The 57,671-nt window shown below is 50.4% G+C and carries 56 protein-coding genes (1 of these 56 only partly in view); 32 read left to right on the top strand and 24 right to left on the bottom strand.

Annotated elements, in window-relative coordinates:
• On the top strand, window positions 1-233 hold a 233-nt coding region (locus AC1RVX_RS00250), incomplete at its 5' end, for a hypothetical protein (protein WP_493214582.1).
• A 23-nt stretch (window positions 234-256) separates the two neighbouring features.
• Here AC1RVX_RS00250 and icmF read toward each other — a convergent pair.
• From icmF to AC1RVX_RS00270, 4 genes are all read right to left on the bottom strand, one after another.
• Entirely contained in the window at window positions 257-3,535 is a 3,279-nt protein-coding gene (gene icmF / locus AC1RVX_RS00255; RefSeq protein ID WP_493214583.1) for a fused isobutyryl-CoA mutase/GTPase IcmF, read from the bottom strand.
• A 292-nt stretch (window positions 3,536-3,827) separates the two neighbouring features.
• Complete coding sequence (locus tag AC1RVX_RS00260; protein WP_493214584.1) at window positions 3,828-7,475, bottom strand: indolepyruvate ferredoxin oxidoreductase family protein; 3,648 nt, start codon at window positions 7,473-7,475, stop codon at window positions 3,828-3,830.
• 568 nt (window positions 7,476-8,043) lie between these two features.
• Window positions 8,044-9,060 (bottom strand): LacI family DNA-binding transcriptional regulator, encoded by a 1,017-nt coding sequence (locus tag AC1RVX_RS00265; RefSeq protein ID WP_493215142.1) that lies wholly within the window; start codon window positions 9,058-9,060, stop codon window positions 8,044-8,046.
• Between the two features lie 231 nt (window positions 9,061-9,291).
• A complete protein-coding gene (locus AC1RVX_RS00270) occupies window positions 9,292-10,191 on the bottom strand; it encodes a LysR substrate-binding domain-containing protein (protein WP_493214585.1) in 900 nt (299 codons plus the stop codon).
• Window positions 10,192-10,504: 313 nt separating this feature from the next.
• Here AC1RVX_RS00270 and AC1RVX_RS00275 point away from each other — a divergent pair, with 313 nt between their 5' ends.
• The gene (locus AC1RVX_RS00275) at window positions 10,505-10,987 is read left to right on the top strand and encodes a nuclear transport factor 2 family protein (protein ID WP_493214586.1); all 483 of its coding nucleotides are present in this window, start codon (window positions 10,505-10,507) and stop codon (window positions 10,985-10,987) included.
• Here AC1RVX_RS00275 and AC1RVX_RS00280 read toward each other — a convergent pair.
• The 5 genes from AC1RVX_RS00280 to AC1RVX_RS00300 all read right to left on the bottom strand — a co-directional run bounded on the left by AC1RVX_RS00280 (window position 10,957) and on the right by AC1RVX_RS00300 (window position 15,471).
• A complete protein-coding gene (locus tag AC1RVX_RS00280) occupies window positions 10,957-12,156 on the bottom strand; it encodes an acyltransferase family protein (protein ID WP_493214587.1) in 1,200 nt (399 codons plus the stop codon). The two genes, AC1RVX_RS00275 and AC1RVX_RS00280, sit on opposite strands and share 31 nt — an antisense overlap.
• 123 nt (window positions 12,157-12,279) lie before the next feature.
• A complete protein-coding gene (locus AC1RVX_RS00285) occupies window positions 12,280-12,984 on the bottom strand; it encodes a LytR/AlgR family response regulator transcription factor (protein ID WP_493214588.1) in 705 nt (234 codons plus the stop codon).
• 18 nt (window positions 12,985-13,002) lie between these two features.
• Entirely contained in the window at window positions 13,003-14,031 is a 1,029-nt protein-coding gene (locus AC1RVX_RS00290; RefSeq protein WP_493214589.1) for a sensor histidine kinase, read from the bottom strand.
• Between the two features lie 34 nt (window positions 14,032-14,065).
• The gene (locus AC1RVX_RS00295) at window positions 14,066-15,004 is read right to left on the bottom strand and encodes a LysR substrate-binding domain-containing protein (protein WP_493214590.1); all 939 of its coding nucleotides are present in this window, start codon (window positions 15,002-15,004) and stop codon (window positions 14,066-14,068) included.
• A 20-nt stretch (window positions 15,005-15,024) separates the two neighbouring features.
• The gene (locus tag AC1RVX_RS00300; RefSeq protein WP_493214591.1) at window positions 15,025-15,471 is read right to left on the bottom strand and encodes an Lrp/AsnC family transcriptional regulator; all 447 of its coding nucleotides are present in this window, start codon (window positions 15,469-15,471) and stop codon (window positions 15,025-15,027) included.
• A gap of 125 nt (window positions 15,472-15,596) precedes the next feature.
• Between AC1RVX_RS00300 and yedA the strand changes: the two genes are divergently transcribed.
• Window positions 15,597-16,499, top strand: coding sequence for a drug/metabolite exporter YedA (gene yedA / locus AC1RVX_RS00305; RefSeq protein WP_493214592.1), 903 nt, complete (start codon window positions 15,597-15,599; stop codon window positions 16,497-16,499).
• A gap of 20 nt (window positions 16,500-16,519) precedes the next feature.
• Here yedA and AC1RVX_RS00310 read toward each other — a convergent pair whose 3' ends face one another.
• The gene (locus AC1RVX_RS00310; RefSeq protein WP_493214593.1) at window positions 16,520-17,569 is read right to left on the bottom strand and encodes a GGDEF domain-containing protein; all 1,050 of its coding nucleotides are present in this window, start codon (window positions 17,567-17,569) and stop codon (window positions 16,520-16,522) included.
• A 393-nt stretch (window positions 17,570-17,962) separates the two neighbouring features.
• On the opposite strand from AC1RVX_RS00310, the gene AC1RVX_RS00315 reads away from it, so the two are divergent.
• A complete protein-coding gene (locus tag AC1RVX_RS00315) occupies window positions 17,963-18,586 on the top strand; it encodes a methylamine utilization protein (protein WP_493214594.1) in 624 nt (207 codons plus the stop codon).
• A 105-nt stretch (window positions 18,587-18,691) separates the two neighbouring features.
• Window positions 18,692-21,076, top strand: a complete 2,385-nt coding sequence (locus AC1RVX_RS00320; protein ID WP_493214595.1) for a bifunctional diguanylate cyclase/phosphodiesterase — start codon at window positions 18,692-18,694, stop codon at window positions 21,074-21,076.
• 21 nt (window positions 21,077-21,097) lie between these two features.
• On the opposite strand, the gene AC1RVX_RS00325 is transcribed toward AC1RVX_RS00320, so the two are convergent.
• The gene (locus tag AC1RVX_RS00325) at window positions 21,098-22,810 is read right to left on the bottom strand and encodes a sensor domain-containing diguanylate cyclase (protein WP_493214596.1); all 1,713 of its coding nucleotides are present in this window, start codon (window positions 22,808-22,810) and stop codon (window positions 21,098-21,100) included.
• Window positions 22,811-23,107: 297 nt separating this feature from the next.
• On the opposite strand from AC1RVX_RS00325, the gene AC1RVX_RS00330 reads away from it, so the two are divergent.
• The 7 genes from AC1RVX_RS00330 (at window position 23,108) to AC1RVX_RS00360 (ending at window position 29,296) form a co-directional block, all read left to right on the top strand.
• Window positions 23,108-24,256 (top strand): tetratricopeptide repeat protein, encoded by a 1,149-nt coding sequence (locus AC1RVX_RS00330; protein ID WP_493214597.1) that lies wholly within the window; start codon window positions 23,108-23,110, stop codon window positions 24,254-24,256.
• A 185-nt stretch (window positions 24,257-24,441) separates the two neighbouring features.
• Window positions 24,442-25,302 carry a DUF3034 family protein gene (locus tag AC1RVX_RS00335; protein ID WP_493214598.1) on the top strand — a complete coding sequence of 287 codons (861 nt, stop codon included), beginning with the start codon at window positions 24,442-24,444 and terminating at the stop codon, window positions 25,300-25,302.
• A 19-nt stretch (window positions 25,303-25,321) separates the two neighbouring features.
• Window positions 25,322-25,762 (top strand): group I truncated hemoglobin, encoded by a 441-nt coding sequence (locus AC1RVX_RS00340; RefSeq protein ID WP_493214599.1) that lies wholly within the window; start codon window positions 25,322-25,324, stop codon window positions 25,760-25,762.
• Window positions 25,763-25,967: 205 nt separating this feature from the next.
• The gene (locus tag AC1RVX_RS00345; protein WP_493215143.1) at window positions 25,968-26,777 is read left to right on the top strand and encodes a DUF3034 family protein; all 810 of its coding nucleotides are present in this window, start codon (window positions 25,968-25,970) and stop codon (window positions 26,775-26,777) included.
• A 64-nt stretch (window positions 26,778-26,841) separates the two neighbouring features.
• Entirely contained in the window at window positions 26,842-27,279 is a 438-nt protein-coding gene (locus AC1RVX_RS00350) for a group I truncated hemoglobin (protein ID WP_493214600.1), read from the top strand.
• 31 nt (window positions 27,280-27,310) lie between these two features.
• Window positions 27,311-27,985, top strand: coding sequence for a cupredoxin domain-containing protein (locus AC1RVX_RS00355; RefSeq protein WP_493214601.1), 675 nt, complete (start codon window positions 27,311-27,313; stop codon window positions 27,983-27,985).
• Window positions 27,986-28,084: 99 nt separating this feature from the next.
• Entirely contained in the window at window positions 28,085-29,296 is a 1,212-nt protein-coding gene (locus tag AC1RVX_RS00360) for a M24 family metallopeptidase (protein WP_493214602.1), read from the top strand.
• Between the two features lie 70 nt (window positions 29,297-29,366).
• On the opposite strand, the gene AC1RVX_RS00365 is transcribed toward AC1RVX_RS00360, so the two are convergent.
• From AC1RVX_RS00365 to tagH, 4 genes are all read right to left on the bottom strand, one after another.
• Window positions 29,367-29,849 carry a TssQ family T6SS-associated lipoprotein gene (locus tag AC1RVX_RS00365; protein ID WP_493214603.1) on the bottom strand — a complete coding sequence of 161 codons (483 nt, stop codon included), beginning with the start codon at window positions 29,847-29,849 and terminating at the stop codon, window positions 29,367-29,369.
• Between the two features lie 12 nt (window positions 29,850-29,861).
• Entirely contained in the window at window positions 29,862-31,628 is a 1,767-nt protein-coding gene (locus tag AC1RVX_RS00370; protein ID WP_493214604.1) for a serine/threonine protein kinase, read from the bottom strand.
• A 131-nt stretch (window positions 31,629-31,759) separates the two neighbouring features.
• A complete protein-coding gene (locus tag AC1RVX_RS00375) occupies window positions 31,760-32,530 on the bottom strand; it encodes a PP2C family protein-serine/threonine phosphatase (protein WP_493214605.1) in 771 nt (256 codons plus the stop codon).
• A 253-nt stretch (window positions 32,531-32,783) separates the two neighbouring features.
• Window positions 32,784-34,061 (bottom strand): type VI secretion system-associated FHA domain protein TagH, encoded by a 1,278-nt coding sequence (gene tagH, locus AC1RVX_RS00380; protein WP_493214606.1) that lies wholly within the window; start codon window positions 34,059-34,061, stop codon window positions 32,784-32,786.
• A gap of 550 nt (window positions 34,062-34,611) precedes the next feature.
• Between tagH and AC1RVX_RS00385 the strand changes: the two genes are divergently transcribed.
• Window positions 34,612-35,130 carry a helix-turn-helix domain-containing protein gene (locus AC1RVX_RS00385; RefSeq protein ID WP_493214607.1) on the top strand — a complete coding sequence of 173 codons (519 nt, stop codon included), beginning with the start codon at window positions 34,612-34,614 and terminating at the stop codon, window positions 35,128-35,130.
• Window positions 35,131-35,206: 76 nt separating this feature from the next.
• Here AC1RVX_RS00385 and AC1RVX_RS00390 read toward each other — a convergent pair whose 3' ends face one another.
• Together AC1RVX_RS00390 and AC1RVX_RS00395 are read right to left on the bottom strand one after the other, a co-directional pair.
• On the bottom strand, window positions 35,207-35,716 hold the full coding sequence (locus AC1RVX_RS00390) for a DUF1993 domain-containing protein (RefSeq protein ID WP_493214608.1): 510 nt from the start codon (window positions 35,714-35,716) through the stop codon (window positions 35,207-35,209).
• 301 nt (window positions 35,717-36,017) lie between these two features.
• On the bottom strand, window positions 36,018-36,632 hold the full coding sequence (locus tag AC1RVX_RS00395; RefSeq protein WP_493214609.1) for an OmpW/AlkL family protein: 615 nt from the start codon (window positions 36,630-36,632) through the stop codon (window positions 36,018-36,020).
• Between the two features lie 249 nt (window positions 36,633-36,881).
• Between AC1RVX_RS00395 and ettA the strand changes: the two genes are divergently transcribed.
• Both ettA and AC1RVX_RS00405 read left to right on the top strand, forming a co-directional pair.
• Entirely contained in the window at window positions 36,882-38,549 is a 1,668-nt protein-coding gene (ettA, locus tag AC1RVX_RS00400) for an energy-dependent translational throttle protein EttA (RefSeq protein ID WP_493214610.1), read from the top strand.
• Between the two features lie 268 nt (window positions 38,550-38,817).
• Window positions 38,818-39,180, top strand: a complete 363-nt coding sequence (locus AC1RVX_RS00405; RefSeq protein WP_493214611.1) for a flagellar basal body-associated FliL family protein — start codon at window positions 38,818-38,820, stop codon at window positions 39,178-39,180.
• Window positions 39,181-39,209: 29 nt separating this feature from the next.
• On the opposite strand, the gene deoD is transcribed toward AC1RVX_RS00405, so the two are convergent.
• From deoD to deoC, 3 genes are read right to left on the bottom strand one after another with little or no spacing between them, the layout of a single operon-like run.
• Window positions 39,210-39,923, bottom strand: a complete 714-nt coding sequence (gene deoD / locus AC1RVX_RS00410) for a purine-nucleoside phosphorylase (RefSeq protein WP_493214612.1) — start codon at window positions 39,921-39,923, stop codon at window positions 39,210-39,212.
• Window positions 39,905-41,296: a thymidine phosphorylase gene (deoA, locus tag AC1RVX_RS00415; RefSeq protein ID WP_493214613.1), complete on the bottom strand. Its 1,392-nt coding sequence runs from the start codon at window positions 41,294-41,296 to the stop codon at window positions 39,905-39,907. Before deoA ends, deoD begins: the two co-directional genes overlap by 19 nt.
• 1 nt (window position 41,297) lies before the next feature.
• A complete protein-coding gene (gene deoC / locus AC1RVX_RS00420; RefSeq protein WP_493214614.1) occupies window positions 41,298-42,080 on the bottom strand; it encodes a deoxyribose-phosphate aldolase in 783 nt (260 codons plus the stop codon).
• A gap of 196 nt (window positions 42,081-42,276) precedes the next feature.
• Between deoC and AC1RVX_RS00425 the strand changes: the two genes are divergently transcribed.
• From AC1RVX_RS00425 to AC1RVX_RS00440, 4 genes are all read left to right on the top strand, one after another.
• On the top strand, window positions 42,277-42,864 hold the full coding sequence (locus AC1RVX_RS00425) for an IMPACT family protein (protein WP_493214615.1): 588 nt from the start codon (window positions 42,277-42,279) through the stop codon (window positions 42,862-42,864).
• Window positions 42,865-43,148: 284 nt separating this feature from the next.
• Entirely contained in the window at window positions 43,149-45,320 is a 2,172-nt protein-coding gene (locus AC1RVX_RS00430) for a protein kinase domain-containing protein (protein ID WP_493214616.1), read from the top strand.
• Window positions 45,321-45,457: 137 nt separating this feature from the next.
• Window positions 45,458-45,919 (top strand): hypothetical protein, encoded by a 462-nt coding sequence (locus tag AC1RVX_RS00435; protein WP_493214617.1) that lies wholly within the window; start codon window positions 45,458-45,460, stop codon window positions 45,917-45,919.
• Window positions 45,920-46,046: 127 nt separating this feature from the next.
• The gene (locus tag AC1RVX_RS00440; RefSeq protein ID WP_493214618.1) at window positions 46,047-46,199 is read left to right on the top strand and encodes a hypothetical protein; all 153 of its coding nucleotides are present in this window, start codon (window positions 46,047-46,049) and stop codon (window positions 46,197-46,199) included.
• 141 nt (window positions 46,200-46,340) lie between these two features.
• On the opposite strand, the gene AC1RVX_RS00445 is transcribed toward AC1RVX_RS00440, so the two are convergent.
• Both AC1RVX_RS00445 and AC1RVX_RS00450 read right to left on the bottom strand, forming a co-directional pair.
• The gene (locus AC1RVX_RS00445) at window positions 46,341-48,467 is read right to left on the bottom strand and encodes a peptidase domain-containing ABC transporter (RefSeq protein WP_493214619.1); all 2,127 of its coding nucleotides are present in this window, start codon (window positions 48,465-48,467) and stop codon (window positions 46,341-46,343) included.
• A gap of 39 nt (window positions 48,468-48,506) precedes the next feature.
• Entirely contained in the window at window positions 48,507-49,778 is a 1,272-nt protein-coding gene (locus AC1RVX_RS00450) for an HlyD family secretion protein (protein WP_493214620.1), read from the bottom strand.
• Between the two features lie 134 nt (window positions 49,779-49,912).
• Between AC1RVX_RS00450 and AC1RVX_RS00455 the strand changes: the two genes are divergently transcribed.
• From AC1RVX_RS00455 to AC1RVX_RS00495, 9 genes are all read left to right on the top strand, one after another.
• A complete protein-coding gene (locus AC1RVX_RS00455; protein ID WP_493214621.1) occupies window positions 49,913-50,194 on the top strand; it encodes a hypothetical protein in 282 nt (93 codons plus the stop codon).
• 81 nt (window positions 50,195-50,275) lie between these two features.
• A complete protein-coding gene (locus AC1RVX_RS00460; protein WP_493214622.1) occupies window positions 50,276-50,443 on the top strand; it encodes a hypothetical protein in 168 nt (55 codons plus the stop codon).
• Window positions 50,444-50,513: 70 nt separating this feature from the next.
• Complete coding sequence (locus AC1RVX_RS00465; RefSeq protein ID WP_493214623.1) at window positions 50,514-50,669, top strand: hypothetical protein; 156 nt, start codon at window positions 50,514-50,516, stop codon at window positions 50,667-50,669.
• A gap of 80 nt (window positions 50,670-50,749) precedes the next feature.
• Entirely contained in the window at window positions 50,750-50,893 is a 144-nt protein-coding gene (locus tag AC1RVX_RS00470) for a hypothetical protein (protein WP_493214624.1), read from the top strand.
• Between the two features lie 77 nt (window positions 50,894-50,970).
• Window positions 50,971-51,126 (top strand): hypothetical protein, encoded by a 156-nt coding sequence (locus AC1RVX_RS00475; protein ID WP_493214625.1) that lies wholly within the window; start codon window positions 50,971-50,973, stop codon window positions 51,124-51,126.
• 80 nt (window positions 51,127-51,206) lie between these two features.
• Window positions 51,207-51,365, top strand: coding sequence for a hypothetical protein (locus AC1RVX_RS00480; RefSeq protein WP_493214626.1), 159 nt, complete (start codon window positions 51,207-51,209; stop codon window positions 51,363-51,365).
• 78 nt (window positions 51,366-51,443) lie between these two features.
• The gene (locus tag AC1RVX_RS00485; RefSeq protein WP_493214627.1) at window positions 51,444-51,602 is read left to right on the top strand and encodes a hypothetical protein; all 159 of its coding nucleotides are present in this window, start codon (window positions 51,444-51,446) and stop codon (window positions 51,600-51,602) included.
• Between the two features lie 86 nt (window positions 51,603-51,688).
• Window positions 51,689-51,832 (top strand): hypothetical protein, encoded by a 144-nt coding sequence (locus AC1RVX_RS00490; RefSeq protein WP_493214628.1) that lies wholly within the window; start codon window positions 51,689-51,691, stop codon window positions 51,830-51,832.
• 83 nt (window positions 51,833-51,915) lie between these two features.
• Entirely contained in the window at window positions 51,916-52,056 is a 141-nt protein-coding gene (locus tag AC1RVX_RS00495) for a hypothetical protein (RefSeq protein ID WP_493214629.1), read from the top strand.
• A 12-nt stretch (window positions 52,057-52,068) separates the two neighbouring features.
• Here the strand turns inward: AC1RVX_RS00495 and AC1RVX_RS00500 are convergent, their stop codons facing one another.
• A complete protein-coding gene (locus AC1RVX_RS00500) occupies window positions 52,069-53,589 on the bottom strand; it encodes a sigma-54-dependent transcriptional regulator (protein ID WP_493214630.1) in 1,521 nt (506 codons plus the stop codon).
• Window positions 53,590-53,752: 163 nt separating this feature from the next.
• On the opposite strand from AC1RVX_RS00500, the gene AC1RVX_RS00505 reads away from it, so the two are divergent.
• The 3 genes from AC1RVX_RS00505 (at window position 53,753) to AC1RVX_RS00515 (ending at window position 55,867) form a co-directional block, all read left to right on the top strand.
• Window positions 53,753-54,283, top strand: coding sequence for a hypothetical protein (locus AC1RVX_RS00505; RefSeq protein WP_493214631.1), 531 nt, complete (start codon window positions 53,753-53,755; stop codon window positions 54,281-54,283).
• A 194-nt stretch (window positions 54,284-54,477) separates the two neighbouring features.
• Window positions 54,478-54,804 (top strand): hypothetical protein, encoded by a 327-nt coding sequence (locus tag AC1RVX_RS00510; protein WP_493214632.1) that lies wholly within the window; start codon window positions 54,478-54,480, stop codon window positions 54,802-54,804.
• A 37-nt stretch (window positions 54,805-54,841) separates the two neighbouring features.
• The gene (locus AC1RVX_RS00515; RefSeq protein ID WP_493214633.1) at window positions 54,842-55,867 is read left to right on the top strand and encodes a hypothetical protein; all 1,026 of its coding nucleotides are present in this window, start codon (window positions 54,842-54,844) and stop codon (window positions 55,865-55,867) included.
• 3 nt (window positions 55,868-55,870) lie between these two features.
• On the opposite strand, the gene ltaE is transcribed toward AC1RVX_RS00515, so the two are convergent.
• Complete coding sequence (gene ltaE / locus AC1RVX_RS00520; RefSeq protein WP_493214634.1) at window positions 55,871-56,914, bottom strand: low-specificity L-threonine aldolase; 1,044 nt, start codon at window positions 56,912-56,914, stop codon at window positions 55,871-55,873.
• 211 nt (window positions 56,915-57,125) lie between these two features.
• Here ltaE and AC1RVX_RS00525 point away from each other — a divergent pair, with 211 nt between their 5' ends.
• On the top strand, window positions 57,126-57,671 hold the 5' portion of the coding sequence (locus tag AC1RVX_RS00525; RefSeq protein WP_493214635.1) for a transglutaminase-like cysteine peptidase. The gene runs 156 nt beyond the window's last position; only the first 546 of its 702 coding nucleotides appear in the window; its start codon is at window positions 57,126-57,128; its stop codon lies off the right edge, out of view.

Genomic DNA, 57,671 nt, shown 5'->3' on the forward strand with positions numbered 1-57,671 from the left:
GACACGCTGAGAAATTCATTCAGCGGGATGCAGTACAAGGCGCAAAGCGCAGCAATACGTCGGTATTGCGAGCATTTACAACGCCGCTATGCGCCCGCCAATTCGAGATAATCTCAACCGATGCCGTGCATGACACGCTGAGAAATTCATTCAGCGGGATGCAGTACAAGGCGCAAAGCGCAGCAATACGTCGGTATTGCGAGCATTTGCAACGCCGTAATGCGCCCGCTTAATGGATTTATCAGCGTGTCATCAATTACATGTTGCGTCGGTACTGCCCCCCAACTTCGAAAAGTGCCGTAGTAATCTGCCCCAGCGAACAAACCCGCGCCGCCTCCATCAATTTGGCAAACACATTCTCATTATTAATCGCTGCCTGCTGCAAGGCAGCCAGTGCCTTCGGTGCCACATCAGCATGACGGCTATGGAAGTCAGCCAGGCGCTGCAACTGCGATTGCTTTTCTTCTTCGGTAGAACGCGCCAGTTCTATTTTTTGTGGCGTGTCATTGGCTTTTGGATTGCGGAAGGTATTCACACCGACGATGGGCAGGGTGCCATCATGTTTCAGGTGTTCGTAGTGCATGGATTCTTCCTGTATCTTGCCGCGCTGATAGCCAGTTTCCATGGCACCCAGCACGCCACCACGTTCAGCGATGCGTTCAAACTCTTGCATCACCGCTTCTTCTACCAGGTCGGTCAGTTCTTCGATGATGAAGCTGCCCTGGATGGGGTTTTCGTTCTTCGCCAAACCCCATTCACGGTTGATGATAAGCTGGATCGCCAGGGCACGACGTACCGATTCATCAGTAGGCGTGGTGATCGCCTCATCATAAGCGTTGGTGTGCAGGCTGTTGCAGTTATCGTAGATTGCAATCAGGGCTTGCAGCGTGGTGCGGATATCGTTGAAGTCTATCTCTTGCGCATGCAGGGACCGGCCGCTGGTCTGGATATGGTATTTGAGTTTTTGGCTTCGGTCATTTGCAGCATACTTGTCGCGCATGGCCACGGCCCAGATACGGCGGGCGACACGGCCCAATACCGTGTATTCAGGGTCCATGCCGTTGCTAAAGAAGAAGGACAGGTTGGCCGCAAAATCATCAATGTGCATGCCACGTGCCAGATAAGCTTCGACAAAGGTGAAACCATTCGACAGCGTGAAAGCCAGCTGTGAAATCGGATTCGCGCCAGCTTCAGCAATGTGGTAACCAGAGATAGATACCGAATAGAAATTGCGTACCTGATGATGGACAAAAAATTCCTGGATATCACCCATAACCTTCAGTGAGAATTCTGTCGAGAAGATGCAAGTATTCTGCCCCTGGTCTTCTTTCAGGATATCTGCCTGCACGGTACCGCGCACATTCTGCAAAACCCAGGCGCGTATCTTGGCAGATTCATCGGCAGTCGGCTCACGCTTGTTATCGACGCGGAATTTATCCATCTGCTGATCAATAGCCGTATTCATAAAGAAAGCCAGGATGGTCGGTGCTGGTCCATTGATAGTCATGGATACCGAGGTGGCCGGGTCACACAGGTCAAAGCCATCATACAAGACCTTCATGTCTTCCAGCGTCGCGACGGAGACGCCGGAATTGCCAACCTTGCCGTAAATGTCCGGACGTATGGCCGGGTCTGCACCGTACAGGGTGACAGAATCAAAAGCAGTCGACAAACGCTTGGCGTCCATGCCCTGCGACACCAGCTTGAAGCGACGATTGGTGCGGAAAGGGTCGCCCTCACCTGCAAACATGCGGGTTGGGTCTTCGCCTTCACGTTTGAAGGCAAATACACCTGCGGTGAAGGGGAAAGAACCGGGCACATTTTCCAGCATCAGCCAGCGCAGGATTTCGCCATGATCAACAAAGCGCGGCAAAGCCACCTTGCGTATCTTGGTGCCTGACAGGGATTGCTGTACCAGACGGGTACGGATTTCCTTGTCGCGGATCTTGACGACATATTCATCACCGGCATAAGCCGCCTGCATGTCGGGCCACATGTTGATAAGTTTTTTGGATTCGCCATCCAGGCGGTTTTCGCGTTCGGTAATCAGCTCATCAAAATCAGCCAACTTGCCAGCGGCTGACAGCATGCGCTTGCTTTCTTGCAGTTGCTGGCGTTCACGCGCAATCAAGACCTGCTTGCCAGTGTTCTTGTGATAGGCACGTACGGTGTCTGCAATCTCGGCCAGATAGCGACTGCGTGCTGGTGGCACGATGACATTCTTGCCGCTGGAAAATTTGACATCAATAGCTGTCAGTTTGCTGGGTTTGGCCAGCAAACCCCGTTGCACCAGCACTGGCAAAATACCCTGATACAACGCCGTCACACCGTCATCATTGAAGCGTGATGCCTGGGTGCCATAGACTGGCATTTGATCTGGCTTCTGGCTCCATAATTCGCGGTTACGCTGGTATTGTTTGGCAACATCGCGCAGGGCATCCTGTGCGCCCTTACGGTCAAATTTGTTGATGGCGACAAAATCGGCAAAGTCCAGCATGTCGATTTTTTCCAGCTGCGAAGCGGCACCAAATTCTGGCGTCATCACATACATGGAGACATCAACATGCGGCACGATTGCCGCATCACCCTGGCCTATACCTGAAGTCTCGACGATCACCAGATCAAAACCGGCGACCTTGCAGGCGGCGATGACATCCGGCAGGGCTTGTGAAATTTCTGAACCTGCTTCACGCGTTGCCAGTGAACGCATGAAGACCTTGAGCTTGCCCTTCCACGGGTTGATGGCATTCATGCGTATGCGGTCACCCAACAAGGCACCGCCAGACTTGCGACGTGAAGGATCGATGGATATCAGGGCGATGTTCAATTCGTCATCCTGGTCCAGTCGTATGCGGCGTATCAACTCATCCGTCAAAGAAGATTTACCGGCACCACCAGTCCCGGTGATACCAAGGGTTGGCACCTTGCAGTCTTTGGCAGCGTCTATCAACTGTGCACGCAACTCTGGCGCGACCTGGTCGTTTTCCAGCGCGGTTATCAATTGTGCCAGTGGACGGTGTTTGTCGGCGATATCGCCATTCTGCAATACAGACAATGCAGTGGGCGCGTAGCTAGACAAATCACTGTCGCAAGCCTGTATCATCGACAGGATCATGCCCACCAGACCCATGCGCTGACCATCTTCCGGGCTGAAAATGCGGGTCACGCCATAGGCATGCAAATCCGCTATTTCTTCCGGCACAATGACACCACCACCACCGCCAAATACCTTGATATGCGCACCGCCACGCTGTTTCAGCAGGTCTATCATGTATTTAAAGTATTCAACATGACCACCCTGATAACTGGAGATGGCGATGCCTTGGGCATCTTCCTGCAAGGCGGCAGTGACAATTTCTTCTACTGAGCGGTTATGGCCCAGGTGAATGACTTCGGCACCATTCGCCATCAGAATGCGGCGCATGATGTTGATTGAAGCATCGTGGCCGTCAAACAGGGAGGCCGCTGTTACAAAGCGGACTTTATTGGCAGGTTTATATTCAGTCAGGTTCTGGGCAACGGACAGGTCAGTCATGTCTTCCTCATCGGTCTTGTTTTACTTCAGCAAAGATTGCTATTTCGCAAATTTTTTACTGGATTTGGGTTAAGCTAAGTTATATGACGTTAACGTAAACGTCAATATGAATATGTAATTTGGCAGCCCCAGCCTGTATGCGGCTTGCAGCAGTAAAATGTCTGGAAAGCGTCATGGATACTGGATCTTAAAATCAGTAACGTCCGCAACAGAAAATTTGCCTGCAGGCCGGCTTTGCCGGGCTGGCAAGGCAGACAAACATGTCTGCCTTGCCACAATGCCATCAACAGCATCAAGCCACGCGTGTCACTTCTTTGATAACTGTTGTTTTTTGCGGGTTCAGCAAAGCTGCCTTTTCTGCATGATACGCCTGCACGGATTTTTCTTTCACATGGCCATAACCACGGATTTTTTCAGGCAAACTGGCCAGTGCTATGGCTTGTTCCAGGTTGTCAGCATTCAGCCCGGCGGCCAGTTTTTCCATCAACGCACGGTATTCCACGATCAGGGCACGTTCGGCCTTGCGTTCTTCTGTACGGCCAAAGATATCCAGTGCGGTACCACGCAAACCCTTGAGTTTGGCCAGCAGTTTGAATGCCTGCCAGACCCAGGAACCATATTGCGCCTTGACCAGATGACCCTGAGCATCCTTCTTCGAGAAAATCGGCGGTGCCAGATTGAATTTCAGGCTGAAGTCACCTTCAAACTGTTGCTTGAGTTTTGCTGTGAAATCGCCGTTGGTGTACAGACGTGCGACTTCATACTCATCTTTATAGGCCATAAGCTTGAAGGCATATTTGGCAACTGTCATGCTGAATTTGTTGCCAGTATTCAATGCTGATTCTGCCTTGCGTACCTTGTCAACCAGGTCTGCATATTGCTGGGCATAGCTGGCATTCTGGTATTCCGTCAATACGGTAATGCGACGCTTGATGAGTGCATCCAGACTTTGCGGCATCTGGATGATGACTGGCTGGCCGGGAATAGCAATTTTTTCTACGCGGGCAAAATCCACAGCAGCACGACGCCCCCACAGGAAGGCTTTCTTGTTGGCTTCTATCGCAACACCATTCAGCTCTATCGCCCGTAGCAAGGCTGTTTCAGACACCGGTATCGCACCCTTCTGGTAAGCGAAACCCAGCATGAACAGATTGGTGGCAATAGAATCGCCCATCAGAGCAGTTGCGAGTTTGGTAGCATTGATGAAATCCACCTTGCCATCCACCGATTCCGAAATCAGGTGTTCCACTGATTCCAGCGGGAATTGCCAGTCTGGGTTCTTGGCAAACGGGCCAGTAGGCTGTTCATGGGTATTGATGACAGCACGGGTACGGCCAGCACGCATTTTGGAAATGGCGTCATGCGCACCGGCGGTTAAGATGTCACAGCCCAGAATCAGATCAGCTTCACCGGTTGCAATACGTTGTGCGCGCAACTTGCCAGCCTGATTGACGATGCGTATATGCGAAGTCACTGAGCCATTTTTTTGCGACATACCAGTCATATCCAGCACCGATGCGCCCTTGCCTTCCAGGTGTGCAGCCATGCCCAATAACGCACCGACGGTGATCACGCCAGTACCACCTATACCGTTCAGCAGGATGTTATATGAGCTTTCACAAGCTGGTAAAACAGGATCAGGCAAGGCACCAAAGTCATCAGTCTTTGCCGTACCAGTTTTGGATTTGACCAGCTTGCCACCTTCTACTGTGACAAAGCTGGGGCAGAAACCCTTGACGCAGGAATAATCCTTGTTGCATGACGACTGATCTATGCTGCGCTTGCGGCCAAATTCTGTTTCCACCGGCATGATGGACGTACAGTTGGATTGCACGCCGCAATCACCACAGCCTTCGCAGACTGCTTCATTGATGAACATACGTTGATTGGGGTCGGGGAACTCACCTTTTTTGCGGCGACGACGCTTCTCAGCCGCACAGGTCTGGTCATAGATAAGTACTGACGCGCCCGGTATCTCGCGCAATTCACGTTGTACGGCATCCATGTCCTTGCGGTCATGCAAAGTTACAAAGCTGGGCAGGTTGGATCTGTCGGTATAGCGTGACAAATCTTCTGTCACCAGAGCAATGCGCTTGACACCTTCTGCTGCCATTTGCTGCGCCATCATCGGCACACTGATGATGCCATCAACAGGTTGACCGCCCGTCATGGCAACGGCATCATTGTATAAAATCTTGTAGGTGATATTGACCTTGGCTGCCACAGCAGCACGAATTGCCAGATAACCTGAATGGAAATAAGTGCCATCACCCAAGTTCTGGAATACATGCGGCAAGGTCGAGAATGCAGCCTGACCTATCCACGGCGCACCTTCGCCACCCATATGAGTCGTCAGCTTATTGAATTCAGGGTAAATCGCGGTTGCCATGACATGACAGCCGATACCTGCCAGGGCAAGACTGCCTTCCGGCACCTTGGTCGAGGTATTGTGCGGGCAGCCAGAGCAATAATAGGCAGGTCGCGCCGGTGTATTGACTTGCTTGCTTAAGACCACATCCTTGGCTTCCAGAAATGCCAGGCGCGCCTTGATCAGGTCACTGGTATGAAAGCGGGCAATGCGTGCTGCAATCACACGGGCAATTTGTGCCACAGAGAAATCAGCTTTCGAGGTCAGCAGCCATTCACCACGCGGATGTACCCATTCACCTTTTTCATCGAATTTGCCAATCACGCGTGGACGTACGTCATCGCGCCAGTTATATAGTTGTTCTTTCAGTTGGTATTCGACCATCTGGCGTTTTTCTTCAACGACCAGTATTTCATCCAGCCCTTGGGCAAATTCGCGCACGCCATCAGGCTCCAGCGGCCAGGGCATGGAAACCTTGAACAGGCGTATGCCTATCTCGGCTGCAAATTTCTCGTCTATGCCCAGTTCTTCCATAGCTTCCAGCACGTCGAGGTAAGACTTGCCGGATGCCACGATACCCAGCCTGGCGGTCGGGCTGTCTATCGTCACATGGTTGAGCTTGTTGGCACGCGCATAGGCCAGGGCCGCATAGATTTTGTAATCCTGCATCAGTGCTTCCTGCTTGCGTGCCTGTATGCCCAGCGTATCCAGCGACAGCCGCGTATTCAGGCCGCCTTCGGGCATGACGAAATCTTCGGGGATAGTGATTTGCAGACGGAATGGGTCGGCATCAACTGACGAAGTTGACTCCACCGTGTCAGCCAGCGCCTTGAAGCCCACCGCGCAACCGGAGAAGCGCGACATGGCCCAGGCATGCAAGCCCAGGTCCAGGTATTCCTGCACATTGCTGGGATACAGCATGGGGATCATGCAGGCAGAGAAAATATGGTCAGACTGATGTGGCAACGTCGAAGAATACGCACCATGATCGTCACCCGCCACCAGCAAGACGCCACCATGTTTGGATGTGCCTGCATGGTTCATATGCTTGAACACGTCAGCGCTGCGGTCCACGCCGGGGCCTTTGCCATACCACATGCCAAACACGCCATCGTATTTGGCCGGGCCGATCAGGTCTACGGTTTGCGAGCCCCAGACAGCAGTTGCGGCCAGATCTTCATTGACGCCGGGCACGAATTGCACATGGTTTTGTTCCAGCAGTTTTTTAGTTTTCCACAATGTTTCATCCAGGCCACCCAAAGGCGAGCCGCGATAGCCGGAAATAAATCCCGCCGTATTCAAGCCAGCAGCCAGGTCGCGCTGACGCTGCATCATGGGCAGACGAACCAGGGCTTGTATACCGGACAGGAAAATGGTGCCGCTGTTCGACGTATATTTATCGTCGAGCTGTACATCATTCAATTGCGGGGGGCTGGTGATCTGGCTGGCTTCCAGCGCGTCTATGGTGTCGGTAGTTGGTGTCGCAGGAACTTCATTACCAGTTGTGGCTCTGGTTTTAGTCGACGGCAGGGACGAGAGTCCAGCAGACTCCATAGTGGTGTCGGATGACATAAGGTGGCTCCAAAATTTGTGATTTAGATCGCAAAGAGCATGCGTTGCATCCGGTAAGACACAATTTTGCTCAGAGCCTATAGTGAGGTATCAGAGATAGGCTCTCGTTGCGTTGGCAGTGATAACTACCATTTTATTCGAATTCGACACAAAATTCGATGTCAAGACATTACGTATCTGTCACAGCATTACCCTGTAACAATATGCAAAGCCTGAATTTCATTGTGCATCGAATCAAAGAGACATCAAAGAAAGCTTTCGAAATTTCGCTGCAGCGCTTTCTCGACTTCCTTTGAAATCTGCTGTGTTCACAGTGTAGGCTGAATGCCGTGATATGGAAAATATGGAATTAAAATAGGACTATCATGAAAAGTGATAGCCCTATCCCGTTTCACATATCATTGTTTATTGGCAAAAATGGGAGCGAAACGCTCTCGAATTTCTCAGTGCTGAAGATGGCAGCGAACGTGATGGAATTGCACCGCCCAACAGCCAGAATTGAATAATGTTTGTTTTCTTGCGTCTTCTTTGTCCGCTATTTCCATATGAGGTGCCACATATTTCCTGTTCAGGCTGCTTTGCGACGCTTTGACAGGGATGCACGCATAGTCACGGAAATTTTAAAATCTCTGGCTACAGTGCGCTTGGTCCCATAACAGCGATTCAACAATTCGTGTAGCGCATTCAAGGTGACGTCGCGCCAGGGAATATGCACCGAAGTCAGCGGTGGTGCGGCAAAGGCAGCGCTCATGGTGTCATCGTAACCAATGACTGAAACATCGCGTGGCACGGCAATACCTGCCTGCTGAAAATAAGACAGCGCGCCAAGTGCCATTTCATCATTGGCACAAAACAAGGCGGTAAACGGACGACCAGAGTTGACCAATTCCCTGGCTGAATTCCAACCACCTTGTGGCGAAAAATCACTTTCGGTTATCCACATACTAGCCGTATCAATACCTGCGCTATTCAGTTCCCCCAAAAAGCCGTTGATACGATCCACATTATCTGCTGCACTGGCCGGGCCAGCGATGACTGCAATTTTCTTATGTTGATGGGCCAGCAAGGCCTTTGCCGCCATCACTCCCCCCATTACATGGTCTGCTGTAAAACACTGCTCACTCAATTGCTCTGAACTATGGTTCAACACTACCAGCTTCGAACGCTTGGTGCCGAGGACGGCAAAGTCGTCATCAGTCAAAATATTGCTCATGACTATCAAGCCATCACAACCGCGCTCCATCAAAAATTCTATTCCTTCCACACCTTGCTTGCGCTCATCACCAATACCTACGCCGAAAGCAACCACCATATGCAGGCCCGCAGCGCGTAATTCCGTGTCCAAGGACTGCAGTATGGGCATATAAAATGTCCCATTAAGCACAGGGATATATACACCGATCATTTGTGAGCTGCCAGACAGAAGGGATCGTGCCGCATGAGAAGGACGAAAATCCAATTCTGCAATAGCTTTCCTGACCCGTTCTTGCGTGCGCAATGAAACCGAACCCTTGCCGCTTACTACCCGCGAAGCAGTTCCAAGTCCCACACCCGCCAGTCGGGCTACATCTTTAATGGTCGCCAATTGATTCTTTTCCATGATTAAAGCTTCGGCCAGTATATTAAATGTTAATCACACATGGCGTCTGCATTCAGATTAGGGACGCATTTCAGTTCCGGCATCAAACGTCGATACGCGCTTCAGGCCCAGAAAGGATACTTTAATCGGCATATGCAAAATTGTCACTGTTGGTTTATCGCTTTAGGAAACCTCTCCCGGCAGGAGGTATTCGTTGTCCTATGTGGGATTGACGATTTAATGACTAGCCATTTTTTCCCGTAGTTGCGCAACGATGAGGTCAACAAAACTTCTGACCTTGGCAGACGCGTAGCGGCTTTCCCGATGCACTACATGCACCGGCAAGGGTGCCGTTTCATAGTCAGCTAACAAGCGTATCAATTGCCCAGTCTTGAACAAAGCGTCAACTTGATACGACAATAGACGACTGATACCTAATCCGGCCAGACTGGCTTCAATCGCTGCATCATTGCTATTGATAGTCAGACGTGGTTTGAATCTGAATGCCGGGCTTTGATCACGATGGCTGAACCGCCACTCAATCATAGGTGTAACGCCCGATGCAGCAATGATGCGATGCGTGTGCAATTGATCAGGATGCTGCGGCTGACCAGCTTGTGACAAATACGCCGGTGACGCACACAAGACCCGTCGTATTTGCCCGACCCGGATGGCTTTCATGCTTGAATCCGGCAACTCCCCTATGCGTATGCCGACATCCACTCCCTCTTCCAGCAAATTCACCACCCTGTCCAGAAACAGGGCCGATACATCCATCGCCGGAAATTGTTGCAAATAATCAACAATGCTTGGCATCACAAACATTTTGCCAAACAGAACCGGCGCTGTCACGGTCAAATGGCCGCGCGGCTCTGCATTGACACCTGCGGTGGCTTCGTCAGCCGCTTCGACATCAGCAATGATACGTCGGGCATCGTCCAGATAGCGTTGTCCAGCTTCGGTCACCCGGACATACCGTGTACTGCGGTTGAGTAATTTGACACTGAGCCTCGCTTCCAGAGCAGCTATTGCACGCGTTACAGCAGGCGGTGACATCGCCAGACGGCGTGCTGCGGCAGCAAAGCCCTCTTCTTCTGCAACGGCGACAAACACTGTCATCAAATGTAGTTTATCCATAGGTGTATCAACACTCCCTAAGAACCTGTTCACGATCTTGCTGCGCGGGCGCAATCGGAGTCCATGCGGGGCTCATGCGCTGGTCAAAATGCTCATGTACCAGAGTACATTCCGCTTTTTGCGCTGCGCTTAGTTACCCTTACCCCGCTGACGCTCGCTACAGATTTTGAACAGGTTCTGATGATTATTCCGATTTTTACAATAATCAATTGTAAGTGCTGTGTATTCTGCATACAAACAATATTGCGTACATTAGAGGGCAGATCAACACCAGCAAGCTGAGACCTTCAGCTTTTTCAGAGGAGAGTCCAAGATGAGTAAGCTACAGGAAGAAGCGCGTCCACCATTTCCACCCTTCACGCTGGAAACAGCCATACAGAAAGTACGTCTGGCGGAAGATGCCTGGAATAGCCGCGACCCGGACCGGGTGGTACTGGCTTATACGCTGGATACAATCTGGCGCAATCGCCATGAATTTCCTACAGGTCGCGAAGAAGTCAGGGAATTTTTACAGCGCAAATGGGCGGCTGAACGCGAATACCGTCTGATAAAGGAGTTATGGGCCTTCCGCGAAAACCGTATCGCTGTGCGCTTTGCCTACGAGAGTTGCGATCATGACGGTAACTGGACACGCTCTTATGGCAATGAGAATTGGGAGTTTGCCGACAATGGCCTGATGCATAAACGCCTGGCCAGTATCAATGATCTGCGCATCAATGCAGACCAGCGTCTGCTCCACTGGTCACAGGGTCGCAGGCCGGATAATCATCCCGGACTGAGTGACCTGGGTTTGTAAACAGAACCCATATCGAGCCCAAACAGGGGGCGCAAGAAAAATACCCTGCGCACAATCTCATAGCTGACAAAGCAGGTTGCTGCCGTCAGGGCAACCAGCAGGACACCCTCGCTCAAGGCAGGCAATGCCAGTGGCTTCAGGCTATGTGCCATGATGACGATATAAGTCTGATGCAGGATATACACGGGAAACACAGCCTGCGTCAGATAGCGCCTTGCCGGGCCGTCAAAGTTCAGGTATTGGCGCGCATAGGCACAGGCAGCGATGATTGCCGACCAGGCCATGCAAACCCATACCAGACGTTGCGCCATAAGCAGCCATTTGGGAATATCGTCAGTGGCAAGATCAAAATAAATGATGAGCAAGATCCAGCTGCATACAGCCAGCTTCAGTGCCAGCCAGCGCACGGTTGCCAGTTCTTGCCAGAAAGCGCTGGAATTGGCGATCAGCGCACCAAACACAAAGACAAACAAATAGCAGGCATGGTTATACCAGTCAGCAACCAAACCATGATTCGGCGGGAAATCACTCAATAAAACCATGCGTACCACAGCCAGATAGGCAATCGGCAAGACCAGTATACGCCAGCCTTTCATCTGTTTTTCCAACCATGTGCTGGCTGTCTGAAACCAGTCTGGTTTGACAGCCAGCCATAGCCACAGCAATACAGTGTAGACCCACAGATAGGCAACAAACCACAGGTGGTTCCAGGTCGGCAAGTCCAGGGTCTTGCCTTCTATTTTAAAACCACGATAGGCATGCACATACAATTGCATGAAGTCACCGTAGCTGCCAGCATAGGCTAATTTTTCCACCACTTCCAGATAGGCTTGCGGTGGCACCACGACCAACATGCCAAAGATCAACGGCAACAAAAGGCGAATGCTGCGGCTACGCAGGAATTGCCCTGGCCGGATTTTTTCCAGCATGAACGCCGATGCCACACCGGAAATAAAAAACAGCAGGCTCAGACGCCAGGGGCTGGTCAGCATCATCAGCGGCTGTATGGCTGAACTGGCATGCGGGCTTTTGACATGCCAGCCCCATTCCACATAATACATACCGACGTGATACAGGATCAGCAGGAAAAAGGCGATGATACGAACCCAGTCAAGAAAGTACAGGCGTTGTGACGGCAAGCTGATGGCAGATGTGGATGAGGTCGGCATGATGGTGGCATTGGCATTGTTATGAACACAAGGCCAGATTAAAGCCCGACCCGCCTAAGTACGAGGAAAATGTGACCAACTGGATTTGGGCCGGGGTGAACTGGACGATGGGAAGGATACATATCAATGCAGGCTGCCCAGTTGCTGGACGACTTCCTCTCTGTACTGGCGGCTGCAGGGCAGGCTGGACCCATTGCGCAATACTAATTCGGCATCCCCTTTTTGCACTGGCAATACCTGGATGATCTGGTCCAGACGTACGATGTGGCGGCGATGGCAACGCACAAAGCTGTCACCAAGACGCTCATGCAGGCCGGACAATGTCTGGCGCATCATATGCTGCTCTTGTGCGGTGCAGATCAGCACATAATTGTCCGCGGCTTCCACGCGCACAATATCTGCCAGTTTAATGACCAGGACACGCCCCTTTTCACTTAACAACAAATGCTGCTCAGCACCTGTCTTTCTGGTGCTTGAGCTACGTTCGTGCACTCTATGCATGGCGCGCAAGAATCGTGCTTCATCATAAGGTTTGAGCAGATAATCGATGGCATTTGCGTCGAAGGCTTGCAGGGCAAACTGGTCATACGCCGTCACAAACACAATCAGTGGCACAGGCGCAGTCAGTTGGCTGGCAACGCTGATACCATCCATTTCTGGCATCTGTATGTCGAGGAAAACCAGTTCGGGTTTGTGCTTCACAATACTGTCCAGGGCTTCCTTGCCATCCCTGGCTTCGATCACGCTGGCATCGGCTACATGCTCAGCCACCAGCCGTCTGAGTTTGTCCCTGGCATAGGCTTCGTCATCGACGATAAGGATTTTCATGGTGTTTAAATCCTGTACTCAGAGTGGCACGCGCAGTTCTGTCATGACACCTGCGGGTGCCAAGGCGCGTAAAGTCAGACTGGCCTTATCTGCATACAGCACTTGCAGGCGCTGGCGCAAATTGCTGATGCCGACGCCGCTGTTATCTCCTTTTTCTGTCAGGCATCCGGCATCATCCTGAATACACAGTACCAGTAGTCCCTGTTCAGCATGGGCGCTGATATGGATACGTGTCAGTTGTGTGCGCTTTTCCACCGTATGCTTAAAGCTGTTTTCAAGTATGGTCTGCAAACTCATCACTGGTACCCGGCAACACAGCACATCGCCGGCGATGTCCCAACTGAGTTCTACCCGGTCAACAAAACGCAAACTCATCAGCCGCGCATAGGCTTGCAATAACTCAAGCTCATGCCGCAACTCAGTTTCCGATTGCTGCCCCAGATCAAGGCTGGCACGCAAGAGTTCAGCAATTTGGCTCAAGGCAGTATCGGCCAGTTTGACATCGGTATACATCAGGGATGAAATAGTATTGAGCACATTGAACAAAAAATGCGGCTGCATCTGTTGCGTCAGTCTGTGCAATTGCGCCTGCCTCAGCAATGCCTGGGATTTTTCTGCATTTTCCTTTTCTTCCAGCAGGGATGCATAAGCTTGCAGGCCAAATATCACGACATAGAATATGCCAAAGAACAAGAATATCTTACTGCATTCATACACCATCACCTGGCTCCAGCCAGCATGACTATAGGTCAACCCCAGCAAGGTATACACCACATGACGCAGGCTATATACCAGGACGACAAATGCAATACTGATCAGGGGCAGCGGCAGGATTTGCCGCAAAAACCATTTTCCTGGCGTTTGCAACAGCACGCTGTCAGTCAGTTTGCGTCTTTGTATCAGTAACAAAGCAGTACCGACGAGGGCAGATGAACCTTCCCAGAAGATCGGTTCCCAGATATGTCTGCCGCCATTCTTCAAATGATCTTGAACAGCAACGGCCATCATCAAAAGCCAGAACAACACCCAGCCGACCAGTAAAGGCATTCTGATCTTTTGCCAGAATCGTTGATGGCTCATCTCAGGCAGACACCAGATTTCTGGCTCCCAGCCACTTGCCGCTCTGGCTTAATTCGCTGGTCAATTCCAGTACCAGTTTTTCCACCGCCATGGCAGCGTTCGTCAGCGGGATGTTTTTGGATGCACATAAGGTAACCGTGCGTGAAAGCTGCACATCACTGATGGGGCAGGCACGCATCTCGCCTCTTTCAATTTCTGCCAGCATGGGGGAAACCGGCAAGATAGTCGCCCCCATATCCGCCAGCAAGGCCGATTTCAAAATCGCGATGGAAGTAATGTCTATCACCTGCTCTATGCTTTTACCCTGTTGCCTGACCACCTGCTCTATACGTGGCCGTACACCATGCTGAATGCTAGGCAGTATCAGGGTCGCCTTCAGGGCCTGTTCCAGCGTAATGGATTTGCGCTTGCAGGCAAATTGTGAATCGCTGCGGGTGATATACATCATCTCTTCTTCAACCAGTGGTTTGGTAACGAAGCCGCCCAATTGCCCATCATCAAACAGGATGGCGAGGTTCAGCCGTCCCGAGCGCAATTGCTCAGTCAGGTTACCGGTCAATTCCTCTGTCAATTGAAACACGATATCCGGGTACGCTGCCCGCACCGCCTTCAGCAGTGGGAAAGCCAGTGCGCCCGATGCACTCTGCGGTATCCCCAAAGCAACCGTGCCACGCGGTTTGTCAGTGGATTGTGCCACGGCTGACCTGGCATCGCTGACCTGTTTCAATATCGCCTGCGCATGTTCGTAAAATATTTTGCCAGCATCGGTGGCCTGCATGCCTTGGGCAGAGCGGTGCAAGAGCATCGCCCCCAGTTCTTCTTCCAGTTGCTGCAATTGCTGGGTCAGTGCTGGCTGCACGATATGCAGCACACGTGCCGCGCGTGACAGCGAGCCGTGATCGACGATGGCAACAAAATAGCGTAATTGGCGCAGTTCCATTTTCTCGCAATTCCATTTTTTTATTCAACAGGCTTGATCGCTCTGCGCTCTATTGACGATGACAGGATCAGGGAAGTTGAGGTCACACCACAACGTGCCAGGCTGGTGATGACACGCTCAAGCTCACGCACCGATGGGGCAACCACTTTCACGATTACGCAATCTTCACCGGTAATTGCATGGCATTCAACTACCTCCGGCACTTGCTCGGCAATTTTTAGTACCGGCGTATCGGTTGCACGACTGGCAATGCGGACAAAGGCAGTGATCCCATAGCCCAAGGCTTCAGGATTGACTCTGGCATGATAGCCGGTGATGACATTCGCCGCTTCCATACGCTTGACTCTTTCTGCCACCGCAGGCTGGCTCAAGTGTATGCGACGGCCAATTTCGGCCAGTGTAACCCTGGCATCAGCCTGCAAAATCTCCAGGATTTTGCCATCCATTGCATCCAATTCCAGCTTCATGGTGAAACCCTCTTTTTTCTGTGAGATTAAAAGAAATGTACCTTATTTACCTTTGTTTATCCATTCAAAACCATATCTCACTGACATACACTGGAGCACGATAATTCATTGCACAAGAGAAATTCATGCGCCACCTGCCCCGTCAAGTCCTGTTCGCCCTGCTGACCGTCTATATCGTCTGGGGTTCCACTTATTTCGCCATTCAGGTCGCATTGAAAGCTTTCCCACCCTTCATGATGATAGGTACGCGCTTCCTGATGGCTGGGGCAATATTATATATTTGGCAAAAATGGCGAGGTGCAGCCAACCCGACTTTGCGTGAATGGCGGGATGGCGGCATCGTTGGCATCCTGATGCTGGGTGGTGGTACCGGTCTGACAGCGGTAGCCCAACAATACGTGTCGTCTGGCTTGACAGCAGTATTTATCGCCTGTTCGCCAATGATACTGTCGGGTCTGTCAGGCCTGTTCGGTGACTGGCCAAAACGACGCGAATGGCTGGGCATAGTCTGCGGTTTTATTGGTGCAATGTTGCTGGCTTCAGATGGCCAATTTTCCGCCAAGCCACTGGGCATACTGTTTTTGCTGGGTGCGGTATTGAGTTGGGACGTGGGCTCTATCCTGTCGCAAAAGAAACTTAAGATGGCTGCTGGCGGTATGGGTTTCGCCAGTGAAATGCTGGTGGGTGGCCTGTTCCTGGTCCTGGTCAGCCTCTTCAAAGGTGAGCAACTGACTGGTGAAGTCACCTTCAACGCCGTCGCTGCCTGGGCCTATCTGGTAGTCGCTGGTTCATTGCTGGCGTTTACTGCCTATATGTACTTGCTTTCCAAAGTCCCAGCAGGACTGGCCGCAAGCTATGCCTATGTCAACCCGGTCATAGCTGTGGGTTTGGGAGTGGTGTTTGGTGGTGAACATCTGTCCGTGCGTGAAATGCTGGCAATGAGCATTATCCTCGGCAGCGTTATCGTGCTGACCGGCGCACACAAGAAAAGCAAGGAACAAACTGGCAAGGAACAGACTGCAAGCTGAAAACTGTTTGCCTGACAGTTTTAGAAAAATTCAGCCGTATCGTTGGAAACCTCAGTGTGCAGGTCACCACTGGCGACCAAGGCATCATAATAGCAAGTGCGGTTGCGGCCATTGGTCTTGGCAAAATACAGGGCCTGGTCGGCACGACCGACGATAGCCACGGCAGGCTCGAACGGATCTATGCGTGCATAACCTATGCTGATGGTGACTGTACCAACTTGCGGGAAATGATGCTGCTCCACATTTTGACGGAAACGATCAAAGATCATTTGAGCATCTTCTTGCGAAGTCGAACGCAACAAAATTACAAATTCTTCCCCGCCAAAACGAAACAGGCGGTCCGAAGGGCGGAAAGAACTACGCAGCAGATTGGCAATCAGAATCAGGACTTCGTCGCCATACAGGTGACCAAACTGGTCATTGACGCGCTTGAAGTGGTCGATATCCAGTACCGCCAACCAATGCTGACGTTCTGGCTCATGACGGCGACGCTCTTCTTCCTCGCGCTCGGCTTCTGAGCTGGCCTGTTGTTGCAGTGCACTATTTCGCAGTACTTTGGAAAAGTTATCATCAAAAGTCTTGCGGTTCAGCAAACCGGTCAGGGAATCACGTTCACTGTAATCAAGCAGGTTCTGAAAGTTTCTGTACACGATCAGCATACCGTTCACGACTTCCATTGCATTCGCCGTGTAGTTGGCTGGTTTATAAATTTCCAGACAGGTATGCAGCTTATCGTTGATCCAGATCGGCAGCCAAACTATCCTGCCACCTTCGATCAGATGCTCAATGACGGATTGTTGCTTGGCGATACCTTCTTTTAATTGCGGATAATGCTCTATTAAATCATTCACCGTCGGCGTAGTATGAGATTCGTCAGCCATGGCCACCGAACCTTCTTGAATGGTAATCTGAGGCTTGATAAAAACTTGCTGGCCAACGGAAACGACATCCAATACCCGTGCAGACTCTGCATTCGTCAATTGACACAGAGCCGTAATCACTGAAATATTCAGTAAGTCATGATCGCGATGTCCGGTAATTTCTACCAGATGTTTAATGATGGATTCCATGCCCTTTATCCTGCACCTTAGAACCTGTTTACGATCTGTAGCGAGCGTCCGTCAGCGGCGTGAAGGCAGCGCAAAAAGCGGAATGTACACTGGTACATGAGCATTTTGAGCAGCACATGAGCCCCGATCACGTGCGCGCAGTAAGATCGGAAACAGGTTCTTACTGCATTAACACTTCGTAAGACAGTACCGACAATACGCACATTGCCAATTTACAATAGTATATCAAGTCAAGGCAGACCGTCACCTGATTATCTGCAAACAATCTTGCAGAAGACAAATTGCCCCGTCGCGTAACTCTGGCGATTCACGTCTGGCATTCTATAGCGCGCGGAACTACAGTAATATAGAGTGGCATCATTTCAATAATAATTTTTTGATAAGGTGTAAATTATGCGGAACAAGCAGTCATTTTTTTTCAGCTATAGCGTTGCTTGCATAACAGCAACAGGCATATTATCAGCTCTCCCTGCGGCTGCCAGTTCCGTCATCCAGATAACAGACAATAGTGGGCAGGCAGTGCAAGATGCTGTTGTCTATGCTGAACTGCCAGCAGGACCACAGCTTACCAGGTCAGCTACGGCAGAAATTCAGCAAAAGGACAAAAAATTCATCCCGTTTGTCACAGTAGTACAAACTGGTACATCAGTATTTTTCCCGAATAATGATACCGTCAGGCACCATGCCTACTCGTTTTCGCCGGCCAAGCCCTTTGAACTCAAGCTGTATTCAGGCAAACCAGCGGCACCCGTGGTATTTGACAAGGCCGGCACGGTGATCGTCGGCTGCAACATCCACGACCAGATGGTAGCTTACATCCAAATCGTTGATACCCCTTATTTTGCCAAAACGGATGCCAACGGCACAGCCCACCTGACTACCATTCCAAACGGAAAATATGTGTTAAAGGTATGGCATCCCAAACAGCCCCCCGGCATGACGATCCAGGAGCAAAACCTGCAAGTTGATGGCAACGCAACGCCAGTGATTGTCAAGCTGAATTACAAAGCAGGATAATCAGTTCCCTGCTGTGTTTGCCTGATGACCGTTGCAAATGACGTGGCCGCAAACCCAAAATTTCAGCAAGAATCATTGTTTACGTGTACACATCGAGGATAATTTATGCGTCTGCATAGTCTGGAAAGCCGTGTTGTTACCTTGTTTATCGGTCTGCTTCTGACCCTGCAACTGGTTGGTTTTTTCGCCATTCGTAATGCCATAGACAGCAATGCCCGCAGTGCTGTCGAAGAAAGTCTGAAGCTTAACGAAAAAATCCTGCTACGCCTGCTTGATCAAAACGCGCAAAAACTGATACAGGGTGCCATCGTTCTGGCAAAGGAATATGCCTTCCGTGAAGCCATAGGCACACATGACACAGAAACCATCGTCTCTACCCTGTCAAATCATGGCAAACGTATAGGTTCTGACCTGACCATGCTGGTTGGCCTGGACAGGAAAATCACAGCCTCGTCCAGCACCACTTCTGGCGGCAATCTTAGCCACAGCCTGCAGCAATCCGTCGCGGCCCTGATACAGCTGGCCGAAAAATCCGGCAGTGCTGCCAGTACCGCCATTGTGGATGGAAAGCCTTATCAAATGGTAGTAGTGCCAATTGAAGCACCAGTCACCATCAGTTGGGTTGTCATGACCATCCCCATAGGCAAGACCCTGGTCGGAGACATGCATGAATTGTCGCTGATGCAGATCAGCCTGCTGACAACAGAAATGAATGCAGAAGGAAAAAATCGCTGGACTTCGAATATATCCACACTCAACGATGAACAGGCTGGCAAACTGGCACAACTGATTCCTCCGCTGGAAAATAAAGTCAGCTACCTGCCGAACATGCTAATCGATGATGATCAGTACAGCACCCGCATCATCAAACTGGCGCAAAATGAGCAGGCCACAACCATCGCCGTACTGCAATTGTCCATCAGTCAGGCCGTAGCCCCTTACAAAAAACTGCAACTGAACCTGTTGATATTGACTGTTTTCGGTGCCGTCATCGCCAGCATCATCAGCGCCATTACCGCACGCCGCATTACCGGTCCAGTAAGACAGTTGGCAGAAACCGCCAGACGCCTGGGTGCGGGTGATTATACGGCCACCATCAATGTTAAGCAGAAAGACGAAATCGGCGACCTTGCGCGTACCTTTACCACCATGCGTGACGGCATCGCCCAGCGCGAAAAAGAAATCAGCCGGCTGGCGTACTGGGATACTCTGACCAATCTGCCAAACCGTGCCCTGTTCACCGACATGCTGGGAGAAGCCATTAACACAGCCCGCTCACATGAAAAATCCTGTTATGTGCTGATGATGGATCTGGACCGTTTCAAACATGTGAACGATGTCATGGGCCATCGTTTTGGCGACATCCTGTTAAATCAGGTCGCCATTCGTCTGTCGAATGAACTTGGTGCCGGAAGCACCAAACCAGCCCGCCTGGGTGGGGATGAATTTGCCATCCTGCTGCCTAACGGCACCAAGGAAGAAGCGATGGATCTGGCCAACCGGATTTTGCGTTCACTGGAAAAGCCCATTTCCATAGAAGATCAGACCGTGGACCTGGGCGCTGGTATAGGTATCGCCGGTTTTCCCGAACATGCCAGTGATACCCAGACTTTGCTAAGCCGGGTGGAAGTCGCGATGTATGCCGCCAAGTTGGGTAATAGTGGTGCCGTGATTTATTCGCCGGACATCGACAAGGGTAGCCAGCAAAGCCTGTCACTGCTCAGCGAATTACGCGCTGCGCTGGAACAGCAGGCATTTCGCCTGTATGTGCAACCCAAGGTTGAACTGGATCATGGCCAGGTAATCGCAGTGGAAGCGCTGGTACGCTGGATGCATCCCGAACGCGGTTTTATTTTCCCCGACCAGTTTATCCCTTTTGCTGAGCAGACAGGTTTCATCCGCCAGTTGACGCACTGGGTCATGAATGAAGCCGCCCGTGTATGCCATCTCTGGAACACTCAAGGTCTGCATTTAAAAATTTCCGTCAATATTTCTACCCGGGATTTACTGGATCAGGACTTGCCCGCCAAGTTCGCGCAGATTCTGCTGCAACATCAGGTGGACGCCGCATCCTTTTGTCTGGAAATTACCGAAAGCGCCATCATGGATGACCCGGTCAGGGCCTTTCAGACCCTGGACCGTCTGCACGCCATGGGCCTGGATTTATCAATAGATGATTTTGGCACCGGCTACTCTTCACTGGCCTATCTGAAACGCTTGCCGGTAGATGAACTTAAGATCGACAAGTCTTTTGTATTAAAAATGGAAAAAGATATTGATGACACCAAAATCGTCAAGTCCACCATTGATCTTGGCCACAATATGGGTTTGCGCGTCGTCGCCGAAGGTGTAGAAAATGCAGAAGTCATGGCGCTGCTTAAAGAGCTGGGTTGTGACCAGGCCCAGGGTTATTTCATCAGCAAACCCATGCCTTCAGCTGATTTACCAGCGTGGCTGGAGAAATGGCAGCAAAACAATCCTGCAGCCTGACCCCGCCATGGCAGGCGAGGCTTACACCAGGTGAACAGACTGTGCCGATTTGCGATCACGCTTGCGATTGTACATACGGCTGTCGGCTATCTTGATCAAGCGCACATAATCTTCGCCATCTTCCGGAAAGCTGGCCCAGCCGATGGAAACGCCGACACTGACGATAACATCATCCAGTGATATCGGCTGTTCGACCACGCTGCAAATCTTCTCCACCATATTATTAATGTCGATGGAATTTTTGGTGTCTTTGAGCAGTAGTACAAATTCATCACCACCGTACCTGGCTACTTCATCTGTATCACGTATGGCTGAACGCAGGCGTGCCGCAATAATCACCAGTGCCTTGTCCCCGGCATCATGCCCATGATTGTCGTTGATCGATTTAAAGCGGTCCAGGTCGACAAACAACAGCGTAAATCCTTCGATTTTCCCCGGGTGATCCAGCGCCTGTTTTTGCAGGTAATTGATCTGGGCAAACAGGGATTCACGATTGGCGACCTGGGTCAGCTTATCAAAACGCAACTTGTTTTCCATCTCAACAAAGGTTTGTGCCAACTTGCCGATTTCGTCTGTGCGGGTGATGCGCAAGCTGGGCATGGGTTCACCATTGCCGAATTTTTCTGCTGCAGAAGTCAGCTTGCGGATGTCTCTGACCACCCGTTCAACAATCGTCAACCCTATTGTCAGTGCGAAGACTATGCAGGCCAAGGCAATCACCATGCTTTGCAAAAAGCCTTGATTGATGCTGCTCATGAAATCCGAACGCGGCACTGCCACCACCGTCTGCCAATTCAGCCCCTGGCGATTGCCCAGCGGCGAAACAGCAACATCTACTGTGCCAATGCTCAGTTCCATGGATTGCGTGCCTGCTGTCAATGCTGCGACGTTACCCAACGGTCGGAATGTCTGGTTGATGAGTGGCGTTTTCATGTCAATAGCACGCATACGTTCTGGTACGCCATTCACTGTTCTTTCTGGTATTTCCTGTCCCGAAGTGGCAACGATAAAACCTTCTGCATCGACAATATAGGCCACACTGTTTTTGCTGATTTCCAGCTTGCGCAGGAAATTAGATAACTCCTTGAGTGTAAGATCCGTCGCCACGACACCGACAAATTCATGGTTCTTTTGATACACCGCCTTGGCCAGGGTAATGGTGGGGTAATGGAAAGAAAAATTATTATAGATTTTTGACCAGACTGGTTTTTCTGAATTCCGCGCAGCCTGATACCAGGGCCTCACGCGTGGATCAAATGCATCGCTGCGCAACATTTCAGAACGATCACCCACATGGCCCACGCGATACACCAAACGCTTGTTCCATTCCGGTTCACGCCAGAACAATTGCACCATGCCGTTTGAGATGCGATAGACGCCAACAAAGCGGCCATCATTGCCACCAAAATACACGTAATTATTGACGTCCATGAAGAGGCCACTGGCAGCCCAGAATTTTTCTTCCAGTATCTTCATATCGGTGGAAAATGCCTGTTCCTTGGGAACATTAGCAACGCTGGGGGCTACCGATTCAAGCGCAATCAATGCCCCATCCAAATGCTTTTCAGTCGCATGATTGATGCGATTCACCATGTCTACCAGTATGCGCTGAGTCAACGTATACACGGCATCCGTCCCGGCCTTCATGGAGACCCAACCTATGGCGGCAGACACACCGATCACCAGCACGGTAATCGGGATCACCAATTCACGACGCAACGACGAACGACTCATACTCTGGCTCAAAAACGACAATATCTAGTTCAGGAAAAATTCAGGAAATACTTTACATGGCGAAAAACAGAGTACATGTCTTGATTTCGATTTTTGGTGGCTGAAAAAATTAAGCTTTTCAGTATATACCGTTAAAAATTGTTAAAACCAACTTCTGTGTCGGCACAGGAATTAAATCTTGCGTATTGTGGTAGTTCACGACACAAAATTGACGTTTGCACTCCACTTTTCATTCATTTATTTCAACAATTGAATCGCTTCCCATCAAGAACATTTCTCTTTGGTAAGCAGCATACTATGGACTTATACGCCACCGATAGCGAAGTTAAACAGTTAGAGCAGCGTTTCACCGAAATGGTAGCGCATGAACAACTGTCTGGTCTGCTGAAACTGGCATGGAGTCTGCGTCAGCGCGACAGCCGCCAGGCACTGCGCTTGTGTGATCAGATAGCTACATTATTGAATAATTCCAAAAGCTCAGAAGCGGATAAAGCACTAGTGTATCTGCGTCTGCAATTGATACGTGCAGAAGAACGTTGGCTGCATGCTGACCTGGACGTTGCCGCCAATATCGTACATGCCATACTCAGACATCCTGAAGTACATCTTGATGCGGCATGCCTGAGTGATGCCCATCACTTGCTCGGTTTCATTTTTTCTGATCAGGGCAAGCATGTGGAGTGCGATATTGAAATGGCAATCTCAATTGATGAAGCCAGCAAAGTTGACGATATCCTGCGCCGTCAATGTTCGGCAGCAGCCCTGGCACGCATCGCCGTCCTGCGCGATGACAGGCTGGCAAAATTCTATTTTGATCGTCATTTTGAAACCAGGAATCCGCCACAGGATATCCATCCTGGCCTCGCAGCGCTGATGAATGACTTCCTTGGCTTGCATGCGGGGCTGAATGATCAGTTTAACGATTCCATCACATTTTTGGACAAAGCTTACAGATGTTATCTACAGTCCGGGCAAATCCGGCGCGCCATTCTGACAGCAGCGAATTTAGGTTATACCTACAATAAGATGAATAATTACGAAGCGGCCCTGGAATGGCAGCAAAAAGCATTAAAGCTGGCAAAGCCAGCTGGCTGGCCCCCCAGCATCGGCAATTGCCTCATGCAGATCGGTGACACGTTACGGAAAATGGGCTCACTGGACGCAGCAGAACAAATGTTGCATGAGTCCCTGGAGCAGTTGTCCATGCTAACCAATTCCCGCAATTATGCGCTGACTATCAGTGTGCTGGCCGACATTGCCCTTGATCGCCGCGACTATCATCTGGCGCAAAATTTATTCACGCAGCTTGCCATGCTTCCTGGCGCGCAAGAACAGGCAGATTTGCAAGAAGTCGCCAGCCAGGGTCAGGCAATGGCGCAGGCAAAAATGAAAACATCGGGGCGCGACACTGCGTGCGTGTCCGCAACACTGGCGATGAAACGCTGAAACCAGCAGTCAAGCTGTGTCAATTCTGTTATATGCTGGCAAATATGCAGGACGAAATAAGCCAGCTAAAACTCTCTTGATCTCACCCACGGTTAAACTATCTGATATCACGTCCAGCACGTAATATTGCCATGTCGAATAAACGAAGCCTCTCGTATCCCGGCCAGTGCGTGGCGATGACATGCATGTTGCTCGCCTCACACTGCACCCTTGCGCAACATCTGCCCCTGCCTGACATGGGCAGGTTGCTGGCGACTGGTGGCGTCACACAGATAGAAGGCGCTGGCGGTGGCGGATTGACTCCCTGGGCGACCATTACCGGTTATGGCAGTGAAGACAGCTATGGCGTCAACGCCCATATCACTCAGGTGAATACCCAGGATTACCGTCTGCAGACTGCAGGTGTTGCCTTGGGTATTGCTGATAAGCTGGAAATGTCATTGTCCACCCAAAAATTCACGGGTAGTCAGGCACCACTGGATAAGCTGGAACTGAATCAGGATATCCTGGGTGTCAAACTCAAAATTGCAGGCGACCTGGTCACTGATCAGGACAGCTGGCAGCCACAAATCGCCGTCGGTGCCATGTATAAGCGCAATCAGACAGTCAAAGGGCTGGCAGCACTGGGTATCACCAGCGTCAGGCAACTGGGCGCGATTGATGACCATGGGATCGACTACTATGTATCGGCGACCAAGTTATCTCTGGAGCATAGCCTGCTGTTGAATGGCACCCTGCGCATGACCAAGGCCAATCAGATGGGCTTGCTGGGGTTTGGCGGCGACAAACGAAATCAGTATCAATTGCAACCGGAAATATCAGCCGCTTATCTGGTCAACCGCAAGCTGGTAGGCGGCATCGAATACCGGGGCAAACCACGCAATCTTGGTGTCGACAATGAAAAAGCCTATTCTGACGTTTTTCTTGCCTGGTTCCCAAGCAAGGCATTCTCCTTGACCCTGGCGTATGTCAATCTGGGAGATATTACCGTCTTCAATCCCAAAATCCAGCGTGGATGGTATCTGTCGCTGCAAGTAGGTAATTAAGCAAAAACAAGAAACTCCTATGAAATTACGCGAAACTGCAATAGCCCTCAGCCTGATGTTGGCATGTGTTGACCAGACACTGGGACAGACTACGCCAGATAACTTGTTCCAGGCACTAGGTAATGAACCTGGCATTAGCCAGATTGTGGATCAGATGCTGAACCTGGTTACGCAAGATGAGCGCATTAAAACATTTTTCAAAGACACCAATATACCCCGGACTGCAAAATTACTAAAAGAGCAATTTTGTGTGATTAGCGACGGCCCCTGTCAATACACAGGTGACGACATGAAAGTGGTGCATGAAAATCTCGGCATAAATTCTGCACAGTTCTATGCTGTAGTTGAAGATTTACAAATCGCCATGGACAAACTGGGCATACCGTCAGCTACCCAAAACCGCCTCATGGCAAAACTGGCTCCCATGAAGAGAGATATCGTCTTCCCCAAGCAACGATAAAATTCCACATTTTTTGCATCTGATCTGAATCCGATTTTCAGTCAGCTCCGTACAAGTAACAAGTACCCGATTTTTCAGGGTGTCATTGTCACTTAACAAAGGAGATATGATGCAAATCAGCAACAAAATTATTGCCGTCGCGCTGCTAGGCAGCACTGCCATCTGGACGCAACAAAGCCAGGCACAAGACCTTTTAAAACCCGATATGGGCAAACTGATCGCAACCGGCGGTGTCAGTCAGCTTGAAGGGGCTGGCGGCGGTGGCCTGACACCCTGGGCACTGATCACAGGTTATGGTACACGCGACAGCTACGGAGCCAACGCCCACCTGACCCAGGTGAATACCCAGGATTACAGCCTGAAGACCTATGGCGTTGCCGTCGGTATCGCAGACCGCGTGGAATTGTCACTGGCAACCCAGGAATTCACTGGCAGCCTGGCACCGTTGAATGCGCTGAACATCAAACAGGACATTTTCGGTATCAAAGTCAAAGTCGCGGGTGATGCCGTGTACGATCAGGGAAGCTGGATGCCACAAATCGCCGTTGGTGCCATGGCGAAACGCAACAAGGGTGTGGGTGGTCTGGGTGCACTGGGCGTGACCAATGTCAAACAGCTGGGTGCCAAAGATGACCGTGGCGTCGACTACTACGTATCTGCCACCAAAATACTGCTGGAGCAAAGCCTGCTGCTGAATGGCACGTTGCGCATGACCAAAGCTAACCAGATGGGCATATTGGGTTTTGGTGGCGACAAGAAAGATAGCTACCAGGCCGAGCTTGAGACCTCTGCTGCCTACCTCATCAATCGCAAACTGGCTGTCGGTGCTGAATACCGTATGAAACCACGCAATCTGGGTGTGGACAATGAAAAGGATTATTACGATGTCTTTGTCGCCTGGTTCCCGACCAAGAATCTTTCAGTAACCGCTGCATATGCCACTTTGGGTGACATCACGGTGTTCAACCCCAAGAATCAACGTGGCTGGTATTTGTCCGTACAGGCTGGATTTTAAGCCGCTGTTTTCTGGATACGACACCTGCAGACACCTTCAATAAAATTCATCGAAAGCGACTATCATGATTTCCATCTCCCGTTTTAGCAAAATTGCATGCGGCTTTTTCCTGTTCGCCAGCCTGTCCGCTCATGCCCAAACCAACAGTGATGCCCTGTTCCAAAGCCTTGGTGCCAAGCAGGGTATCAGCAGCTTCGTCAATTCCTTTGTCGCGATCGTTCTGGAAGACCCGCGCATCAACAAGGCATTTCAGGAAACCGATACAGAACGTCTGGCACAATTACTCACCGAACAATTTTGTGAGTTAAGCGGCGGCCCCTGCAAATACAGTGGCCGTAGCATGGATGACGTTCACAAGGACTTGCAAATCACCAATGCCCACTTCAATGCGCTAGCCGAAGATTTGCAGATTGCCATGGAAAAACACAATATTCCATCCTCAGTCCAAAACCGGCTAATCGCCAAACTGGCCCCTATGCAACGCCCTATCGTTACCAAATAAGATGGCGTACTTATCAAGGCAGAAAACCTCCATGAAAAACTTGCTTCCATCCGCATCCGGGCGGAGTCTGGGCATAAAACTGGCGCTGACCTGTGTGCTGGCGATTGGTCTTCCATCACTGGCATCGGCAGCCAAACTAAGCATGCAAGCGGTAGACAAAAATGGTGTGGCGATGGCCGATGTGGTGGTATACGCCACCCCCATAGGTGTTCCCTTGCCACCGGCAGGCAAAACCGAAGCGGCCACGATTTCGCAAAACGATATGCAGTTTTCACCCTATGTGACGGTAATCAGGGTAGGTACACAGGTCAAATTCCCCAACTACGACAAAATGGAACATCACGTAAAATCCTTTTCCGCAGTCAAGGAATTTGAAATCAAGACCTATGAACGTGGTGTGACACCACCACCGGTCATATTCGACAAACCCGGCATTGTGATTGTTTACTGCTTGCTGCATAACTGGATGCGCGCCTATGTGCTGGCAGTGGATACTCCCTACTTCGCCAAAACGGAACAGGCCGGCACCGCCACCCTGGATCAACTGCCGGACGGTAACTACGAAATCAGGGCCTGGCACCCCAACATGGGCAGCATCAAACAGCCGCTGATGCAGACCATCAAAGTCAATGACCAGACGCCAATGGTGAAATGGCAGTTTGATTTTGTACCCATACTAAGAAAAGCCAAAGCAGCCAACTACTAGCTATGCCAATTTCGTCATCTAGACACCGTGAAATGAGCAAGACCAGTGTGACTGTTTATACTATGCTGATGCCAATAGCAAATACTGCGGAGTGTGGGCATGACATCAGGCATAGGTGGTTCAACGGCAAGCAAAGAGTTGGCTAGCATACAGGCAAACACAAGCACGGTGCAGCCCATCGGTGCTGCTGAGCGGCGCGCACGGGTAGAAAAAGCAGCCCGGCTGATGCAGGACAATGCGATCGATGCACTGATCCTGCCAGCCGGTAGCAGCCTGTACTATTTTACCGGCCTGCGCTGGTATCCCAGCGAGCGCCTGACTGCAGCCATCCTGACGCCCGATGCCAGGCTGACTTATATCTGCCCCGGCTTTGAAGAGTCCAAACTGCGCGAAACCCTGGGTGCCGAAGCCCATATCCGGCTGTGGCAGGAAGAAGAAGATCCCTGCCAGTTGATCAAAACCTGCCTGCAGGATCTGCATTGTAAAAGCGATGTCCTCGCCCTTGATGAAGCCGCTCCCTTCTTCGTCTTTGATGGCTTGCGGCATGCAATGCCATTGGCACACATCATCAATGGCAGCACGATCACGGCAGAGTGCCGCATGCATAAATCAGCGACGGAACTGGCCATCATGCAAGCGGTCAAGAACCTCACCCTGGAAGTGCAGAAAAAGGCAGCAAAAATTTTACGCGAAGGTATCTCTTCCTTTGAAGTGGCACAATTCATAGATCAGGCCCATCGCGCCTATGGCGGCAGCGCTTCCACATTTTGCATCGTCAGCTTTGGTGCCGCCACGGCCATGCCACATGGCCCCGATGGCGAACAATTCCTGCGCGAAGGCGATATGGTGCTGATCGATACCGGCTGCAAGCTGCACGGCTATCACTCGGACATTACCCGCAGCTATGTCTTTGGCAAACCCAGCCAGCGCCAGCGCGATATCTGGGAACTGGAAAAAAACGCCCAGGCGGCGGCATTTTATGCAGCCCAGACCGGTGTTCCCTGTGAGCAGGTTGATGCTGCTGCCAGAAAGGTGCTGGCAACGGCCGGATTTGGCCCCGATTATCAACTACCTGGCCTGCCACACCGTACTGGTCATGGCATAGGCCTGGATATCCATGAATGGACTTACCTGGTCAAAGGCAATCAGCGCCCGCTTGCTGCCGGGATGTGCTTCAGCAATGAGCCTATGATCTGTATTGAGGGCGAATTTGGCATCCGTCTGGAAGATCATTTCTACATGACAGAACAAGGGCCACGCTGGTTCACTGGGCAAAGCCACGCCGTCGATGCGCCATTTGGCGATCATTGAACTACGTTGGTAAATTGGCAGACAGCTTAAACAACACACGTCATCGATTGCAACAGTCTGCCACGAGGCATTATTTCTTCTTGACGGCGTTCTTGGACTTCAAAAACACCGGGCCCCAGATAGGGTGACCGATTTCGCCTGGTGACAGATTAAAAGTCGGATCCAGCTTCAGTGCACGATCAAACTGTTGACGGCACAAATACGCTCTCGACGTGACGCAATAACTGAATGCCATAAATTTCAGAGCATTCACTTGCAAGTCTTTGTTATGCCCGTTCCAGATATCTGGTGATCCCAATCTTTTGATGGCACCATTGTAATCACCTGCATCATACAGGGCCAGTCCATCCTTCAATGCCTGCGCATCCGGGTTGATGGGTGGTGGTACTGGTGTCGTATCTACAGGAGGTGGAGGCGGTGTGACAATGGTTTCTTTTTGCTTGCTCACAGGCTTGGTAGCCGGTGTCTGCTGTGGTGCGGTTTCACATCCCAGCAATGCCGTACATGCCAGCACCAGGCCAGCCATATACACCTGTTGAGTTAATTTCTTCATCTTTATCCAGATTTATTTACTGTTGAACTCATGTTCTATCGCAGCCGAATTCGTCTTGCTGCCATCGATCTCGGTTACCAGATCTGGAAAGCCCGGGTTCGTTACCCTTATCTTATGCTTGCCAGCAGTTAAACTCAATTGCTTTAGAGGTGGGCTGGCACCTTGCTGTATACCATCAACAAAAACCGTACCCCAAGGCTTGATAGCCAGTTTGACAGTCAGTTTGTTCGCCACCGGTGTGCTGGCTGCCTTGGCTGCCGCTACTTTATTGGCTTCCTTCAGGCGCGATTGTGCATGATCAGAAAATTTGCCGTTCGGGTATTGCTGCAAAAATGCGTTGATGGCCTCTGGCGTGGCGTTGACATCATCTTTCAACTTGTCCCATGCCAGTTTCTCCTGGACCTCCCTGGCAGACAGAGGTGCCGGACCAGCCGCTGCCGCACTGGTCGTCACGGCTGCAGTAACGACAGTTGCGGGTGGGGTAACTGCGGTAACTGAAGCAGGTGCTGGCACAGAAGAGGCGGCACTGTCGGCTTTCTTAGCTGTTGCGGGTAGGGTAGTCGTCTTGCTGGCAAGCGCCGGTACAGCTTGTGGTGGCGGGCCACTGCGCAAGGTGATGGTCAATACCGCAATCAACAGCACCACCACCACGCCGCCAGCCAGCAATTGTTTGGAATGCGATTTCACCTGACTCATCGCCCCGGTTTCGGTCTGCTCATCCGGAGTGGCAGACTTGACCGAAGTCCTGTGCTTCTCTAGCGTGACGACTTCAGCATCTTGTGTACCGACAACAGGTGCAGACATGTCACCGTCATGCTCCGGTTTGGTTTTACGGGACTTGCGTGTGGAGGCGAAAGAACTGATTCCTAACAGCAGACGGAACTCATCCATTGATTGCGGTCTGTCTTGCGGTTGTACAGAAAGGGCCTTATTCACCCCTTTCAGAAATTTCTCGCTAAACCCCGGGCGCTCACCTTCTTGCAGCGGCACCATGGAATCCTTGATGACCCGCGCTACTGACATCGGTGGCGGTGTTTTCATGATGGCGAAATACATCACGGCCGCCAGTGCATAAATATCGGTATATGCGCCCTGTGGCATGTCAGTCTCATCCGAGTACTGTTCTACCGGGGCATACCCTGGCTTCAGTATCACGGTCATGCCATGCGTCATATCCCCAATGATCTGACGGGCAGAGCCGAAATCAAGCAGAACTGCGACACCATTTTTCTGCACGATGATATTGTCTGGCGAAATATCCCTGTGCAAAATTTTGGATTTGTACAACGTATCAAGCGCTTCCAGGATTTGCTTGAAAATAAAGCGCAACCACGCTTCCGTCACCAGTTGCGGGCGTTTATTGACAATATCCTTCAAGGTATGGCCATCGTAATAGCGCATGACCATGTAAGCGGTTTTGTTTTCTTCCCAGAAACGGTACACCTTGACCAGAGAGGGATGATCAAACTGCGCCAGCAAGCGCGCTTCATTCATAAAACTCTTCAAACCTGCATCAAAAGTAGATTTGTGACGTTCAGACCTGACCACGACACTGGTGTCGGAAGCACGCCCGGCCAGCGCACCGGGCATATATTCCTTGATAGCAACGGTACGCTGCAAAGAATGATCAAACGCCAGATACACAATTCCAAAGCCGCCTTCACCCAGTACCCCGGTAATTTCAAAGTCGTTCAGCCGCGTGCCAACGGCGAGACAATTCTCGGTACCGGCATGCAATACCACTGGCGCTTCGTTAGCGAGTGCGTTTTCTGTGTTCAAGGCTTACTCAGAGGTTTAATGTTGAAATGCACTGATCCTGCTTAAATCCCAATCCCGATCCCAAACTGCCAGCGCTAGTATGGTTACAGCAGAAATTTGCCTGCACAGCAGGCTATCATCTCTGCAAGCCGTCATTTTCCCACTGGATTGTCATACAGGCAAATAGCAAACACTGAGAAATTATCCCTGTTAATAGCTTTTGACGTATTAATATTTTTTTCTGCAATGGCATTCATTTTACTTAACCATTCATCACTACTGTTTGATGCAGCCAGGCAATATTCCATTTCATGCTCATGGACCCATTCCCAAAAACCATCCGTGCATAGCAAAAAGGCATCTCCATCATGCAATTCTATCGCTTCAGTAGTTACTTCGGGGACAAAATCACCTTCCGCACCGATGGCAGCAAATAACACATTCCGCCTGGGATGACGTCGTATCTGAGAATAGTCTGCAAAGCCAGCGTCCACCATCATCTGCGCCTGACTGTGGTCTTTGGACACAGTCTTGATTCTATTTTGGTGAAATTGATAAATCCTGGTGTCACCCATATGTGCCCACAAGGCACAGCGATTGTTCTGGTCTATCAGCATAGCAGCGATAGTAGTGCTCATTTGCTGCTGATCGGCATGTTCCTGTTTTCCTTGGGCGACCTTCAATATGGCCCAATCCAGGTACGAGCGTAATGCATGGGTGCTAAAAGAAGCTTCCTGAAGGAATTTCTCTATGACCGCATCAGTCGCCAGTTTGGCTGCCAGTTCACCTCCAGCATATCCTCCAGTACCATCAGCCATGACAAAACAAGCTATATCGTCCTCGTGGGCGCTGGCCAGCGCATCCTGATTGGTTTTTCTATTACCTATCGCAGTGATCTGCGCTGTATCCAGATTCATGGGCATGGAGGTCTAAAGTATGTGCTTAGAGCCCGTTTACGATCTTAAGCGCGAGCGCAACCGGAGTTTATGTGGGGCTCAAGGTGCTGCTCAAAATGCTCATGTACCAAAGTACATTCCGCTTTTTGCGCTGCGTTTTTTTGTTGCCCTGCCCCCGCTGACGCTCGCTACAGATCGTAAACAAATGGTTCTTAGAGACTGTTGCAAAATTAATCTGGCTCGTTGCGTTGCCCGCTTAATTCTTGCGCCTGCCTCTTACCTAATAAGCCTGATGACTGGCTTCCGCTTTTTCAACTTCCTTCTCGTACGCAGCTAAAAACTCTTTGCCAAACAGGACCTGGAAATCATCCTTCCTGCCCGCGTAAATAGTATCGAACAAGCTGTTGAACTGATCCCACAATGCCGCCTTGCGACGTGCCGGCATTGCTTGTTCAAGCAAACCTGGCGCGCTCAGATGTTCTTCCACGCTGGCAGGCTGTAAAGTCTGCAAGACAGCGTCCATCACTGCCCGGGTACCTGCGGCCATTCCCATTTGATGCGCGCGGATATCAAAGAAAGCATCTTCCATCGCTTCTGCAGGTGCCATAAAACCAGGCATCTTTTTACGCAACATCTGGGTCAACACTGTTTTACTGTCCGGGAAAAATTTTAATGGATTGTTTTCCCTTAAGACAACCATCGTTACTTCTGCTTTCACTTCTCGTTTCAGCAAAGCGCGCTGAGACAGCTCCTCCATCGCTCCCTGAACCGAACTGGCCATCAATTTACCAAGGGTTTCCATCAACTCTACCGTCAGCCCCGATGACAGGCTGAGTTCGGGAAGACCGGCACCATTCAAAAATGCCTGCATCAGCTCAGCGTTGCTGGCCAATGGCTTACTGCCAGCAGCCGGAGGTTTAGCTGTCGTACCTGACACCGGCACTGTTGGGGCAGTTGACTCACTCACCGCAGCTTGAGCACTTGCGGCATCGTCGGCTTGTTCAGCCAGGTTGCTCTGGGCTACTAATGCCTCAGGGCGCAACAAAAACTGGGGTGGCTGCACATTCTGTTGCACGTTCGGCAGCAATTTCCCGGACGGTGTCCTGGCTTGCGGCAAAGCATTTGCTTTCAGTTCATCCGTCTGACCTTCTGCCGCTATATTGCCAGCAACTGAGGTGTTGACCACCGCCCCGGCAACTGCAACCGGTGAAGGGACTGAAGCCGCACTTTCCTCCTGAATTTCAGCAATTGTCTCTGCAACCAGCACATACAGACCAATCTGTATCTCGTCGCCATCATGAATTTCATGGTCAGATTCGGCCTGAATTTCCTTGCCGTTGACCAAAATCGGGTTTGCCAGACTAAGGTTATGAAGAAAGTGTTTGCCTCCGGTACTCCATACCTTGGCCTGGGTCCGGGAAACAAAGTGCCTGGGATCAGGCAAACTCAGGAAATTTTCTTCATTGCGCCCTATTGTTTCTTGTTGGCTGCCAAACACTGCAAAAATCGAGGTAGCGGGTGCTTCATTATTATAGGAAACAACGTCAATTTTGATCATTAGTGGCACTCCAAAACCATTTTGTGACGCCTGAAAATAAGTATCCTGAGCAGGCAGTTTGAGATAATCTTACGATTGTGCTTTTATATTTCACATATATTTGATAAAACAGCGTTTTCACAATGCAGCCAGGTATCAGCTCCCTATCAGACAAGTGTCACGATTTTGCCATAAAAGCAATTTTACGCCTGAAACAGACTGAATCTTGCCGCGTTTGCAGCAGCTTACCCGATTATCACTAAATCAGCGACTGGCTCAGTCTCAATTTAGAGTTTAAAAAGATGCTTAACGACAACACTGGCACATTTAATGCTATAAGGAACTTTATTAAAACCCGCTGCACAGAGCATTTAATGTCATTAAATACACGCACTTAATAAATCAAGCAATTTTGAGCAACACACGCATCTTCGCCGCTCAATTGATCACACAAACTGAGCGATTCCAGCCCACGAATGATGCTATCGTTTTTACATGAGGAACTGTTAACAAACTTCAAACAGAGGCTCCATTATGCAATCTGCACCCAGTTTTCACATAAGGCACGGTAATGAAAGATTCTGAACAAAGTACACAGCCGGTGCCAGAAGTCACGGGCTCATTTCTTTATCAGGAGTTGATAGAATCCCGGCTTGGGCAGCCTATCGCTGCCGAACTGATTGACGCCGAGACACAAAAACTGGCTACATCGCCAGGAGCAAAGCTCGCAGCGGGGCGCAATGCCATGGGTTGGTCGGTAGAGTATGTGGCGGCCCAATTAAAAATGGCACCACGCCAAATCAACGCCATTGAAAAAGATGACTATGTGTCGCTACCGGAAGCAGCCATCATCAGGGGTTTCTTACGTGCCTATGCAAAACTGCTGAAACTGGACTCAGTTGCCATCATCGATTTATTTACCGATGATTTTAACAAGAAAAAACTCGCTGGCGACCTGGGACGCGGCAAGAACCGCCATAGTATAGCAAGAACAAATAATACCCAGAGCAATGCGCCTTCCTATACGCTGGCCCTGCTGTTGTGTCTTGCCGCTGCAGGCGCATTGGCCTATTTCAACCTGTTTCACTAATCGCTATCAAACGAAAAAGCTGGCATGGATAAACCCATGCCAGCTTTTTTACATCAAAACCCGTCAAAGCAAATAATTAACGCAGACCCATAAAATCTTTTTTGCCGATTTCAATGCCGTTATGACGCAAGATAGCGTAAGCGGTAGTCACATGAAAGAAGAATTGTGGCAAACCGTAATTCAACAAATACGCCTGGCCTGAAAATGTCTGCTCCTTTGGCGTACCTGGACGCAACACCACGTCGCGACTTTCACTGCCTTCAAATTTTGCTGCATCCAGACCCGCAATAAATGTCTTGGTCTTGGCGATACGAGCCTGCAATTCGGCGAAAGTCGTTTCAGTATCTTCATAAGCTGGCAATTCAGCCTGTGCCAGGCGACCAGTCACCCCCTTGGCGAAATCAGCAGCGATCTGCACCTGGCGCACCAGGGCTAACATGTCCGGGAACAAACGTGCCTGCAAATAATTTTCTGCGGGGATATTTTTCGCCGTGGCATGCGCTTCCGCCTTTTTCAGCACATCACTGAGGCTATCCAGCATCTGGTTGATGACAGGAACAGATGCGGCATACATAGAAATAGACATGAAGGTTCTCCAATAAGTGAACAAAACGGAGCTAGATTATAGGTCGTCTGGATTTTTTGCGTATGACACAGGCAATAGCTCTCCCGGTTGATGGTCAACTTCCTATTCCAACCCCATGAACGAAAATTGCCGGATCAGCTTTGCAAGCTCCGGGCACATTGCCCCGAAGTCCAACACTGTGTTGGTACGATAGATACTATGTAAAACGAAGTGAAACCTGGAACCGTAAAACCCGTCACCCCCAATAAAAAATCCCCTTCCTGCTGGAAGGGGAAAACATGAAAGTCAGTCTGCTTTTAATTTAGAAGCGATAACCTACGCCAACACCGACCAGCCATGGATCAACCTTGACGGCGCTCACTTTGGCGCCACTGATGGTGACATCACTGCGAATCTGTACTTTTTTCACATCCAGATTCAAGGACCAGTTTTTATCCAGTTTGAAATCCACGCCAGCTTGCAGAGCAAGACCTACGCTACTGTTTTCCAGATCGCCAGCGCCCTTGAGCAGGTTGACGTCAGAAATACGGGTGTAATTCACGCCGGCACCAACATAAGGACTGATTTTGGCTTCAGGTGCGAAATGATATTGCGCAGTCAGTGTAGGAGGCAAATGCTTGAACGAACCGATGATGGCTCCATCCAGCATGACGTCATGCTTTTGTGGGTACGTCAAGATCAATTCAGCCGACCAGTTTGGCGTAAAGAAATAGGTGATATCAACTTCAGGAATTTCTTTGCTGCTGACAGTAATACGGTCTGCGGCACCAACGCCACCAACAGGGTCAGAGCCATTTGCAGGACTGAGGTTAACGACACGGGCACGCACTTGCCATGGGCTCTGTTCTTGAGCCATTGCCTGGGTTGCTGTGAAGCCAATAGCGGCCAGGGAGAGTGCGATTACAATCTTCTTCATTTTAATTTCCTTTCTCAACGGTGATGAATAAAGTGTAAATCCACACTAGCAACAGGGTCTTGAGCTACATCAACGTTGGTGCACAGCACAAAATACGGCATTTAAAGTGTTGTTACACCGCCTTTTCATACCTGCGATACCTGGCACTTGGCTTTACGGCGCTCCACATAAATCAGGCAAAATATGACGCCACACGCCCGCATGAGGTATCCTTGCAGGCATTCTTATTCCCTATGAAAATTCAAGAAAATGGCCAATTACGTCTACACCATGAATCGCGTCGGCAAAATCGTCCCGCCGAAGCGTCAAATCCTGAAAGATATTTCCCTGTCCTTCTTCCCTGGCGCCAAAATTGGTGTGCTGGGTCTGAACGGTTCAGGCAAGTCTTCCCTGCTGAAAATCATGGCAGGTATAGATAAGGACATACAGGGCGAAGCCGTGCCCATGCCTAACCTGAACATCGGTTACCTGCCACAAGAACCACAACTCGATCCTGAACAAACCGTGCGCCAAGCTGTTGAATCTGCCCTGGGCGAAGTGTTTGAGGCCAAGGCCAAGCTGGAAGAAGTGTATGCCGCCTATGCAGAAGAAGGCGCTGACTTTGATGCACTGGCCAATGAACAGGCTCGTCTGGAAGCCATCATCTCCACCTCATCCGGCGACAATGTAGAACTGCAACTGGAAATGGCCGCTGATGCGCTGCGCCTGCCTGCATGGGATGCCAAGATTGCCGTCTTGTCCGGTGGTGAAAAACGCCGTGTCGCCCTGTGCCGTTTGTTGCTGTCCAAGCCTGACATGCTTTTGCTGGACGAACCGACCAACCATCTGGATGCAGAATCAGTGGATTGGCTGGAACAGTTCCTGTTGCGCTTCCCTGGCACAGTCGTGGCGATTACCCATGATCGCTACTTCCTCGACAATGCGGCTGAGTGGATTCTGGAACTGGATCGTGGCCATGGCATCCCCTGGAAAGGCAATTACTCTTCCTGGCTGGATCAAAAACAAGCCCGCCTGAAGCAAGAAGAAGCGACCGAATCTGCACGCCAGAAAGCCCTGCAAAAAGAACTCGAATGGTCACGTCAAAATCCCAAGGCGCGTCAGGCCAAGAGCAAGGCCCGCCTGGCCCGCTTCAATGAAATGAGTGAACATGAATACCAGAAACGCAACGAAACCCAGGAGATCTTTATCCCTGTGGCAGAACGTCTGGGTAATGAAGTCATCGAATTCAAAAACGTCAGCAAAGCCTTTGGTGACCGCCTGCTGATCGATAACCTGAGCTTCAAGATTCCTCCTGGCGCAATTGTCGGCATTATCGGTCCTAACGGTGCCGGTAAATCGACCCTGTTCAAAATGATCAAGGGTCTGGAAACACCGGACAGCGGCGAAGTAGTACTTGGCCAGACTGCCAAAATCTCGCTGGTTGACCAGTCACGTGAAGACCTGGGCAATACCAAGACCGTGTTTGAAGATGTGGCTAACGGTGCCGACATCCTGACGGTAGGCCGCTTTGAAATGCCTTCCCGCGCTTATCTGGGTCGCTTCAACTTCAAGGGTGGTGATCAGCAAAAGATCGTTGGCAACCTGTCTGGTGGTGAGCGTGGTCGTTTGCATCTGGCCAAAACCCTGCTGCAAGGCGGCAATGTCTTGCTGCTGGATGAACCGTCGAATGACCTGGACGTGGAAACCCTGCGTGCGCTGGAAGATGCCTTGCTGGAATTTGCCGGCAGCGTCATGGTGATTTCCCATGATCGCTGGTTCCTGGATCGTATCGCCACCCACATCCTGGCGTTTGAAGGCAATTCACAAGTCAGTTTCTTTGACGGCAACTATCAGGAATATGAAGCCGACAAGAAAAAACGTCTGGGTGAAGAAGGTGCCAAGCCAAAACGCATCCGTTACAAACCATTGACAGTGTAAATAGAACAAAACAGCTTGGTAGTTTCAAATCTGGCCTGTTTTTTGCATAAGCCGGTTTCAAGAATACTTGAAGCCGGCTTTTTCACATCTGCCAGCAACAATTATTAACCCTAAGCAAGTTTCTTTAACAGTGTGTTTCGGCAAGATACGCTAAGCTGACCCACATCGCTGAATCACAAGTATCAGCCAGGCAATTTTATATAGTAAAAGAATACGCATAATGGGAAAAAAAACCGCATACACATTCATACTCTGTCTTGCACTTGGTATGACAACCGACTGGGCCTCTGCCAATTCAGGTGGCAAGGAAGGTGGAGAATCCACTGGCACACCCACTGCCAAGCTGGAAGCATTCACCGTCAATTTGTCATCGACAGAACGCTACCTGCAACTCAGCATGGCGCTGCAAATTGCCAGCGCTGAGGTCAATGAAAAAATCAAGATGTTCATGCCCAAGGTCAGGCATACCCTGATCCTGCTGTTGAGCAGCAAAGACAGTGAACATTTGCAAAGTCTGGAAGGCAAGCATCAGCTAATGGAAGAAATCAAGGAAGGCGTCAACAAAACCCTGGAATTGAAAGAACATGACGGCGTCACCGATGTGTTTTTTGAAAATTTTGTGATCCAGTAAGCCAGCTGTCAAAAACAAGACAAGACAAGTCAAGCCAGAGACCAGGCAGTTTCCAGAGCAATTTCCATCATGTGGTTAAAATTGTTTTGCCTTTCTTCTGGCGACATACCGCTGCCTTTGCGCAAGTGATCGGATACGGTCAGCAAACCCAGCGCCTGTACGCCATGTTCTGCGGCAATGGCGTATAAACCAGCCAGTTCCATTTCCAATGCCAGTATCTGCATTTTTTCCATGACATCAAACAAGGCAGGCTGTACCGAATAAAACAGGTCTGCAGAAAACACATTCCCTACCCGGACCGGCAGTTGCAGGCGCTGCGCGGTTTCGACAGCGCGGGCCAGCAAGGCATAGTCGGCAACGGCAGCAAAGTCATGGTCCATGAAACGCATGCGGTTGACCTTGCTGTCAGTACTGGCCCCCATGGCAATCAACACGTCACCCAGTTCTATATCTGCACGCAAGGCGCCGCAAGACCCCAGCCGTATCAGCTTGGTCACGCCATAATGATGTATCAATTCAGTGGCATAAATGCTGATGGATGGTATGCCCATGCCATGCGCCATGACAGAAATTCGTTTGCCACGGTAAGTGCCGGTATAACCCCACATATTGCGTACCGTATTCACCAGATGTGCATCCGTAAGCCAGGCATCGGCAATCGCCTTGGCCCGCAAGGGGTCACCAGGCATCAGCACGATGTCAGCAAAATCACCAGGTTCGGCATTTATGTGGGGAGTGGACATGCGGTATCACTTATAAACTGAGGGGATAAAAACGACGTGGAAAATTGCAAGGAACCACGCAATGTATGTCTGATTTGCTGTGAACGAACCAGCGCCTCTTCACCAAAACTGAAGGCTGCCAGCAATTGCCTGCCGGCGTGCTGCGCGCTAGCTTCATCCCTGGCGTGAATAATGGCCAACGGCGTCTGGGCATCAACTCTTTGCCCCAGTTCAGCAAGCTGGCTCAGGCCCACACTCAAATCTGGCATAGCATTGCGGCCTGCGCCCAATTGCAAGGTAGCCATGCCTACGGCGCGGGTGTCGATAGAATTCAGAAACATACCGCTGCCTGCGTGTGGTGCCAGCAAGGTGTGCCGCACCTTGGCTTGCGGCAGGTAGTGATCAAAGCCGGATAACAAATCGGCTGGCCCGCCGAGCGCTGCACAACTGCGTTCAAACACCTGTGCCGCCTTGCCGCTATGCAGTGCATCCAGCAAACGCACCTGGGCATCGAGGGCGTTGCTGGCCAAACCTGCCTGCACCAGCATTTCTGTTCCCAGAGCCAATACTGTCTGATGCAGACGTGGTGGGCAAGTGTCAGTACGCAGATAGCGCAGGGCTTCACGCATTTCTGTCGCGTTACCCACGCTGGAGGCCAGTGGCTGACTCATATCCGTAATCAATGCTGAACAAACCATGCCAGCAGCATTGGCCGTATCAATAATATTGCGTGCCAGCGATTGCGCTTGCAATAGTTCTGGCGTTTGTGCACCGTTGCCGCATTTGATATCCATCACCAGTACATCCAGCCCTGCTGCAAATTTTTTTGACAAAATGGATGCCGTAATCAAAGGCAGGCAATCTACCGTAGCCGTGATATCGCGTATCGCATACAGGCGCTTGTCAGCCGGTGCCAAATCAGCCGTCTGGCCTATGATAGCCATGCCACAATCCTTGACCACACGGCGAAAACGCGCCAAATCAGGCGTGCTGCAATAACCGGGTATGGCTTCCAGCTTATCCTGGGTGCCACCCGTATGCCCCAGGCCGCGCCCGCTAATCATGGGTACCACGCCACCGCATGCCACCACCATCGGTGCCAGCACCAGCGACACCAGGTCACCGACACCACCGGTAGAATGTTTGTCGACGATGGGGCCAGGCATATCCAGATCGTCCCAACGCAAGACCGTGCCAGAATCGCGCATGGCCAAGGTCAGCGCCGCCCCTTCTGCCGCCGTCATTCCCTGAAAACAGGTCGCCATGCAAAACGCGCCCAGTTGGGCGTCTGACACGCTGCCATCCACCATGCCCACGACCAAAGCCTTAATCTCACGCTGGTCCAACGCCTGCCCTGCACGCTTTTTACGTATCAGCTCTTGTGCCAGCAACATTTCAATATCCCGCAGTTGACTGTGCTTGCCCATCGCGCAGGCAAGCCAGCAAATTGTTCAACAGGCTGGAAGCACCAAAACGAAAGTGAGCAGGACTGCCCCAATCCGGCCCCAACAGAGCATCTGCCAACGCCAGGTAAGCTGCTGCCTCTTCAACAGTTTTCACCCCGCCTGCAGCCTTGAAACCGCAATGGCCACCGGTTTCCTTAATCACTGTCAGCATGGTCTCTGCCGCCGCCAGCGTGGCATTCACTGCTACCTTACCGGTAGATGTCTTGATAAAATCAGCCCCGGCATCAATCGCCAGCAGGCTGGCGGCACGAATAAATGCCTCGGTTTGCAGCTCGCCACTTTCTATAATCACCTTCAACACCTTGTCGCCGCAGGCTGCCTTGCAGACCCTGACCATCGAGGCCCCTGTACTGGTGTCGCCCGCCATCAGCGCTGCATACGGAAAGACCAGGTCAACTTCATCTGCACCATAAGCAATGGCAGCGCGGGTTTCAGCCACAGCAATATCCACATCCGCCTCGCCATAAGGAAAGTTGACGACCGTCGCCACCTTAATGCCTGGCGTACCAAATTCAAGCAGCATCTTTTTTGCATGCGGAATAAAGCGCGGATAAATACACACCGCCGCCACCTGTCCCTCTGCATGGCTGGCTGCATTGCACAGAGCAGTGATTTTTTCCCTGGTGTCGTCATCATTCAGACTGGTCAGATCCATCAGACGCAAAGCGCGACTGGCTGCCTGCTTCAGGGCGGTATCTGCGGTAGAAGGCATGTTCTAACTCCCAAAATAAGAAGAATGACAAAGGATGGTCCTGGCAACAGGTACCCAAAGTCAAAAGATAAGGCGTGTGCTGGTATTGCTGCTTGATATAGATCAGACATCACAACAAAGCCCAGATAAAGGCAGTTTATGTATACCCAGCCTCAATAACCCGCCAAAATAGCGACTTTGCCTGACCAGACTCCCCATGTACCAACTTGCTGCCCCCGCTTTCGCCGAAATTGAAATCAAGAAAAGCCGTTTTCTGGGGCAACTCTATCCACTCAACAGCCGTGCCGAAGCACGCCAGCAATTAGCCATCATACGCGCACAACATCCGGACGCAGTACACGTCTGCTGGGCGCTGATCTGCACCGGTGATTCCGGCCTGGATGATGATGGCGAACCCTCTGGTACCGCGGCCAAACCCATGTACAACGTGCTGGTACACAAAGATGTCACCAACGTTCTGGCCGTTGTCGTACGCTACTGGGGTGGCACCAAGCTGGGTGCTGGCGGCCTGACCCGCGCCTATGGGCAGGCCATCTCTGACGCCTTCAAGAATGCAGAACTGGTAGAGGTAGAATATTTTGTTGAATGGGATATCGTCTGCGCCTATGCCGATGAATCACACGTACGCCGCCTGTGCGACAAGTTTGCCGCTACCGTACAGCAATTGGTTTATACCGAATCAACCTCCATCACCATCAGCATCAAACAAAAACTGGCCAATCAGTTTGAAACAGAACTTGTTACCATGCTAAAAGGACAAGTCAATATCATCAAGCCTGACTGATAATTCACTGCAAATCAATCGACTAACATACCGACTAACATAGCGATTGACCAACCAATTAACAACTACGCAACAACACCCCATGCATTTACATGTAAATAGCAATCGTTGACATGTCATTTACATATAAAATATCTTTGCTTGTCACCATGAATACACAGTTTTGTAATAAAGTTCTTACCAGTATTGCCGTTACATGTTGTTACGACTAGCAACAATCTTGCGTAGTTGGATAGCTGTGTAAAACAATATGCGGCAAAAAATAATAACCATGCAAGAAACCAATGCAAAATACCAATCAGGACAGCATAACTTTAAGGCATTACGAATTCAAACGACGCCTTGGTGAAGGCGGTTTTGGTCAAGTACATGAAGCCTGGGATACCAAGCTCTGCCGCCCTGTTGCCATCAAACAGCTGAAACACATTGAAGGCATGGTACAACCCGCCAGCCTGATCAAAGAAGCACGCCTGGCCGCCTCCCTGAAACACCCAGCCTTTGTCAAAGTATTTGCCATTGAAGATGAAAACGACGACCAGTCCATCGTCATGGAACTGGTACCCGGCCACACCCTGAAACAACTGCTGCAACAAGAAAAAGTCGGCGAACAGCAAGCCATCAACATCATCAGCCAGGTGGCAGAAGCCATGCAGGAAGCCCATGCATCCGGCCTCATCCATGGCGACCTTAAACCATCCAACCTGATGGTGGAACCAGATGGCAAAGTACGCATCCTTGATTTTGGCCTGGCATCGCAGGCAGACGTGCAAGCCACCACTTCATTAAGCCAGGTAGACCCCCAAGGCACCATCGCCTACATGGCACCAGAACGCATGATGGGTAGCGCAGTCAACGCCCAAAGCGACATCTACGCCCTCGGCGTCATCCTGTACGAAATCATCAGCGGCAACCGCCCCTTCGCCAACGCCAGCGGCCTGGCCCTGGCCGCCGCGCTGATGCAATCCAATTCAGACACCTGGGAATTCCCGGCCAATACCAATCCGGCACTGATCAAACTGGTGCTGGGGATGACGGCGAAGCAGACTGAGAAACGTTTGAGTAGCATGCAGGAGGTGTGTGAAAAGCTGCGGCCTTTGGTTAGTGTGATGGCTGTTAAGCCTAATGTGACGAACAACAAACCAGCGGCCTCGGGTATGGGCTGGCAAAAGCTCAGTAAACCCAAACGCTTTGCTTTGATCAGCGCCATCGTTGTTGCACTAGGCTATGGAGCTTGGCAAGCTGCACCTTATCTTGAAATTGATAAGATGTCGTTGAAGCCGTTTTCAGAGGCTTTAACAATGAAGCAAGGGCTGGAAGCTTTAAAGCAGTATGACATTCCTGGTAGCTTAGATCGGGCAGAAGCAAGTTTTGAGGCAATTTTAAAGCGAAATCCTCAACATGCTGGTGCTGTCGCAGGTTTATCCATGATTTATACATTTCGCTACGATAGCGACCGGCAAGATGCCGTTTTGCTTCAGAAAGCTGATGCAAGCGCGCAGCAAGCCTTAAAATTGAATGACAAATTGGCGCTCAGTCACATAGCACTTGCTCGCGTAAGATCTCAAATGAGTAAGAGTGATTTGGCACTGAATTCATATGAACAAGCTTTGGCTCTCGACCCTGACAATGTCTTTGCCTCATATGGCCTAGTTGTGGTTCTGCGAAAACTAAAACGCTATGATGAAGCAATAAAAGCTGCAACCACTGGACTAGAAAAATTCCCTCACGAACGTATGTTTGCTGAAGAACTTGGAATCATATATTTTGAATCACATAAATATAGAGAAGCAGAAAAATACTTTCAATTAAGCATAAAGATACAACCTGATTCTGTAACGGCCTATGCCAACTTGAGTAATGCTTTAATCATGCAAAACCGTGATTCGGAAGCAAAACAAATTCTCCAACAAGGACTACTAATACGACCTAGTGCGCTTCTGTATTCCAATATGGGTCAAATTTTGTTTAACAATGGCGAATATATTAAGGCAGCAGAAGCATTTGAGGCTGCGATCTCACCCGATAAAGGTAACCCATCGAAATATGATGGTTGGGCGAATTGGGGTGATACATTGCGTTGGATACCTGGTCAGGAAGACAAAGCAAAAAAAGCTTATGAAAAAGCACGAGAGTTACTTGCCCCTCGCTTGCAGACTACGCCCAACAATTCAACTATGATTTCCAGATTTGGCCTGTATTCGGTTCGTGTTGGGGACGTAGAAACAGGAAAAAAATATTTGCGGCATGCGCTTGAACTAACTCCTAAAAACGCCAGCGCCCATTTTCGTGTTGGCTTGGCTAACGAACTTCTGGGACAAAGAGATGACGCAATTGTCGAAATAGCCAAAGCAGTTGAACTAGGCTATTCAGTCAAAGGTATAGAGTCCGAGCCTGACTTACTCAATTTAAGACGTGATCCGCGCTACACAAAGGCCATTAACAGCCAATCAAAATAACCTGGAACAGTTTTTGCTGATCAGCCTACGAAATAAAGATTTCTTTAATCTAAAATATCTGATTATTGAAGCGGCAAGCATGAATATCGTGAGTGCGCATGCTTATTTGTTTAGTTCAACCAATTGAAAGATTGAATATGAGTGATCCAGTCCCACCGGTAAATTACACCTTCACTACCTACTTTAATCAAGGTATCCCACAAAGTCGGGCCACTATTTCAGCGCATGGAAAATTCTCGCCCCTCCTTCCCACAGATACTGCTACAGGCCGCCCCTATCTTTGCGTTGACGATACTGTAACTTTCGCGTTTTCTGGTACGCCTACTAATCCCGACGATACTGTAAAGGTTACGGCCAGTGCTTTTATCGCAATTTGCAAAGGCATACAACCTAATGGTGAAGGAAAGATTGTCGGTACATCTGTAACTGCATGCCCAGTTGATGGCGTGACCATGACAATGACGGCAGACAGCATTGGCTTTTGGGGCTTTACTATATCATTTTCGGCCGATTTCACAGATGCAGCCGGTGTAGTAAGTTCTGAGTTTTTCTACCTGCCAGATCCAGAAGTAGACGTTGAATCGCAAGGTGGCGGTTAATTCCTCCCCTAATAATATCTAGTTCTCACATTGATTAATGCGACAAAAATCTGTGCTGTTTTCCGCATACTTTTAGTATAAAAAATCATTTTTACGATATTCACTTCAAGGGAACAATATGCAAAACATGAACACGTCAACAACAGATCCGATACCAACGCTATCAAAGAAAGACCCCAACCAACAAAATGAACAGAGTTTGCGTCCTTTGACAGTTGAAGCACTTCCTATCGTTGCAGGTGGCCCAGAAGTGGACGTTGAAGCAGGTAATGGAGGCTGAAAATTCAGATAAAGAAAGAGATGCCATTTTTAAAATGAGCATCTTTTTCTTGTAAGTCGTAAGCTTCATAACACGATGCAAAAAACATAGCCAAATTAAATTTGGCTATGTTTTACGTTCAAAATTGTAGAATATCTTCTTTCATCTACTTAGCTCAACTGAACTGTCCTTTAACAGATCATCTATCAACCGCCCAGCCTTAATTACCACCACCCTGTCCGCCATCGCTATTGTCTCCGGCCTGTGCGCCACGATAATACGGGTCAGGCCCAGGTCAGTCACTGTTGCATTCACACTGCGTTCATTGGCCACATCAAGCTGGCTGGTTGCTTCGTCCAGCACCAGGATGCGAGGCTGGCGATAGAGGGCGCGTGCCAGTAGTATCCTTTGTTTTTGCCCGCCGCTGATACCTATGCCACTGTCGCCAGTGATGGTGTAATAGCCCATGGGCATGGCAGTGATTTCATCATGTACTGCTGCCAGTTGTGCACAGTGGTGTATGCGATCCCAGTCTGGCAGCGGATCAAAAAAGCAGATATTGTCTGCAATCGAGCCAGAGAACATGCGGTCTTCTTGCATGACTGTACCTATCATGTCGCGGTAATTGCTTAAACCCAGGCGCTTGATGGGCACACCATCCAGCAAGACCTCACCTTGGGTGGGGGTGAGCAAGCCCAGCATAACCTTGACCAGGGTAGTCTTGCCGCAACCAGATACGCCGGTAATGGCGATGCATTCACCTGCCTCAATACTAAGGTTAATGTTTTCAATCACATTAGGTTCAGTGGGTGAATAGCGAAAAGATACATCGCGTAGTTGTATGCGGGGTTTGACCTTGCTTAAATCCAGTTCATGATCATGGTCTTGCGTTGTCAGTTCTGCTTCAGCCATGACGATGTCGGCCACTCTTTCACCATGCAGGCTCAGCATCATGAATTCGATGGCCTTGTCTATCAGCGCTGCCAGGCGGGCAGAAAACTGGTCGCGGTAGGCAATAAATGCCAGCAACATACCCACCGTAAAGGTATTGTCCATCACCGCACGGGCCGCCAGCCAGACAATGATGACCCGTTCCAGGCCAAATAACAGGGTTTGTGCAGTTTCGTAACTGACACGTATATGCTGTATGCGCAGGTCTGCATTAAATTGTTCTGCCAAAATATTCAGCCAGCCTGCACGCCTTTGTTCGCCTTTGCCAAACAGGCGCACGCTTTGTATGCCACTGGCGGTTTCCAAAAAATGCGTGGTCTGCTTGGCGGCATGAATAATCTGTTCTGCCGTGGCTGTGCGCAAGGCGTTATACACACTCCAGCGCATCAGGGCATACAACACAACTGCAACCGTCGCCACCAGAGCCAAGGTGCGGCTGTAAAACAGCATCATGCTGAACGTGCCTATAACCATGACACCATCTACCAGGGCTTGTACAAAGCTGGTTGTCAGTGTTTTTTGTATGGTGGTGATAGAACCAAAGCGAGAAAGGATATTGCCGATATGCCTTTTTTCAAAAAATTCCAGCGGCAATTTGACCAGATGGGCAAAGACGTTGCCCATCCACTGAAAATTGAGCCGGGTACTTAAGGCCACCACAAACCAGCTTCGTACTGCACTGATAGCGGCCTGGATTAACACCAGCAAACCAAAGCCCAGCGCCAGGGTGCTTAACAAATCGCGGTCGATGGAAACAAGAGCATGGTCCACCACCCATTGCAAATAAAACGGCAAAGCAATCGAGACAAATTCCAGCGCCAGTGCCAGCAAGAATATCTGGCTTAAGCCACGCTTTAAACCAGTGATGCGCCCCATCAGGCTGCGCAGGGTAAATTGCAGCTTGTTGGTGGCGGGTGCAAAGTCGCTGGCCGGGCTCAGTTCCAGCGCCACGCCGGTAAAGTGTTTGGAAAATTCATCCATGCTAAAGCGGCGCAAGCCTATGGCCGGGTCATGGATCACCACTTCTTTTGCCGAAACGGATTTCAACACCACAAAATGATCCATGTCCCAATGCAGGATGCAAGGTAATTGCAGTTGCGACAGATGGTTCAGTTCCAGTTTTAAGGGGCGGCTTTCCAGCTTCAGACCACGGGCTATCCTGATCAGGCTTTGCAGGGTTGCGCCCTTGCGTGAGATAGAGAAGCGCAAGCGCAGTGTCGCCAGATCAGTCAGATAGCCATGGTAATTGGCTACCATGGCAACGCTACAGAGGCCACACTCTGTGGCCTCGGTCTGCAAAAACACGGGAAGTTGGCGACGTAGTCCTAATCTATCCATTCAAAAACTTTCTTTGTCGGGTTTTCGAAAACCCTGCTTTCATAACTGGCTGGCCATGCCATATAAAGGTTCCAGCACCCATTGTGCCAGGGTGCGATGTTCCAGCACCAGTGTTGCTACCAGTTGCATGCCTGGTTTGAGTGGATGCTTACTACCAAAGGCTTTTACCTGTGTACTGTCGAGCTGCACACGCAAGCGATACACAGGTTCACCACCGCCGGAAGATACAACCTGGCGAACTGAATTGTTGATACCGATCTGCACATCATCCAAAGCGATGGTGGCAACGGACACTTCTTTGACTACACCGCGAAACTGCCCAAATTTTTGGTATGGGAAAGCGTCGTAACGCAACATGACTTCAGTACCCGGGTGCACAAAACCGGCAGCGCGGGTGGGGGCGTACAATTCCACTTCCAGCTTGCTGCCAGCAGGCATCAGGTTGGCCAGACGCTGGTCAGCAAATACAGACTGGCCGCGGTTGACGACAATGCCAGCGACAAGGCCAGGCTGGTCTGCACGTATCACCAGTTGCCGCCGGGCTTCACTTTCTGTGACTTGTTGCTGTAATTCTTCGATATTGCGTTTGAGCTGTGATGCGTCACGCTCTGCCTGCAAAGGTAGGTCAAGCCGGCTGGCGGCAAGCGTAGCGACTTCACGTTGCAGGGCCAGTTGTTCCAGCTCTATACTGGCCAGACGTGATTCTTGCTCTATCACATCTGCGGCTTTTTCATTGAGTGTCACCTTGGATACATTGCCTGACTTGCCCAGGTCTGCCATGCGGTTTGAAATATCGCGCACCAGTTGCACACGGCGGCGTTGCAGCACCAGTTCATTATCGACATGTTGCAAACTGACTTGCAGTTTGGCATAACGGGCATCCATGTCCATGCGCTTGTTTTTTGTTTGCATCTGTAACTGATCAAGCTCTTGATTGAACCGGGCAATACGCGCCAGCAAGCTTTGCTTGATGGATGCCTCGGTGTCAGTGCTGCCATTGTTACGCTCGCCAGAAAGCGTGAACAAGGCGTCACCAGCCTGCACTTCTTGGCCTTCTTTGACATGGATGATGGACACAATGCCAGACTGCGGTGTCGCCAACCTGTACAAACCTTGATCCGGCACCACCATGCCGGTGACAGTTTCTTTACGGGTAAAACCAAAGAACAGTGAAAAAATAACGATCAGCACAATCAGGCTGAACAAAAACAGGCTGAGCATTGGATAAGACCAGCTACGGGTCAACAATATCGCGCCATGATAACGCTGCGACTGATGATCCAGCGCTTCTTTGCGGAACAGTTTGCTCATGCCTATGGTTTCATAAAATCACGAAGAATATGCATCAAAATCGGGCACACATTTTTTGAGCGCCACAATCTGTCAACAAAGTAAGACTGACAATATACCGCAAAGATCAGCAAATAAAAAATCTATGAATGCACTTGCAATTCGCATTCTTTGGCTATATCTTTATTCAGGCAAGCCATCGTGTGTGCGGCACACAAATTGCGACCCTGCAAGCTGAATTCTCTCAACATATTGGAGGAAGAATGCATCATATCTCTGGCGAAACATCGATTTCGCATATCAACGAATCAACCGCTATCTCCCAAACACATATTCAAGACGCCAATGCAGGAAGCATGATGCGTGTTCTGTCAGTCGAAGAAGTACTAAGCGTAGCTGGTGGGCCTGAAGTGGATGTTGAATCTGGTGCTGGCTAAGCGATCCAGTGTCGATGGAGTGGGCTTGAAAAATTCAAGCTAAACAAAGTATATCGAAATGCGCTTATTGAAAGGTTCAATATGGAAAATACGGTAAGCAATTTTAATCATTCAACATTGAACAAGTCGGATTCCGGTATCAATCTGCATTCACCAAATCAGCAAACCGAGATGCGTATGTTGACTGATAGTGAAGTGTTGAGCGTGGCTGGCGGACCTGAAGTGGATGTTGAATCTGGTGCTGGCTAAGTGTCAGTTCGGTAGTCACAATCCAAGTTCAGTCGTCATCAATTGACGGATCATTTCCAAAGGAAAATCCATGAAAAATGCAGAGATCACTATGTCTATGAATAAATCTGATGTTGACGGCGCGCAGCATCAAGCCAGTCAAGAGCACGAAATGCGTGTTCTGACTGACAGTGAAGTCTTGACCGTAGCTGGCGGGCCGGAATCTGATGTTGGTACTGGCGGTTAATAAACTCTGACTTCAAGCAAGTAATAGAATATCCAAATGCATGAAATTTCTGTCAATCAGCTACGTTATCAAGGAAACCCATGAAAAACACTGAATTAAACACATCTGAAGTTGAATGCAAGCAGCAGTCCAGTCAAGAAAATGAAATGCGGGTTCTTACCGACAATGAAGTTCTAAACGTTGCTGGTGGGCCAGAATGTGATGTTGGAACAGGTACAGGATAAATCAAGCAATTTCTTCAAGCTCTCGATAATTCAATTTAATCAAAAATTTCAGTAAGCGGATCCAGAAAGGGCATTCTATGAAAAAAACAGAAATCACCACTTCCTTGAACAAATCTGAGGTTGATGGTGCGAAGCATCAAGCCAGTCAAGAACACGAAATGCGTGTTCTGACTGACAGTGAAGTCTTGAGCGTGGCTGGTGGACCAGAATGTGATGTTGGTTCTGGTACCTAATGAATAGGACAGTTCTTCAATTGCACGGCAGTTCAATCTCACTCAAACATTTCAGTGCACTGATCCTTAAAGGACATACTATGAAAAAAGCGGAAATTACAACCCCCTTGAACAATTCCGACGTTGACGGCATAAAGCATCAGGCCACACAAGAACTGGAAATGCGTATTCTGACCGACAATGAAATTTTGGACGTTGCTGGTGGGCCTGAATCTGACGTTGGTTCAGGTAACGGATAAATCGAACAGTTCTTCAATTACGCAGCGATCCAATTTCAATCTAACATTTCAGTATCACTAATCCTTAAAAGGTATTCTATGAAAAAAGCAGAGATCACTACGTCCTTGAACAAATCCGATGTTGAAGGCGCACAACATCAATCCAGTCAAGAAATCGAAATGCGTATTCTGACCAACAACGAAGTCTTGAGCGTAGCTGGCGGTCCGGAGTCTGAACTTGGTACAGGTGGCGGCTGACAGAGTCAGGACACCAAATGAGAAATGCTTTACCCCAGTCCTAGTCCAAAATTTCCTAGCAATTAACTACCGTCTTAAGGGCAACCATGAAAAACACTGAATTAAACACATCCGAAGTCGAAATCAAACAACATCAATCCGGCCTGGAACACGAAATGCGTGTTCTGACCGAGAATGAAATCTTGAATGTAGCTGGCGGACCTGAATCTGATGTTGGTAGTGGCGGCTAATAGACGAATTCTGGCTTCAAGCAAAAATACGGTAACCAGACCCGTTAAATTTCTGGCGATAATCTACCTTATTAAGGAAAACCATGAAAACTAAATTGAACACATCCGAAGTCGAAGTCAAACAACATCAATCCGGCCAAGAACACGAAATGCGTGTCCTGACCGACAATGAAGTCTTGGCCGTAGCTGGTGGGCCTGAAAGCGACGTAGGAACTGGTACTTAATACCGGCAAAATCTACCCCCCCACCACCTTCAAATACCGCCGCAACGCCTCACTAGGCGTTTTCAACAACGCGGCGCAAGCCTCAATATCGCCAGCGCTGGTTTCCAGTGTCTGGCGAATTTCTTCCATGGGTATCTGTTCGGCACGGCGTATCTGGCTGTGGTTGTCCAGCAGTTTGTACATGGATGGGCGTGAGATACCCAGCTCTTGTGCGGCACCCTGTATATACCAGTCATTGTTTTCCATGGCGTGCAAAACGTCGTCTTCACTGAGCTCAGTCAATTTTTTACGTGGTATGACAGGCAGCGGGATTTTGCTGTCGGCAGTGATGGTGGCCAGCTCTGCGCCTGCGGATGCGGGTTTGTGGGTGGTTTTGACCAGGCTTGCCAATTGTGGCACTTCGCCCAGTTGCAGGGCCAGCAAGGCGCGGCGCAAGACGTGCGACAGTTGGCGGATATTGCCTGGCCAGTCGTAATTGGCAAATTCGCTGACCAGTGCGACCGGCAGGTTGGTACCCAGCTCATTCGGCATTTTGCTGGTACTGAGCAAATGCAGCAGCAACACGCCTATATCTTCACGCCGGGCACGCAGGGGCGGCAGGTGGATGATGAAGCTTTCCAGGCGGCGCAGCAGGGCCTGGTTGAAGCCTTCGCTATATAAATCCTGGTCCGTCGCGGCGATCAGGCGGGCGCTGGATTTTTGGTCGTTCTGTGCACCCAGTGGCCGGTAGTCGCCGCTTTCCAGCACGCGCAGCAACATGGGTTGGATGCTGGCTGGGGTATTGCCGATTTCATCGAGGAACAGTGTTGCCCCGTCTGCTTCTGCGAACAAACCTTTGCGGGCGTTTTGTGCGCCGGTGTAGGCACCTTTGACGGCTCCAAACAAATCGGCAGCGGCCAGGGCTTCGTTCAATGCGGCCATGTTGACGCTGACCAGTTGTGCGTTAGCGCGTTTGCTATAGGCATGGATGGCACGGGCAGCGATTTCTTTGCCGGTGCCGGTTTCACCCAATAAAAGAACCGGCAGCTCAGTACCGGCGACCTGGCGTATCTGGTCGCGGGCGACAATAGCAGCACTGCCAACGCCGACAAAGCCAAGTGCGGGGTTGTGCTTGGGCAGGCAACGCATCCAGTGCAGGCAGATCAGCACGGCGCGGCCCAGGCCAAGGATGACGCCTGATTCTATCTGCTCACGACTCATTGCCACCGGAGCGGTGATTTCTGTTCCATTGACTTCGACCACCATGCGGCTGGCGGGCGGAGTGATGACGATGCCGTCATCGCTGTCGCGTGTTACCCGTACCGGGTCGCGCGAGATACCACCATAACCAAGTGGCAGGCCTTCTTTGGCGGGATGTCGGAACAAGGGTAAAAAACGGTTGATTTCAAGCAAGCCATTTGGGTTGCTGGCAATAAACTGCTCGCCTATACGCTGACTATCCGGATGCCAGACGATGGTTAAGCCCAGCAAGGCTGAGGCATTGTCAGACAGCCTGGACAGGGGCGAGGTCAGCGTGTAATCAATATCGGTCATTGTGTGTACTGCGTATGTAAAGCACCAATGTAAATTTGTGCGCTTGACATGTCAACCTGCAATCACAAATACCTGCTCTCATAGTGGTGGGCAGCTGGCACGGCGCTTGCAATTATCACCACATACGGCAGGCGATGAAGGCCTGTAATTTGGGAGAGAGAAAATGTTACCAACCGAAATCATATGTATTTTGTCGAATGTATTGTTGTTTATCCTGTTAAGCAGAATGACGCTGAAGGCCAGGCTGGCCCGCAAGATTGCCATGCGTTTGCTGATGGATGATGTGTATTACCACGAAACCCGCAGCGCCCTGATACAAAAGAATATAGAGCGTGCCCCCCACTACCTTGGCCGCACCCGGATCAGCGCAGGCACTGTCGCCATGTGTCTGCCTACCCATGACCCAAAGGCGGCCTGGACAGCAGCTATCCATACTTCAACCCGCATACGCATGCGGCAACAGCCTGAACCAGCACCTTCCATCATGGAAAAGCCTTACCTGTGGGCCACTACCTGGGCATCGAAGGACCAGGCCTGGTCAACCACGATAGGTCTGGTACGGGATGAAGAAAAAACCGCCCGCCCAGCCCCCACTGTCAGCAAGCGTGTCGCTAAAAAACCGCTTAAGCAGAGCAAGAGCGCATCGGACCTGTTGAATCTGGGAATGCTGCAGCAAGCCGTTGCCTGTGACTGATTTTTACATGTAGCAGAAAGCCGCATTGACATGTAAATAGCAGCTTTTTACGTAGCAACAAGCGTAAATCAGACCCAAACACCGCCGCAACACCGTTTTTTTGCTGGCACGGATTTTGACTATGTTCAGTAAAGTCGCCAGCCGACCTTGCTTACGGATTAGCGAAAGCCTTAACTTAGAAAGAGGAGCCAGACATGAAATTCGCACAGGAAATCACGACTGCAGACACGCTCTTGAAAACGGATACTTACGGCGACTTTGCCAGTTTCCAGGACCGCTTGCCGCCCTTGCTCCGGCTGCAGGCCCATTTGTTTGGACAACATACGCCAAACGATGATGAAAACACGGTGGATAACGCCAAACTGCGCGAGCTATTTGGCGACACGCAAACCCGTTTCGACAGAAGAAAAACTGACCGTCGCCAGGACCAGTCGCGTATTTTGCAAAACAGCCGTGTCAGCAGTGACAGACGCAGGAAAAATGATGGCAGTGTAGAAGTCAAGTCAGACGCATTAACCTAACCCAGCTATCAGGCGCAAGCCAGGCAAAGGATCAATCATGAGAAAATCAGACAGGGATATCGCCATACCCGAAGCCAGGAAGCCCTTTAATTTTTATAAGGAAGAAGCTGGTTTTCAATGGGTAAAAATTCCCGGCGTGGTGATGCATGATGAAGCCAACTGGGCGCAAGAGGTGTGCCGCAAAACCTGCATGACGCTGGCCGAAGCCAAGGCATTTGCCGCAGGCAATGATCGCATCACTTTCTTTTTTTATGTCAAGCATTTCACGATACTGGCAAAGCAGCAAATTTTGCATGCTGGTGACGTGGTATTTTTTTCTGGCAAACCAGTCCTGGGTACCGAGACCGGTGCCGATGTATATGAAAAGCCTGCACCCAAGGGGCGCATCGTCAGCCTTTGCGCGCCACAGGGCAATGGATGGATTTCTTTGCAGGCCAGCATACAGGTACCATTTGTTGGTTGCGACAAAGGAGTAGTATTCATTTGGCCCGGTCTGCAGCCAGGTGGTGACCATTTTGCCCCAGTAGGACGTGGGGTATTGCAACCGGTACTGACTTACTGCAGCGCGCAAAATACCTCATGCGCCCCCAACCCGACACAATTGCCAGAAACAGGCTGGTGGATTTCTGGCCAGTACGTGAATACGGAAAATGCCGACAGCCCCGTGTTCGGCTGTTTTGGTGGCCCACGCATGGCGGTCAGGCCAGGTGACATCCTGACCTGTCATATCGCCTATGATGCGGAAACAAGGACCTGGACCCAGAGCATACTGAACACAGCCAACAAGATCAGCGTCACTTTCCCCATGCAGTTGACGGACAAGGACGGGCAGACGCAAGAACAGAATATTGCCTACTTTTGCCTGGAGAATCCGGGCCAGGCAGCACTTAGCCAAAGCGTCAGCCTGTTTAATATCTTGGCCCAAGTCGCACATCCACAAAACAATCTTGGGCAAGACCTGGCCAGTATGCCTTGTGTCGAAAACCTGGCTTTAAGCGATGATCAAAAGACTGTCAGCATTGACCGCATTATTATTTACAGCCCGATTTTTAATACGGATTGAGATTTATTCACTTGCCGCTTTCCAAGTTTCAAAATAAGTCTGGAAAGCAGTAATCACATCATCAATGTCTGCACCGGTAATATCCAGATGGGTGACCATGCGCATATGCGGGGTGACGCGGGCGCGAATGCCATGATCCAGCAAATGCTTTTCCAAACCAGCGCACGCTGCAGCCGGTATTTCGGCATACAGGATATTGGTTTGTGGTGTCTGTACCTGTATGGCAGCTATTTGCTGCAAGCCTTTGGCCAGACGTTCTGCATGGGCATGGTCTTCGGCCAGACGCTGGATATTATTTTCCAGCGCATACAAACCTGCAGCGGCCAGGCTGCCTGCCTGACGCATGCCACCACCCAGCATCTTGCGCCAACGCAGCGCGCTTTTGATGAATTTTTTGTCGCCGCATAATACTGAACCGACCGGCGCACCCAGGCCCTTGGAAAGACAAACGGAAACGCTGTCAAAACCAGTCACTGCCTCGTTCAGTTCTACACCCAGTTTGACAGCGGCATTGCAGATACGTGCGCCATCCAGGTGACTCGCCAGGCCACGTTCATGGGCCAGGCTGGTAGCTGCCTGTACATAGGCTGGTGGCAGCACGCGGCCACCGATGGTGTTTTCCAGTGCCAGCAAGCGACTGCGGGCAAAATGGAAATCATCTGGTTTGATGGCGGCGGCTATATCACCAAGGGCGATGCTGCCATCTGCCTGATTGGTCAAGGGCTGCGGCTGTATGCTGCCCAACACTGCGGCACCACCACCTTCGTATTTGTAAGTATGCGCGTCCTGGCCGACGATATATTCGTCACCCCGCCCGCAATGGACCAGCAAGGCCAGCAGATTGGTTTGTGTACCGGATGGGGCAAACAGTGCCGCTTCATAGCCAAATAGTTCAGCAGCACAGGCTTGCAGACGGTTCACCGTAGGGTCATCACCATACACATCATCACCCACTTCAGCGGTATGCATGGCAGCACGCATGGCACTGGTGGGACGGGTAACGGTATCGCTGCGTAAGTCGATGCGGGCAGGTGGTCTGAGGGACATGGGGTTTCCTTTTTACTATCTGGATTGCGTATTTGAAATACCGGAATCACTAATTGTATGCTGTTTAACCATGTTTATATGTGTGATTGCTATGAAGCCATTACCATAAGCAGATACACTAACAGGCAAAGGATTTATGCAATGTAGCTCTTGGCACGGGCGATAATGTGTTTATTCTGATTCACTATTCAGTTGCCCGGATCACTTGCACATGCGAAGTACGGTAGCAAAAATTACCCTTGTTTTCAGTGTCTTGCTTGTCTTCGCCAGCCCCGGTGCACTTTCCGGCCTGGTGGATTTTTCGCATGGTTTGCTGGAATCGATGAACAAGCGCTTCGGTGCCGAGGGGCCACGTCGTCTGGCGCAAATGCAAAATACGGTACGCAAGATCAGCGCTGCAGCAGGCAAGGACTTTGCCAAAAACATTGCGACTTCCAGCGATGGAAAATATGAAATGCCCGTGCTGCGCCAGGTGAATGACTTTTATAATCGTGTACCCTATGCCAGCGATCAGGAACACTGGGGCGTTGCTGATTATTGGGCGACCCCGGCAGAATTTGTCGCATCATGGGGTGGTGACTGTGAAGATTATGCCATCGCTAAATACATGACGCTGAAAGACCTGGGGGTGCCAGTGGAAAGATTGCGCATCACCTATGTCAGAGCAATCCACATTGGCGAAACCCATATGGTGCTGGCGTATTACCCCACGCCGACGGCTGAACCCTGGATCATGGATAACCTGGTGGATGAAATT

Source organism: Undibacterium sp. GW821-FHT11B02 (assembly GCF_058808955.1).

Bases quoted from the DNA above. Each gene is read 5' to 3' on its own strand.
- AC1RVX_RS00475 (WP_493214625.1), top strand. From the start codon at position 50,971: ATGAAAAAAACAGAAATCACCACTTCCTTGAACAAATCTGAGGTTGAT.
- AC1RVX_RS00430 (WP_493214616.1), top strand. From the start codon at position 43,149: ATGCAAAATACCAATCAGGACAGCATAACTTTAAGGCATTACGAATTC.
- deoD (WP_493214612.1), bottom strand. From the start codon at position 39,923: ATGTCCACTCCCCACATAAATGCCGAACCTGGTGATTTTGCTGACATC.
- AC1RVX_RS00365 (WP_493214603.1), bottom strand. From the start codon at position 29,849: ATGAAGAAATTAACTCAACAGGTGTATATGGCTGGCCTGGTGCTGGCA.
- AC1RVX_RS00360 (WP_493214602.1), top strand. From the start codon at position 28,085: ATGACATCAGGCATAGGTGGTTCAACGGCAAGCAAAGAGTTGGCTAGC.
- AC1RVX_RS00485 (WP_493214627.1), top strand. From the start codon at position 51,444: ATGAAAAAAGCAGAGATCACTACGTCCTTGAACAAATCCGATGTTGAA.
- AC1RVX_RS00435 (WP_493214617.1), top strand. From the start codon at position 45,458: ATGAGTGATCCAGTCCCACCGGTAAATTACACCTTCACTACCTACTTT.
- AC1RVX_RS00375 (WP_493214605.1), bottom strand. From the start codon at position 32,530: ATGCCCATGAATCTGGATACAGCGCAGATCACTGCGATAGGTAATAGA.
- icmF (WP_493214583.1), bottom strand. From the start codon at position 3,535: ATGACTGACCTGTCCGTTGCCCAGAACCTGACTGAATATAAACCTGCC.
- AC1RVX_RS00315 (WP_493214594.1), top strand. From the start codon at position 17,963: ATGCGGAACAAGCAGTCATTTTTTTTCAGCTATAGCGTTGCTTGCATA.
- AC1RVX_RS00500 (WP_493214630.1), bottom strand. From the start codon at position 53,589: ATGACCGATATTGATTACACGCTGACCTCGCCCCTGTCCAGGCTGTCT.
- AC1RVX_RS00295 (WP_493214590.1), bottom strand. From the start codon at position 15,004: ATGGAACTGCGCCAATTACGCTATTTTGTTGCCATCGTCGATCACGGC.
- AC1RVX_RS00345 (WP_493215143.1), top strand. From the start codon at position 25,968: ATGGGCAAACTGATCGCAACCGGCGGTGTCAGTCAGCTTGAAGGGGCT.
- AC1RVX_RS00390 (WP_493214608.1), bottom strand. From the start codon at position 35,716: ATGTCTATTTCTATGTATGCCGCATCTGTTCCTGTCATCAACCAGATG.
- AC1RVX_RS00490 (WP_493214628.1), top strand. From the start codon at position 51,689: ATGAAAAACACTGAATTAAACACATCCGAAGTCGAAATCAAACAACAT.
- AC1RVX_RS00350 (WP_493214600.1), top strand. From the start codon at position 26,842: ATGATTTCCATCTCCCGTTTTAGCAAAATTGCATGCGGCTTTTTCCTG.
- AC1RVX_RS00460 (WP_493214622.1), top strand. From the start codon at position 50,276: ATGGAAAATACGGTAAGCAATTTTAATCATTCAACATTGAACAAGTCG.
- AC1RVX_RS00425 (WP_493214615.1), top strand. From the start codon at position 42,277: ATGTACCAACTTGCTGCCCCCGCTTTCGCCGAAATTGAAATCAAGAAA.
- deoC (WP_493214614.1), bottom strand. From the start codon at position 42,080: ATGCCTTCTACCGCAGATACCGCCCTGAAGCAGGCAGCCAGTCGCGCT.
- AC1RVX_RS00515 (WP_493214633.1), top strand. From the start codon at position 54,842: ATGAGAAAATCAGACAGGGATATCGCCATACCCGAAGCCAGGAAGCCC.
- AC1RVX_RS00355 (WP_493214601.1), top strand. From the start codon at position 27,311: ATGAAAAACTTGCTTCCATCCGCATCCGGGCGGAGTCTGGGCATAAAA.
- AC1RVX_RS00300 (WP_493214591.1), bottom strand. From the start codon at position 15,471: ATGAAGCTGGAATTGGATGCAATGGATGGCAAAATCCTGGAGATTTTG.
- AC1RVX_RS00465 (WP_493214623.1), top strand. From the start codon at position 50,514: ATGAAAAATGCAGAGATCACTATGTCTATGAATAAATCTGATGTTGAC.
- AC1RVX_RS00445 (WP_493214619.1), bottom strand. From the start codon at position 48,467: ATGGATAGATTAGGACTACGTCGCCAACTTCCCGTGTTTTTGCAGACC.
- AC1RVX_RS00290 (WP_493214589.1), bottom strand. From the start codon at position 14,031: ATGCCTTTACTGGTCGGCTGGGTGTTGTTCTGGCTTTTGATGATGGCC.
- tagH (WP_493214606.1), bottom strand. From the start codon at position 34,061: ATGATCAAAATTGACGTTGTTTCCTATAATAATGAAGCACCCGCTACC.
- AC1RVX_RS00405 (WP_493214611.1), top strand. From the start codon at position 38,818: ATGACAACCGACTGGGCCTCTGCCAATTCAGGTGGCAAGGAAGGTGGA.
- AC1RVX_RS00320 (WP_493214595.1), top strand. From the start codon at position 18,692: ATGCGTCTGCATAGTCTGGAAAGCCGTGTTGTTACCTTGTTTATCGGT.
- AC1RVX_RS00270 (WP_493214585.1), bottom strand. From the start codon at position 10,191: ATGGATAAACTACATTTGATGACAGTGTTTGTCGCCGTTGCAGAAGAA.
- AC1RVX_RS00505 (WP_493214631.1), top strand. From the start codon at position 53,753: ATGTTACCAACCGAAATCATATGTATTTTGTCGAATGTATTGTTGTTT.
- AC1RVX_RS00260 (WP_493214584.1), bottom strand. From the start codon at position 7,475: ATGTCATCCGACACCACTATGGAGTCTGCTGGACTCTCGTCCCTGCCG.
- deoA (WP_493214613.1), bottom strand. From the start codon at position 41,296: ATGTTGCTGGCACAAGAGCTGATACGTAAAAAGCGTGCAGGGCAGGCG.
- ltaE (WP_493214634.1), bottom strand. From the start codon at position 56,914: ATGTCCCTCAGACCACCTGCCCGCATCGACTTACGCAGCGATACCGTT.
- AC1RVX_RS00275 (WP_493214586.1), top strand. From the start codon at position 10,505: ATGAGTAAGCTACAGGAAGAAGCGCGTCCACCATTTCCACCCTTCACG.
- AC1RVX_RS00330 (WP_493214597.1), top strand. From the start codon at position 23,108: ATGGACTTATACGCCACCGATAGCGAAGTTAAACAGTTAGAGCAGCGT.
- AC1RVX_RS00395 (WP_493214609.1), bottom strand. From the start codon at position 36,632: ATGAAGAAGATTGTAATCGCACTCTCCCTGGCCGCTATTGGCTTCACA.
- AC1RVX_RS00440 (WP_493214618.1), top strand. From the start codon at position 46,047: ATGAACACGTCAACAACAGATCCGATACCAACGCTATCAAAGAAAGAC.
- AC1RVX_RS00285 (WP_493214588.1), bottom strand. From the start codon at position 12,984: ATGAAAATCCTTATCGTCGATGACGAAGCCTATGCCAGGGACAAACTC.
- ettA (WP_493214610.1), top strand. From the start codon at position 36,882: ATGGCCAATTACGTCTACACCATGAATCGCGTCGGCAAAATCGTCCCG.
- AC1RVX_RS00340 (WP_493214599.1), top strand. From the start codon at position 25,322: ATGAAATTACGCGAAACTGCAATAGCCCTCAGCCTGATGTTGGCATGT.
- AC1RVX_RS00335 (WP_493214598.1), top strand. From the start codon at position 24,442: ATGTTGCTCGCCTCACACTGCACCCTTGCGCAACATCTGCCCCTGCCT.
- AC1RVX_RS00385 (WP_493214607.1), top strand. From the start codon at position 34,612: ATGAAAGATTCTGAACAAAGTACACAGCCGGTGCCAGAAGTCACGGGC.
- AC1RVX_RS00510 (WP_493214632.1), top strand. From the start codon at position 54,478: ATGAAATTCGCACAGGAAATCACGACTGCAGACACGCTCTTGAAAACG.
- yedA (WP_493214592.1), top strand. From the start codon at position 15,597: ATGCGCCACCTGCCCCGTCAAGTCCTGTTCGCCCTGCTGACCGTCTAT.
- AC1RVX_RS00310 (WP_493214593.1), bottom strand. From the start codon at position 17,569: ATGGAATCCATCATTAAACATCTGGTAGAAATTACCGGACATCGCGAT.
- AC1RVX_RS00280 (WP_493214587.1), bottom strand. From the start codon at position 12,156: ATGCCGACCTCATCCACATCTGCCATCAGCTTGCCGTCACAACGCCTG.
- AC1RVX_RS00450 (WP_493214620.1), bottom strand. From the start codon at position 49,778: ATGAGCAAACTGTTCCGCAAAGAAGCGCTGGATCATCAGTCGCAGCGT.
- AC1RVX_RS00325 (WP_493214596.1), bottom strand. From the start codon at position 22,810: ATGAGTCGTTCGTCGTTGCGTCGTGAATTGGTGATCCCGATTACCGTG.
- AC1RVX_RS00470 (WP_493214624.1), top strand. From the start codon at position 50,750: ATGAAAAACACTGAATTAAACACATCTGAAGTTGAATGCAAGCAGCAG.
- AC1RVX_RS00495 (WP_493214629.1), top strand. From the start codon at position 51,916: ATGAAAACTAAATTGAACACATCCGAAGTCGAAGTCAAACAACATCAA.
- AC1RVX_RS00480 (WP_493214626.1), top strand. From the start codon at position 51,207: ATGAAAAAAGCGGAAATTACAACCCCCTTGAACAATTCCGACGTTGAC.